Origin of the sequence: Fluviicola taffensis DSM 16823 (assembly GCF_000194605.1) — a bacterium.
Taxonomy (GTDB): Bacteria; Bacteroidota; Bacteroidia; order Flavobacteriales_D; family Crocinitomicaceae; genus Fluviicola; species Fluviicola taffensis.
The window spans coordinates 3517960-3575630 of the sequence record NC_015321.1 but is presented as its reverse complement, the minus strand read 5'-3'; the positions used below and the strand labels follow the sequence as shown (position 1 = coordinate 3575630).

The 57671-nt window shown below is 35.5% G+C and carries 61 protein-coding genes (2 of these 61 only partly in view); 22 read left to right on the top strand and 39 right to left on the bottom strand.

The genetic code is table 11. The features are described from left to right. From FLUTA_RS15590 to FLUTA_RS15550, 8 genes are all read left to right on the top strand, one after another. On the top strand, positions 1 to 582 hold the 3' portion of the coding sequence (locus FLUTA_RS15590) for a RelA/SpoT domain-containing protein (protein WP_013687861.1). 456 nt of this gene lie to the left of the window's left edge; the window shows 582 of its 1038 coding nt (coding positions 457-1038); the start codon falls outside the window, past its left edge; its stop codon occupies positions 580 to 582. A gap of 108 nt (positions 583 to 690) precedes the next feature. Continuing rightward, complete coding sequence (locus FLUTA_RS15585; RefSeq protein WP_043023877.1) at positions 691 to 1266, top strand: hypothetical protein; 576 nt, start codon at positions 691 to 693, stop codon at positions 1264 to 1266. A 327-nt stretch (positions 1267 to 1593) separates the two neighbouring features. Further along, positions 1594 to 2010 (top strand): protein-export chaperone SecB, encoded by a 417-nt coding sequence (locus FLUTA_RS20945; protein WP_013687858.1) that lies wholly within the window; start codon positions 1594 to 1596, stop codon positions 2008 to 2010. Positions 2011 to 2218: 208 nt separating this feature from the next. Beyond that, entirely contained in the window at positions 2219 to 3751 is a 1533-nt protein-coding gene (locus FLUTA_RS15570; RefSeq protein WP_013687857.1) for a carbon-nitrogen hydrolase family protein, read from the top strand. Between the two features lie 56 nt (positions 3752 to 3807). Continuing rightward, on the top strand, positions 3808 to 4143 hold the full coding sequence (locus FLUTA_RS15565; RefSeq protein WP_013687856.1) for a 7(1) septoil knot domain-containing protein: 336 nt from the start codon (positions 3808 to 3810) through the stop codon (positions 4141 to 4143). Between the two features lie 89 nt (positions 4144 to 4232). Continuing rightward, on the top strand, positions 4233 to 5090 hold the full coding sequence (locus FLUTA_RS15560) for a hypothetical protein (RefSeq protein WP_013687855.1): 858 nt from the start codon (positions 4233 to 4235) through the stop codon (positions 5088 to 5090). A gap of 3 nt (positions 5091 to 5093) precedes the next feature. Next, entirely contained in the window at positions 5094 to 5549 is a 456-nt protein-coding gene (locus FLUTA_RS15555; protein WP_013687854.1) for a DUF1569 domain-containing protein, read from the top strand. Positions 5550 to 5552: 3 nt separating this feature from the next. Continuing rightward, positions 5553 to 6194 (top strand): O-methyltransferase, encoded by a 642-nt coding sequence (locus tag FLUTA_RS15550; protein WP_013687853.1) that lies wholly within the window; start codon positions 5553 to 5555, stop codon positions 6192 to 6194. A gap of 25 nt (positions 6195 to 6219) precedes the next feature. Here FLUTA_RS15550 and FLUTA_RS15545 read toward each other — a convergent pair whose 3' ends face one another. After that, positions 6220 to 6720, bottom strand: coding sequence for a hypothetical protein (locus tag FLUTA_RS15545; protein WP_013687852.1), 501 nt, complete (start codon positions 6718 to 6720; stop codon positions 6220 to 6222). Between the two features lie 246 nt (positions 6721 to 6966). Between FLUTA_RS15545 and FLUTA_RS15540 the strand changes: the two genes are divergently transcribed. Together FLUTA_RS15540 and FLUTA_RS15535 are read left to right on the top strand one after the other, a co-directional pair. After that, a complete protein-coding gene (locus FLUTA_RS15540; RefSeq protein WP_013687851.1) occupies positions 6967 to 9012 on the top strand; it encodes an OmpA family protein in 2046 nt (681 codons plus the stop codon). A 118-nt stretch (positions 9013 to 9130) separates the two neighbouring features. Next, positions 9131 to 9445 (top strand): rhodanese-like domain-containing protein, encoded by a 315-nt coding sequence (locus FLUTA_RS15535; RefSeq protein ID WP_013687850.1) that lies wholly within the window; start codon positions 9131 to 9133, stop codon positions 9443 to 9445. Positions 9446 to 9510: 65 nt separating this feature from the next. Here the strand turns inward: FLUTA_RS15535 and FLUTA_RS15530 are convergent, their stop codons facing one another. From FLUTA_RS15530 to FLUTA_RS15490, 9 genes are all read right to left on the bottom strand, one after another. Beyond that, positions 9511 to 11595, bottom strand: a complete 2085-nt coding sequence (locus FLUTA_RS15530) for an OmpA family protein (protein WP_013687849.1) — start codon at positions 11593 to 11595, stop codon at positions 9511 to 9513. A gap of 14 nt (positions 11596 to 11609) precedes the next feature. Continuing rightward, positions 11610 to 12596, bottom strand: coding sequence for a PorP/SprF family type IX secretion system membrane protein (locus FLUTA_RS15525; RefSeq protein ID WP_013687848.1), 987 nt, complete (start codon positions 12594 to 12596; stop codon positions 11610 to 11612). A 3-nt stretch (positions 12597 to 12599) separates the two neighbouring features. After that, entirely contained in the window at positions 12600 to 16280 is a 3681-nt protein-coding gene (locus tag FLUTA_RS15520) for a PKD domain-containing protein (RefSeq protein ID WP_169312096.1), read from the bottom strand. Positions 16281 to 16299: 19 nt separating this feature from the next. Further along, complete coding sequence (locus tag FLUTA_RS15515) at positions 16300 to 17265, bottom strand: PorP/SprF family type IX secretion system membrane protein (protein ID WP_013687846.1); 966 nt, start codon at positions 17263 to 17265, stop codon at positions 16300 to 16302. Between the two features lies 1 nt (position 17266). Then, the gene (locus FLUTA_RS15510; RefSeq protein ID WP_043023874.1) at positions 17267 to 20689 is read right to left on the bottom strand and encodes a T9SS C-terminal target domain-containing protein; all 3423 of its coding nucleotides are present in this window, start codon (positions 20687 to 20689) and stop codon (positions 17267 to 17269) included. A 194-nt stretch (positions 20690 to 20883) separates the two neighbouring features. Further along, a complete protein-coding gene (locus FLUTA_RS15505; protein WP_013687844.1) occupies positions 20884 to 21360 on the bottom strand; it encodes an RNA methyltransferase in 477 nt (158 codons plus the stop codon). Further along, complete coding sequence (locus tag FLUTA_RS15500) at positions 21357 to 22337, bottom strand: succinylglutamate desuccinylase/aspartoacylase family protein (RefSeq protein WP_013687843.1); 981 nt, start codon at positions 22335 to 22337, stop codon at positions 21357 to 21359. Before FLUTA_RS15500 ends, FLUTA_RS15505 begins: the two co-directional genes overlap by 4 nt. A gap of 2 nt (positions 22338 to 22339) precedes the next feature. Then, positions 22340 to 23218, bottom strand: coding sequence for a 30S ribosomal protein S6--L-glutamate ligase (gene rimK / locus FLUTA_RS15495; protein WP_013687842.1), 879 nt, complete (start codon positions 23216 to 23218; stop codon positions 22340 to 22342). 43 nt (positions 23219 to 23261) lie between these two features. Next, complete coding sequence (locus FLUTA_RS15490; RefSeq protein ID WP_013687841.1) at positions 23262 to 23708, bottom strand: ATP-dependent zinc protease family protein; 447 nt, start codon at positions 23706 to 23708, stop codon at positions 23262 to 23264. A gap of 179 nt (positions 23709 to 23887) precedes the next feature. Here FLUTA_RS15490 and rplS point away from each other — a divergent pair, with 179 nt between their 5' ends. Next, positions 23888 to 24247 carry a 50S ribosomal protein L19 gene (rplS, locus tag FLUTA_RS15485; RefSeq protein WP_013687840.1) on the top strand — a complete coding sequence of 120 codons (360 nt, stop codon included), beginning with the start codon at positions 23888 to 23890 and terminating at the stop codon, positions 24245 to 24247. Between the two features lie 141 nt (positions 24248 to 24388). Here rplS and FLUTA_RS15480 read toward each other — a convergent pair whose 3' ends face one another. Together FLUTA_RS15480 and FLUTA_RS15475 are read right to left on the bottom strand one after the other, a co-directional pair. Further along, positions 24389 to 25885, bottom strand: coding sequence for a T9SS type A sorting domain-containing protein (locus FLUTA_RS15480; protein WP_013687839.1), 1497 nt, complete (start codon positions 25883 to 25885; stop codon positions 24389 to 24391). Positions 25886 to 25888: 3 nt separating this feature from the next. Further along, a complete protein-coding gene (locus tag FLUTA_RS15475; RefSeq protein ID WP_169312095.1) occupies positions 25889 to 27634 on the bottom strand; it encodes a S8 family peptidase in 1746 nt (581 codons plus the stop codon). Between the two features lie 249 nt (positions 27635 to 27883). Between FLUTA_RS15475 and FLUTA_RS15470 the strand changes: the two genes are divergently transcribed. The 9 genes from FLUTA_RS15470 to FLUTA_RS15435 all read left to right on the top strand — a co-directional run bounded on the left by FLUTA_RS15470 (position 27884) and on the right by FLUTA_RS15435 (position 34041). Continuing rightward, the gene (locus FLUTA_RS15470) at positions 27884 to 28213 is read left to right on the top strand and encodes a hypothetical protein (RefSeq protein WP_043023872.1); all 330 of its coding nucleotides are present in this window, start codon (positions 27884 to 27886) and stop codon (positions 28211 to 28213) included. A 166-nt stretch (positions 28214 to 28379) separates the two neighbouring features. After that, positions 28380 to 29282: a M28 family peptidase gene (locus FLUTA_RS15465; RefSeq protein ID WP_013687837.1), complete on the top strand. Its 903-nt coding sequence runs from the start codon at positions 28380 to 28382 to the stop codon at positions 29280 to 29282. Between the two features lie 11 nt (positions 29283 to 29293). Continuing rightward, positions 29294 to 29503: a Kazal-type serine protease inhibitor family protein gene (locus tag FLUTA_RS21215; protein WP_013687836.1), complete on the top strand. Its 210-nt coding sequence runs from the start codon at positions 29294 to 29296 to the stop codon at positions 29501 to 29503. A gap of 88 nt (positions 29504 to 29591) precedes the next feature. After that, a complete protein-coding gene (locus tag FLUTA_RS15460; protein WP_013687835.1) occupies positions 29592 to 29993 on the top strand; it encodes a ketosteroid isomerase-related protein in 402 nt (133 codons plus the stop codon). A gap of 3 nt (positions 29994 to 29996) precedes the next feature. Then, positions 29997 to 30587, top strand: a complete 591-nt coding sequence (locus tag FLUTA_RS15455) for a hypothetical protein (RefSeq protein WP_013687834.1) — start codon at positions 29997 to 29999, stop codon at positions 30585 to 30587. Between the two features lie 79 nt (positions 30588 to 30666). After that, complete coding sequence (locus FLUTA_RS15450; RefSeq protein WP_013687833.1) at positions 30667 to 31176, top strand: hypothetical protein; 510 nt, start codon at positions 30667 to 30669, stop codon at positions 31174 to 31176. 12 nt (positions 31177 to 31188) lie between these two features. Then, on the top strand, positions 31189 to 31674 hold the full coding sequence (locus FLUTA_RS15445) for a hypothetical protein (protein WP_013687832.1): 486 nt from the start codon (positions 31189 to 31191) through the stop codon (positions 31672 to 31674). Positions 31675 to 31695: 21 nt separating this feature from the next. Next, positions 31696 to 32631 (top strand): hypothetical protein, encoded by a 936-nt coding sequence (locus tag FLUTA_RS15440; RefSeq protein WP_148235449.1) that lies wholly within the window; start codon positions 31696 to 31698, stop codon positions 32629 to 32631. Between the two features lie 45 nt (positions 32632 to 32676). Further along, positions 32677 to 34041: an aldehyde dehydrogenase gene (locus FLUTA_RS15435; RefSeq protein ID WP_013687830.1), complete on the top strand. Its 1365-nt coding sequence runs from the start codon at positions 32677 to 32679 to the stop codon at positions 34039 to 34041. Here FLUTA_RS15435 and FLUTA_RS15430 read toward each other — a convergent pair. The 15 genes from FLUTA_RS15430 to FLUTA_RS15375 all read right to left on the bottom strand — a co-directional run bounded on the left by FLUTA_RS15430 (position 34038) and on the right by FLUTA_RS15375 (position 42914). Beyond that, positions 34038 to 34595, bottom strand: a complete 558-nt coding sequence (locus FLUTA_RS15430; protein ID WP_013687829.1) for a helix-turn-helix domain-containing protein — start codon at positions 34593 to 34595, stop codon at positions 34038 to 34040. The two genes, FLUTA_RS15435 and FLUTA_RS15430, sit on opposite strands and share 4 nt — an antisense overlap. 238 nt (positions 34596 to 34833) lie before the next feature. Beyond that, positions 34834 to 34986, bottom strand: a complete 153-nt coding sequence (locus FLUTA_RS21460; protein WP_013687828.1) for a lmo0937 family membrane protein — start codon at positions 34984 to 34986, stop codon at positions 34834 to 34836. A 172-nt stretch (positions 34987 to 35158) separates the two neighbouring features. Then, positions 35159 to 35608 carry a sll1863 family stress response protein gene (locus tag FLUTA_RS15425; RefSeq protein ID WP_013687827.1) on the bottom strand — a complete coding sequence of 150 codons (450 nt, stop codon included), beginning with the start codon at positions 35606 to 35608 and terminating at the stop codon, positions 35159 to 35161. Between the two features lie 585 nt (positions 35609 to 36193). After that, on the bottom strand, positions 36194 to 36754 hold the full coding sequence (locus FLUTA_RS15420) for a helix-turn-helix domain-containing protein (RefSeq protein WP_013687826.1): 561 nt from the start codon (positions 36752 to 36754) through the stop codon (positions 36194 to 36196). Positions 36755 to 36814: 60 nt separating this feature from the next. Continuing rightward, positions 36815 to 37174, bottom strand: a complete 360-nt coding sequence (locus FLUTA_RS15415; RefSeq protein ID WP_013687825.1) for a cupin domain-containing protein — start codon at positions 37172 to 37174, stop codon at positions 36815 to 36817. Between the two features lie 47 nt (positions 37175 to 37221). After that, positions 37222 to 37689 (bottom strand): helix-turn-helix domain-containing protein, encoded by a 468-nt coding sequence (locus FLUTA_RS15410; RefSeq protein ID WP_169312094.1) that lies wholly within the window; start codon positions 37687 to 37689, stop codon positions 37222 to 37224. Between the two features lie 292 nt (positions 37690 to 37981). Beyond that, a complete protein-coding gene (locus FLUTA_RS15405; RefSeq protein ID WP_013687823.1) occupies positions 37982 to 38209 on the bottom strand; it encodes a YtxH domain-containing protein in 228 nt (75 codons plus the stop codon). A gap of 70 nt (positions 38210 to 38279) precedes the next feature. Continuing rightward, complete coding sequence (locus FLUTA_RS21455) at positions 38280 to 38432, bottom strand: lmo0937 family membrane protein (RefSeq protein WP_013687822.1); 153 nt, start codon at positions 38430 to 38432, stop codon at positions 38280 to 38282. Between the two features lie 203 nt (positions 38433 to 38635). Next, complete coding sequence (locus FLUTA_RS21450) at positions 38636 to 38797, bottom strand: lmo0937 family membrane protein (protein WP_013687821.1); 162 nt, start codon at positions 38795 to 38797, stop codon at positions 38636 to 38638. 24 nt (positions 38798 to 38821) lie between these two features. Beyond that, positions 38822 to 39463 carry a porin family protein gene (locus tag FLUTA_RS15400; RefSeq protein ID WP_013687820.1) on the bottom strand — a complete coding sequence of 214 codons (642 nt, stop codon included), beginning with the start codon at positions 39461 to 39463 and terminating at the stop codon, positions 38822 to 38824. A 132-nt stretch (positions 39464 to 39595) separates the two neighbouring features. Next, positions 39596 to 39838: a hypothetical protein gene (locus tag FLUTA_RS15395; protein ID WP_043023868.1), complete on the bottom strand. Its 243-nt coding sequence runs from the start codon at positions 39836 to 39838 to the stop codon at positions 39596 to 39598. Between the two features lie 265 nt (positions 39839 to 40103). Next, entirely contained in the window at positions 40104 to 40547 is a 444-nt protein-coding gene (locus FLUTA_RS15390; RefSeq protein ID WP_013687818.1) for a peptidase M23, read from the bottom strand. A gap of 276 nt (positions 40548 to 40823) precedes the next feature. After that, complete coding sequence (locus tag FLUTA_RS15385; RefSeq protein WP_013687817.1) at positions 40824 to 41057, bottom strand: CsbD family protein; 234 nt, start codon at positions 41055 to 41057, stop codon at positions 40824 to 40826. A 187-nt stretch (positions 41058 to 41244) separates the two neighbouring features. Beyond that, the gene (locus tag FLUTA_RS20940) at positions 41245 to 42093 is read right to left on the bottom strand and encodes a thioredoxin family protein (protein WP_013687816.1); all 849 of its coding nucleotides are present in this window, start codon (positions 42091 to 42093) and stop codon (positions 41245 to 41247) included. 146 nt (positions 42094 to 42239) lie between these two features. Continuing rightward, a complete protein-coding gene (locus FLUTA_RS15375) occupies positions 42240 to 42914 on the bottom strand; it encodes a hemerythrin domain-containing protein (RefSeq protein ID WP_013687815.1) in 675 nt (224 codons plus the stop codon). Positions 42915 to 43132: 218 nt separating this feature from the next. Between FLUTA_RS15375 and FLUTA_RS15370 the strand changes: the two genes are divergently transcribed. Further along, a complete protein-coding gene (locus tag FLUTA_RS15370) occupies positions 43133 to 44788 on the top strand; it encodes a VWA domain-containing protein (protein ID WP_043023866.1) in 1656 nt (551 codons plus the stop codon). 57 nt (positions 44789 to 44845) lie between these two features. Here the strand turns inward: FLUTA_RS15370 and arsB are convergent, their stop codons facing one another. From arsB to FLUTA_RS15335, 7 genes are all read right to left on the bottom strand, one after another. Continuing rightward, positions 44846 to 45913 carry an ACR3 family arsenite efflux transporter gene (gene arsB / locus FLUTA_RS15365; RefSeq protein ID WP_013687813.1) on the bottom strand — a complete coding sequence of 356 codons (1068 nt, stop codon included), beginning with the start codon at positions 45911 to 45913 and terminating at the stop codon, positions 44846 to 44848. A gap of 6 nt (positions 45914 to 45919) precedes the next feature. Further along, on the bottom strand, positions 45920 to 46531 hold the full coding sequence (locus FLUTA_RS15360; protein ID WP_013687812.1) for a low molecular weight phosphatase family protein: 612 nt from the start codon (positions 46529 to 46531) through the stop codon (positions 45920 to 45922). Positions 46532 to 46541: 10 nt separating this feature from the next. Beyond that, complete coding sequence (locus tag FLUTA_RS15355) at positions 46542 to 47018, bottom strand: DUF6428 family protein (RefSeq protein WP_013687811.1); 477 nt, start codon at positions 47016 to 47018, stop codon at positions 46542 to 46544. Positions 47019 to 47033: 15 nt separating this feature from the next. Beyond that, on the bottom strand, positions 47034 to 47366 hold the full coding sequence (locus tag FLUTA_RS15350; RefSeq protein WP_013687810.1) for an ArsR/SmtB family transcription factor: 333 nt from the start codon (positions 47364 to 47366) through the stop codon (positions 47034 to 47036). 159 nt (positions 47367 to 47525) lie between these two features. After that, on the bottom strand, positions 47526 to 48227 hold the full coding sequence (locus FLUTA_RS15345) for a LolA family protein (RefSeq protein WP_013687809.1): 702 nt from the start codon (positions 48225 to 48227) through the stop codon (positions 47526 to 47528). Then, positions 48227 to 49069, bottom strand: a complete 843-nt coding sequence (locus FLUTA_RS15340; RefSeq protein WP_013687808.1) for an ABC transporter permease — start codon at positions 49067 to 49069, stop codon at positions 48227 to 48229. The genes FLUTA_RS15345 and FLUTA_RS15340 overlap by 1 nt, the downstream gene beginning before the upstream one ends. Further along, entirely contained in the window at positions 49069 to 49983 is a 915-nt protein-coding gene (locus tag FLUTA_RS15335) for an ABC transporter ATP-binding protein (protein WP_013687807.1), read from the bottom strand. Before FLUTA_RS15335 ends, FLUTA_RS15340 begins: the two co-directional genes overlap by 1 nt. Positions 49984 to 50218: 235 nt before the next feature. Between FLUTA_RS15335 and FLUTA_RS15330 the strand changes: the two genes are divergently transcribed. Next, positions 50219 to 52402: a T9SS type A sorting domain-containing protein gene (locus FLUTA_RS15330; protein ID WP_013687806.1), complete on the top strand. Its 2184-nt coding sequence runs from the start codon at positions 50219 to 50221 to the stop codon at positions 52400 to 52402. Positions 52403 to 52471: 69 nt separating this feature from the next. Here FLUTA_RS15330 and FLUTA_RS15325 read toward each other — a convergent pair whose 3' ends face one another. The 5 genes from FLUTA_RS15325 to FLUTA_RS15305 form a co-directional block, all read right to left on the bottom strand. Further along, positions 52472 to 52867: a T9SS type A sorting domain-containing protein gene (locus tag FLUTA_RS15325; protein WP_013687805.1), complete on the bottom strand. Its 396-nt coding sequence runs from the start codon at positions 52865 to 52867 to the stop codon at positions 52472 to 52474. Positions 52868 to 53147: 280 nt separating this feature from the next. Beyond that, entirely contained in the window at positions 53148 to 53768 is a 621-nt protein-coding gene (locus tag FLUTA_RS15320) for a response regulator (RefSeq protein ID WP_013687804.1), read from the bottom strand. Then, positions 53765 to 55753, bottom strand: a complete 1989-nt coding sequence (locus FLUTA_RS15315) for a tetratricopeptide repeat-containing sensor histidine kinase (protein ID WP_013687803.1) — start codon at positions 55751 to 55753, stop codon at positions 53765 to 53767. Before FLUTA_RS15315 ends, FLUTA_RS15320 begins: the two co-directional genes overlap by 4 nt. A gap of 619 nt (positions 55754 to 56372) precedes the next feature. Further along, positions 56373 to 56792 (bottom strand): hypothetical protein, encoded by a 420-nt coding sequence (locus tag FLUTA_RS15310; RefSeq protein ID WP_013687802.1) that lies wholly within the window; start codon positions 56790 to 56792, stop codon positions 56373 to 56375. Between the two features lie 478 nt (positions 56793 to 57270). Next, positions 57271 to 57671: the 3' portion of a LytR/AlgR family response regulator transcription factor gene (locus FLUTA_RS15305; protein WP_013687801.1), read on the bottom strand. 346 nt of this gene lie beyond the right edge of the window; the window shows 401 of its 747 coding nt (coding positions 347-747); the start codon falls outside the window, past its right edge; it ends in the stop codon at positions 57271 to 57273.

The following is a 57671-nucleotide window of genomic DNA, read 5'->3' as shown; positions in this document are numbered from 1 at the left end:
ATAAAGGAACACAAATATGGATATCGTTCGGTTCATTATATCTTAGAATCAAGTCCTACAAAACAGTCATTTGTAGCCGAATTACAAATTAGAACAATCTTTGAAGAGGCTTGGAGTGAAATAGACCACACTATTCGATATCCATATGATCTAGAAAATCCTATTTTAAAAGAATACTTATTAATGTTCAATAGATTAGCTGGCAATGCTGATGAAATGGGTACCTACATTAAATTCTTACAATCAGAACTCCAAAATAAGGAACGAAAATTTGAGGAAGAACTCAAGGAACGTGAACAAATAATAGATGACCTAAAATCAAAAATAGAAACTCTTGAAATTGACAAAAAATTAAAAAAAGAACTTGGATCTAGTATTGATCATTTAATTGCTTCCAATAAAAGTGTTTTGAATGATATAGCAATTATTAATAATGACACATTTATAACCAATTCATTTACTCATGTCTTTTCAAAAAAAGACAAAACATGTATAACATGTTTTAAGAAATTTTCAGGTAGTGATTTTGTATTTCAATGCGAAGAATGTCAAAAAAAATCTCGCCAGATTATTATTAAATAACTGTATATGCAGGGCTATCCCTCAATTTTAGCTCATATTATATACATTTTATTGTTAAGTTAATAATCTTTGTTAGATTCGCATCCATCTAATTATTCAAAACAAAAAATGTTAGTATTTGATTATCAACATACATGTAGATTCGCTCAAAAAGCATATGTTGAATTCAATGCACCATTTAAATCAAATAAACGCAAAAGAACAAATGGTAAAGGGTTTATTATTCCATTTTTAGGTGAAGGATATTATTTTTGGGAAGAGAATATCACTGCAGCACACGATTGGGGAAGTAGACATTGTAATGGGAAGTATAATATTATTCAGTTTAAAGATTTAGAAATACCTAAAAACATTCTGTTAGATTTTGGAAACAGACGAGATTTAGCGTTTTTCAATGAACTTAGAGAGATGTATATTGAAAAACGTCCAGAATCAAAAAAATGGTCAATTTCTGTATGGATTGAATTTTTTAAAGAAATGAAAAATAAGGATAATGTATATTTCCCTTTTAATTACTTGAGAGCTGATGAAAACTATCCAGATGATGAAAAGAATTCTAAAATAAAAGAAAAGATTATATTTGCATCTGGAGAAAAATATTTCACATATTTGTCACCACTTTGGATTTTATGCATTATTGAGAAAAGTAGCATGAAATTTGCAAAAAAGGAAATTATACATTAAATTAGAGTTATGTACACTTCTGAAATGATAGAATCTTTAAAAAAGAATGATGAATTCTTGAACAAGGTTGATTATAATGAACTTGATGCTCTCATGAGTGAGTTTGATCACTATGAAGTAGAATCATTTTCAATTTTAAGTCATTTGTTAGTTGATCATCAATGTTTAGATTTTGATTCGACGTGGTTTACCCATTTCGAGTTTTTCGATGAAATTGAAAGAAAGTCGGTTAGACCGACTATTGATACTAATAAAAGGACCCTCCAAGAGGGTCCTTTTTCTTTTCTATAAATCATTATCGTTACAATTAATTATTACATTTGACAAATGAAGTCAGAATTAAATTTTATAGATTTTATCGTGCCTAGATTCCTATTCGAGAAGGGGCACTATGAAAAATCTGACAATCCAGTAAAGATTAAGCCAAAGGCTGTGATTAGTAGATCTAAAAATCAATTTCATATTAATATGGATATTGAATTGATTGATAATGAGAACGACTTCAAATTGAAAATGTTTTGTATTGGCATATTTCATTTTGAAACAGAAAGTGAAGACCATCTTTTAAGTTTTCTTTCTCTAAATGGACCTGCAATTGTTTTTCCATATGTGAGATCATTTATTTCCTCCGTAACAGCTTTGTCAGGATTCGATACTATTACATTACCTACTATGAATCTTTCAGGTTTTAAAGATGAACTTATCAAAGGTCTAGTTGATATAGATAATCAGACGGAGTCCTGATATTATTGCACTTAAATATTTGTTACGAATTTGAAGTTGCGTAAATAGTATAAACTCACTTTTAGAATCAAAATTAGATGATCTCAATCAAACTAAAATTTATTAGTGAGTTTACAGTTCATTTTAAAGTCCCTTTAAAAATTGATATTTCACCCAACATCCATCCACTATCTTTGATTTTTGGTATCTTCATAAAAAACACAAATTAATGGACATTGTTGACAATATTGAACTCACCTATTTAAGTATATCAGACTACGAAGCATTGAAAGAGGCCATGGTGGAATCCTACACGGGTTTATCCAATCCTTTTTGGAACAGAAATCAGATCGAAACCCTTATAAATCAGTTTCCAGACGGACAAGTTGCCATTAAAGTAAACGGTCAAATTGCTGGAGTAGCACTTTGTATTATTGTGGATTCCTCCAAATATGAGCATTTGCACACTTACCGCCAAATCACTGGTGATTACACCTTCAAAACGCATAGACCAGATGGAAATGTGCTTTACGGAATTGATGTATTTATCAAAAAAGAATTCCGTGGTTTGCGCCTAGGCAGACGTTTATACGATTACCGCAAAGAATTGTGCGAAAAATTGAATCTCAAGGGCATTGCTTTTGGCGGGCGAATACCCAACTATCATCGTTACGCGGAGGAAATGTCCCCAAAAGAATACATTGAAAAAGTAAAACGCAAAGAGGTTCACGATCCAGTGCTCGATTTTCAAATGTCGAACGATTTTCACCCTTCTAAAATTTTAAAAAATTACCTGGAAGGTGATCCCGACTCCAAAGATTACGCCGTCCTATTGGAATGGGATAACTTATACTATGAGGTAAAAAACGAAGCTCCAAGTGCCATAAAAACTGTCGTTCGTTTAGGTTTAATTCAATGGCAAATGCGACCCTACTCCAACTTAGAAGAATTGATGCAACAAGCAGAATATTTCGTCGATGCAGTTTCGGGGTATCGTTCCGACTTTGCATTATTTCCGGAATTTTTCAATGCTCCATTGATGGCTGAAAATAACCATTTATCGGAACCCCAAGCTATTCGCGAATTAGCTCAATATACGCAAGAAATTGTACAACAATTTTCCAAGCTAGCAATCAGTTACAACATCAATATCATTACGGGAAGTATGCCCGAAATTCAAAACGACCGACTTTTCAATGTGGGATATTTATGTCACCGTGATGGAAGAATAGAACGTTTCGAGAAAATTCATGTCACCCCAGATGAAGCCAAAATCTGGGGAATGGAAGGCGGAAATAACCTCCAAGTCTTCGATACCGATTGTGGAAAGATTGGTATTTTAATCTGTTACGATGTCGAATTCCCAGAACTAAGTCGTTTATTAGCTACTGAAGGAATGGATATTTTGTTTGTTCCTTTCCTAACAGATACTCAAAACGGATACTCTCGTGTTCGTCATTGTGCACAGGCACGGGCAATTGAAAATGAGTGTTATGTTGCCATTGCTGGAAGTGTTGGAAACTTACCGAATGTACACAACATGGATATTCAATATGCACAATCCATGGTTTTTACACCCTGTGATTTTGCCTTTCCTTCAAACGGAATTAAGGCCGAAGCAACTCCAAATGCAGAAATGATTTTGATTGCAGATGTAGACATTACCTTGTTGCGTGAGCTCAATCAATACGGTTCGGTACGAAACCTGAAAGATCGTAGAACAGACATTTACGATTTGAAGAAACGCAAACGGAAGGAATAATTAGGAATCAAAAAAATGGTATTAGATTTGTGTAAATCCGAACTAAAATGAAAACAATGAAAAACCTATTTATAGTACTCGTTCTCTTTTTAACCTCAAATACCCTTTATTCGCAACAAGTTTACTCTGTAAACTATTCATCTCAAGCGGATGTAAGAGTCTTCGTAGTTCAATACGAATCTCAAGCAGATTTAAAAGTTTACAAAGTAAAATACTCTTCTCAAGCTGGAGAAAATGATGGAAAATGGTTTTTTGTAGATTATGAAAGTCAAGCAAAAAAGACCATTTTCTTCGTCGATTATGAAAGCCAAGCGGATTTGAAAATTTTCTTCGTGGAATACGAAAGTCAAGCAGGCTGGAGAAATAGTAGTAAGAAGCAGTTGATGTATTAATTTAGGACATTAGGATGTTAGGACAAGATTTAAAGTCCTAATATCTTAAAATCTTGAGGTCTTAAAATCCAATTTACTAAATTCGCACTATGTCTTGGTTAAAAAACCTCATTAAATATTATTTCAGCAAACGCATACACCGCGATAAATTGCATCCTTCAGTTGGAATTCAGCAGCGTGCGTTGATGCTGCATTATCAGGTTGCTCAGGCGAACAAGCAAGTTCCCGCTTTCAACACAACTGGATTTAAAGTTTTCTCACAATTTGAGGAAGATGGTTTGTTGCTTTTCCTCTTTTCATTGATGGGCGAAGGAAGAAAAACCTTCATTGAAATCGGTTCGAACGATGGAATAAACAGCAATTGCAGCAATTTAGCCATTCACTTCGGTTGGTCTGGATTGTTTTTTGAAGGAGATCTCAAATTGATTCGGCGCGGAGAGAAATTCTATTCAAAAACTCCAACGCCTTATCATCCAAAACCGAAATATGTTCAAGCAATTATTAAGAGCGAGAACATTAATCAATTAATTGAAAACGCAGGTTTATCGGGCGAAATTGAACTTCTTTCTATCGACATTGACGGAAACGATTATTGGGTTTGGGATGCTTTAACGGTCGTTCAGCCAAAAGTAGTCGTGATTGAAACACATACCGAATTTGGATTAGAAAACATTGTTGTTCCCTACGATTCGAACTACATGTATCCAGGAAAACATCCAATTTACCACGGAGCAAGTGTTATTGCTATGAATAATCTCGCTGAAAAGAAGGGATATCGTTTAATTGGTGCAAATGATTTGGGAATGAATCAAATATATATCAGAAAAGATTTACTTTTAGACGAAGTTCCAACAGTTTCGCCAGAATCAACTTTGTGGCATCCGAAAACAAAAGCGGATTACTCAAAGTTTAATGAAATTAAAGATTGGGAATACATTAAAGGTTAATTTATGATCAGAAAAACGCTCTTTTCGAAACAAGCTTTGCAAATAAGTATCGATCGAATCAATCAACTACAAGCAGATAAAACTCCACTTTGGGGAAAAATGAATGTCTCTCAAATGCTGGATCATTGTAGTGAAACCATGAAAGTAGCTCGTGGAGAAAAGGAATTGAAACGCATTTTTCTGAGTTATATCTTAGGAAGTATGATGAAAGAATCTTTCTACAACGACAAACCGATTCCTAAAAATGGTCCGACACATAAGGATTTTATCATAACGACTACTTCTGACTTTGAAAAAGCAAAAAAAGAGTTAATAGATCATTTAGTAGCGTTCCAAGAAGCTGGAATGGATAAATGTACAGATGCACCTCACTCATTTTTCGGGAAAATTACGAAAGAACAATGGGGATTGGGAATGTACAAACATTTAGATCATCACTTACAACAATTTGGCGTTTAGATTATGGAATTCATTGATCAAGCATTGGATGATTACTGTTGTGTACATACGTCAGCAGAATCTGAATTATTGGCAAAACTGAATAGAGATACACATGTGAATGTACTGCAACCTCGTATGTTGAGCGGTCATTTTCAAGGTCGTTTGTTGAGTTTATTGTCTAAAATGATTCGTCCGGAACGCATTTTGGAGATTGGAACTTACACCGGTTATTCCGCATTGTGCATGGCAGAAGGCTTGACAGAAAACGGAAAAATAATTACACTAGATATCAATGCGCAATTGGAAGACTTTGTTCGTTCTTACATCGAAGAAAGTGATTACGCATCTAAAATAGATTACCGCATTTGTAACGCCATGGAGGAAATTCCACACCTAGAAGAGCAATTTGATTTGGTATTTATTGATGCGGACAAAATGAACTACATCAATTACTACAATTTGGTTTTCAACAAAGTAAAATCAGGCGGATACATCTTGTCAGACAATGTATTGTGGTCGGGGAAAGTCATTCAAACAGAAGGAAAAATTGACAAAGACACTCAGTTATTGAAAGATTTTAACGATTTGATTCAAAATGATTCCCGTGTGGAGAACATCTTGCTTCCAATACGAGATGGGGTGATGATTGCTAGAAAAAAATGAATCCTTTTTTCCTAATTACTCCATTTTAAGTGGGACGAACAACTGGTTTTTCTTTCTCTAATTCTACATCAATTGCTTTGTTTTTAGAAACAAATTTTCCTTCTTTAAATTCATAAGTCAACAAGTCGTATCCATCATACCTCACTTCTTTTCCTTCATTTTTAAATGGAAGAGCAATTTTTAAGACTCCTGTAAATTCCTTTCCATTCAGAAAAAAAGTATGCGTTTCCAAATTATTTAAAAACTTACTGTATTCTAAGAAAACTTCATCTGTTTCAACTTTTTTTCTGTCTGCAACATAATAATGAACAATTTTAAAGGTGTTTTTGGCTTCAATCCGTTTTGGAATTGCTTTCGTTGTCAAAAACAATTTCTTTTTTTCAGTAACAATATTCTTTGAACAAATGGAAAAATACGACTTCCCTACTTTTTCCTCATTACAATTGGTTTGAGCATTTAGTTCGGAAGAAAACAAAATGCTTGTAAATAAAAACGATAAACTGTAAACTAGAATTTTTGTTGTCATTGGTTATATTTTATGCTCTTAAATTAATCAAATGCTTTTGAATCCATTCAAATATAAATCTTAAGATACATTTGTAAGAGAAAATTGTGCCAAAGTTCAATGATTCGTTTTTAGTGGTTAGTTTTGTAGGTTGAATCTCTGAATCTTTTGAACTTTCTTCATAAAAACAGTAACCTTTTCGGTCAAATTACGATATAGATAGTTGGGCATAATTATTGCCCATTGAACTGTGTATTTTAAAAGCTTATGTGGAAAAACTACTTGTTAATTACTGGAATATCTCTTATTTCCATCCAATCATTTTACGCACAAGAGGAAGATCCATCTTGTTTAGCACCATCTAAAAAAGCCCAAAAATATATCTTCGCAGGACAAAATGCTGGTGATCCAAAAACTGCCGCTGAGAATTTTGCCAAAGCTATTGAAGAGGCTCCTGATAATGCGGGTGCTTATTTCGAATTCGGAATGTATGCGTACGAATCTGGTAAAAAAGCCTATGAAACGGTTGCAAACCCCGCACAAGGTGACAGAAGTTGGGTAAAAGCAGAACAATTACTAGTAAAAGCAGCTGAATTGTGCCCAGATTACCATTCTGATATTTTCTATTATTTAGGAGTAATCAATTATACCCAAGATCAAAAAGAGGAAGCAAATAAGTGGTTTCAGAAATTTGTGGATTTCAAAAACACCGATAATTCACGTTATGGAACAAACTATGCCAAACAACTTACGGACGTAAAAAAATTATTGGTCAATCAGAAAGAAGATTCTGAAATGGCTAGCAAACAAGTTCCTTTCAACCCGAAGAAAGTTCAAAATGTTTCGACAGGAAATGATGAATACTTCCCAATGATTTCTCCCGACAACTTACTGATGTTCTATACACGCAAGCAGGATGTGAAAAATTTGGGTGACCTTGTTTCGAATGTGCAAGAGGTTTACACCTATTCCAATCACATGGACGAAGGTATTTCATTTGATGGAGGAAAAGCATTTCCAAAACCATTCAATAATGGATCTTTTCAAAGTTACGGTGGCGCAACGATGTCTGTCGATAACAAAGAAATGATTATTTGTGCCTGCAAAAGAGCTGAAGTAAATGGCCAGGCATACATGAATTGTGATTTATACTCAACAACTTATCAAAAAACAGGTCCCAATCCTTCTGATTATCAATGGTCTGAATTAGTCAATTTAGGTCCAAAAATTAATACACCAGACGGTTGGGAAGCTCAGCCTTCTATGTCAGCGGATGGAAATACCTTATTCTATACAGCCAATCGCAGAACAACAAAAGATAACGATGTTTTTGTCGTAAAGAGAAATCCAGATGGAACTTGGGGTTCGCCCAGACCATTTGATGAGATAAACACTGCTGGAAAAGACAAGAGCCCCTTTTTACATCAAGATAGTGAAACCTTGTATTTTGTTTCAACCGTATCAGATGATCGAAAAGGTGCTGGTGGTTTGGATATTTTCTACATGCGTGAGGAAAATGGAGTTTGGAGTAAACCGAAAAATATTGGTTACCCAATCAATACAGCAGAAGACGAAATTGGAATTTTTGTTTCTACAGATGGTAAATTGGCTTATTATTCATCCCAACAGCAAGGAAACTGGGATATTTACGGGTTTGATTTGTACGAAGAAGCTCGTCCAAAAGCGGTAACAATCATCAAAGGAGATCTAAAAGATCCAACGGGTAAACCTATTGAAAATGCTATCATTGAAGTTGCTTACGAGAGTTCAGATAAAGTAGAACAAGTTCGAGTAAACGGAAATGATGGAAAATATGCAGTGGTTGTGAAGACCGAAAAACCTCAAGACATCATGGTTTCTGTGAAAAAAGATGGAGCAGCTTTCGATTCTAAATTAATTACGAAAGAGGAAATTGTCAAAAAAGAGAATCGTGTGAATAATAATTTAGAGGTGAAAGAACTCAAAGTTGGAGAAGCTTATACAATCAATGACATTTTGTATGACTACAACTCTGATTTTCTTTCTACTAAATCAAAATTCATTCTTCGTGAGTTCGCTCGTTTCTTAAAATCCAATCCTACAGTGAAAATAATGGTTCAAGGACATACGGATAGCGATGGTGACGATGCGAAAAATTTAGATCTTTCTGATCGTCGTGCGAAAGGTGTAAAAGCTTATTTGCAATCTCAAGGCATTGAATCGGATCGATTAGAAGCGAAAGGTTATGGTGAAACGAAACCGAAAGTTGAAAATGATACACCAGAAAATAAAGCGAAGAATCGTAGAACTGATTTCTTGATTCAGGGAATGTGATTTTCTAAAATTAGAAATGACGTAATTATTAATTATCAAGGGAATCATCTTCTTTCTTAGGATTTCCTTGATAATTTTGTCATTGATAAGTGATAATTCCCCACTTCAATTGTCTTTTATGAAACACTCAATATTCTTGATACTCTTTTCTACTCTATTCGCTTGTAATCAGAAAACTACCAATGGAAAAACACTTGTGGTTGATGTACGCACTGAAAGTATTTGGAGACAAGGACATGCTTGCATAGGTGTAAATATTCCCCTACCCGAACTGGAAAAACACAAATCTGAATTATTAAAATACGATACCGTTATTTTCATATGTGAAACCGGAAAAAGCGCACAACAAGCAACTTCTTATATGAATGCTGAAAAGGAACACACTACGATCTTTAAAAACGGAATCTCCTGGGTAAATTACCAATGCCCGTGAGAATTCAAACTAATCGAAAATGGATAATTGAAAAGATCTTAGCTGATCTCCTTATCAATTTTCAATTATTGGTTAATTACCTTAAACGAAGTTCTTCTGTTCTTTTGATGTAAAACCTCGCGTTCAGCTTTCACTTTAAAAGTATCGATATACGCTTCGGTCAACAATACGGGTTTTCCTTCCGCATCCAAAACAGGTTTTTTATCGGGACCATACAATTGATTTGGTTGGGTTTCTCCATAACCTTTTGCTATCAAGCGTTCAGGTGTAATTCCTTTTGAAACCAAGTAATCAACACACGATTTCGCCCTTCTTTGTGATAAATCCAAATTGTAAATATCTTTACCACGGGCATCTGTATGAGAATTAATCTCTACAACAATGTTGTTATTCAATTCCAAGAATTCCAATAATTTATCCAATACTGCTTCTGAAGCTGGTCTTAATTTATCTGAGTTAAAATCGTATTCAATTCCTTCAATTTCAATTTCATCTTGTGGAATCGGTCTCAAGTAAAAATCTCTAGTAATACTTGTCGTCTGTGTAATTGAATTCGTATTGACACTCGTTGCATCTGCGAAATAATTAATTTTTTGACCTTTGATAAAAAGTTCTACTCCATAAGTCAATTCTTTCTCATAAAATCCATTAGAATCAGTTACAATGGTATACGATGGAAAAGCACCGCGAATATCTTTGAAGCTTAGCTTCACATTTGGAAGAATCTCTTCTGTTTCCTTGTTGTATGAATAACCGCTTAAGTAAATATGAATTGGCTCATTCACCACTTCATAGATGTCGTAACAACTTCCTCCTTTACAAGGTTCTCTATCACTGGAGAAAAATCCTTTTGACAAGCGCGAATCCCACATCATATAGGCATCATCTCTATTCGAATTGATGGGCATTCCTAAATTCATCGGAACACTAAAAGCACTAGTTTCTCTGTCGTACAAAGCTTTAAAGATATCCAATCCTCCCATACTCCCATGTCCATTAGATGAAAAGAAAAGTGTGGAAGAAACTTCGTGAAAGAAAGGTGTTACTTCATCTTGGTCTGAATTAATCAAGGCACCTAAATTTTCAGCTTGACCGATTGTATTTCCAGCAGAATCAATGGCAATTTTCCAAATATCCATTCCTCCCAAGCCTCCTGGGCGATTCGAAGAAAAATACAACGTTCTTCCATCCATAGAAACGTAAGGTTGAATACTTCGATATCCAGGATAATTAACCACAGAATCTAATTTATAAGCTTCGAAGAATTTCATATTTACCATGCGGGCCAAATAAATATTTTGTTCTTTTCGCTTCTCCTCACTCCATCGTGTATAAAAAATCACGTTATTATTATTGAAAGATGCAGCTCCATCATTTTGAGCACTATTCAATGGGCGACCAAAGTTTGTTGGTGCCGACCATGTGCTATCTTCATTCAAAGAAACCCAATACAAATCACATAAATACTCAGATTGCTGCTTTTCGTTTAGAATTACACCGCCTTCTCTTGCTGATGTAAACAATAACTTTTGATCTTTATCAAAATACATCGTAGCAAAACTTGCAGTTCCCTTATTAAAAACGCTTGTATCTGCTAAGCGAACACTGATTTCTCTAGTTTTTCCAATTTCTTCTTTCGCTAAATAACACCCAGTCATAGCTACTTGAGCGGCGTGTAATAATTCATCATCAGCTCCAGAAGAACGAATATAATCCTCAAATTGAGTGATAGCCTCATCATACTTATTATTATTCATATAGCTCTGAGCTAAATAATAGCTATCATCAGGATATGCTTTCTCCGCAACTGTGTTTTTTAAATGTTTTTCGGCATTCGGATAATCATGCAGTCGATAATAACACCAAGCTACATGATGGTGTAAATATTGCTCCATAGTAACCCGAAGAGTACTATCTACAACAACTTTCGTTTTTGAAAGCTTTTGATTGGTCGTTTGAGTTTCATATGGATAAATCATCGTTGCCAAAGCAACAGAATCCGATAATGCCAACTTATATTGTTCAACAGCATTTGCATAATCCAATTTATTGAAATACTCATTGCCTTTGTATATATATATTCTTTTTGATTGTGCAAGTGACATCGAAGATATCACTAAAAACAACAAACAAGCGATTTTAGATTTCATGTTTGGAATGTGAGTTATAATCGTGGACAGACTTTGTAATCAATTGGTTTTTTCTTCTTGTGAACATACGTAAATGAAAGTTCAAATCCACCTTTACTTTTTGAAGTTGCTGTCAAAGAAGAAATATTGAAGTCATAAGCTAATTTAACAATGAATTGATCTTTTCGAACTCCAAGTGTTGCAATCATAGCATCTTTAGCTCTAACAATAACACCCGCTAAAACATATGCGCCACTACCTTTTAAGAAATATCCAGCTTCAATAGCATACGTTTGTTCATGAAACTTCTTTTGATTCATAATTAACACCTTTGGAATCACATAAAACAATTCTGTAATGTTAATTCGAGTTCCAATGTGTGTATACATTCGCAATGGAAGCTTCGATTCTCTTCCAAAGAAAGACTCATTGGGTTGCGTTAAATTGAAAACGGAAACTCCAATAAACGGATTTAATCGCGATTGAGCTTTTGAATAATAGTATAAAGCGCTCGCATTCAACATGGGAATGAACTTCGACTGTGCTCCAAAATTTTCATTCGATACAATTGTTTGATCAAATTGACCTCCATTATTCAACGTATATTGATTATTGAATGACAACAACTGATACTCCAATGATTTTTGAGTCACTCCGCCCTGAAGTCCAAAGTTTAAAATATGCGTTTTATTCTTGTTCAAAGGAATATAATAAGCGGCTGACAATAAACCTTGTAATACATTGAAATTTCCTGCACCAGCTCTGAAATTATTAATCTGAACTCCAAATCCCCATTTTTTTATAGGCATATCAAAGCTAATCAATGCCGATGTATACGGTTTGAAATTAACCGATTTCCACTGAGTACGGTATTGACCATGAACGCGGAAATCACCATCTACAACTCCTGTCAATGCAGGGTTTAAAAACAAAGGAGCTGCATCATACATAGATAAATGCGCATCCTGACTATAAGACAAACCACTCAAGAAAATGGCAAACAAACAAATTCTAATTTTCATGGCTTATCGAATTAAAGTTACGTCACCTGATTCTTTGACAATAAAATCACTTCCCATATCAACAACAAATGTCCAAGTATAAACACCAAGCGGGGCAGGTTCCCCTTTATAGGTACCGTCCCATCCTATTGAAGAATCATTGGACTCGAAAATCAATTGTCCCCAATTATTATACACTTTAAAATCAACGTTTCTAAATGGTCCACCCCGAATAATAAACACATCATTTTCCCCGTCTCCATTTGGAGTAAATCCAGAAGGAACGACTGGCAAAAGAGCAACAGAAATATCCTTAGATATCGTATCCATACAACCAATATCATCTGTAATTGTTAATGTTACAGTGTATACTCCACCGGCATTGTAACTGTGATTCGTGATTTGGATATTATCCCCTTGTCCATCACCAAAATTCCATTGCCAAGAAATAATATTACCTGCAGTTACGTCTGTATAAGTAATATTTTGATTCACCAATGCTGGATTAGGAGTTGCAGTAAACGATGCATTTGGAATAGCATGAACTACAATTTGTTGTATGACTGAATTCGTACATCCAAAGTTAGAAACAGCCGTCAATGTTACATTGTAAGTCCCACTTGTTGGAAAAACGAAAGATGGATTTGATTGCGAACTTGTACCAATTCCATTAAAATCATACAAATAAGAAACAATTGATCCTGAAGGAATGAAAGAAGTATTTGTAAAATTAGTTGGATAAGCTTCACAAGCAATGGAAGCATTGAATGAAGGCAAAGGCAATGGATAAACAGTAACCGGTTTTACAACAGTATCTGTACAACCATTAGACGAAGTAACTATCATCATCACATTGAAATTACCAGGTGTTGTATAAGCATGTTGTGGATTTTGGGCTATTGAATTTGTATTATCACCAAAAGCCCAACTCCAAGTAGATAAACTACCCGTATTTGCCACTGAAGCATCGACAAAATTCATGTTACTAGCTTGACAAACATTTGCATATGTAAAATCCGCAGTTGGTATTCTGTTAAACGTAATCACAATAGTATCTCTATCTGGAGGACATCCAAAATTAGAAGTTGAAGTTAAAATCAAACTAATTGGTCCACCAGACACATCACCTATAGAAGGATCATATACCCCGTTTAAAAAATTGGGACCAGGAAGAAAAGTTCCTGTTCCTAAAGTTGACCACGTTCCTGTTGTATCAGCTCCTGTAATTTGTCCATTTAATTGAACCAAAGCATTTTGACAGTAAGCCTGGTCAGTTCCTGCATTTACTTGAGGAGGAGAAACAAAAATCACTCGTATCGAGTCATTGGCTATTGGACAAATTCCTGTTGTAGATAAAACGACATCAATAAATCCATTGGTTACATCAACAGGTGAGATTGAGTAAATGGTAGATAAATTAGATGGATTCGCTATTGTTCCAAATCCGGAGGTTGTCCATTGTGTTGAGAACCCACTAGTAACTGTTCCTGTTAAATTCAAAGTTCCATTATTGGAACAAATAGAATCCGTTGTTGTATTAGTTACAACAGGGAAGTTTATAATTTGAATTTCTAAACTATCAAATACAGCAGCACAATTTCCATTGTTATCAGAAACTAAATAGAGCATCACCAATCCATTCGAGATATCACTAGTAGCTAATACGTAACTTCCATTCAGGGTTGTTTGAGAAGGAGAAAAGCCTCCAGTTCCACTCGATGTCCAAGTTCCACTTCCTGTTGAAATAACTGCGTTCAATGCAACATCCGTAGTATTTGAACAAACCAGTTGATCTGGTCCCGCATCAATTGTTGGCGCATCTGTAAAGAAAATAACAACCGTATCTTGTTTATTTGGACAAGAGAAAAAACTTCCTGCAGTGGTATAGAAAAGAACCACACTATCAGCTGCTAAATCAGCTGGTGATGGTGTGTATGTTGTAGTAGGTGATCCGATATTCCCAAATGCTCCGCCATCCCCGCCACTCCAAGTAGCTGCTGCGGAATAAGAAAATGCTCCTGTAATTGGAACTGCTCCAACATTGTTTTTACAATAGGAATCATCTGTTCCTGCATTTGCTTCTGGTGATTGAATGAAGTTTACAATCATGGTATCTCTTACCGGGTCACAATTCCCTGTAGAAGCTAATACAAAAGTCAAAGTTCCTTGCGTGTAATCTGAGGTAGAAGGAACATATGAAGTTGTTAAATCCGTAGCATTTACAAAGGAACCTGCTCCATTGATTACCGTCCATTCACCTGTTGTAGATCCACCCTCAACTGAACCATTTAATAATACAGAAGGATCTCCATTACAAAGCGTTGTATCATTTCCTGCTTTCGTATAAACCTTTCTGTTGAAGGCTGACATATAATGGTAATAACATCCAGTTCCTGCTCCCCCATTAATTACTCCCATTCCGAAGAAATCACTCGAATTGGTTAACAAATTAGAAGTTCCAACAGGAATACTTCCAACTGGAAAATCAATTTGAGCGCCACTCCAAAAACCTGCTGTTCCAGGAACAGGTAGAAAAGCCGATCCAGGAACAAGTGTATTACTTCCATTTAACAAGAAGTTATTGATCGCTGATGTTGGACAAAGGATATTTAGAATAAATGTTTGTGCATTCGTACGTGTAAAACTCACTTGACTTGAACCAGCACAGTTGATTGGTGGAAGTAATGCTTCACCTACTTCACAACCAAAACCACTAGCTTGAAGTACATATACGTTCTTATCTGCATCAACATAAGCAAGTCCCTCTGTGGCAGTTAATACATATTTCCAAGTATCTCCTTGATTTAATAGCTGTGAAAAGGTTCCCAAAGTAGTCGTAACAGTTACGGAAGTAAAGTTTTGCGTTGCAACTATAAAGATTCCTTCCTGAGAGTTTGCAAACATGTTTCCTCTGTTTACAATGTAGTTTGTACCAACTACATCAACAGGAACAATTTGATCTCCCATTAAATCCCGGCAACCACCTCCAGAATTCGTAACAGAATCATCAGAAACAGTTACTGCAATTGGTTTGTCTGCAACAACAATAGTTCCTCCTAAATTATTTCCTGGAGTATTTGTAGCTTGTGAGGTGTTTTCAACCGTATAAACTTGACCTCTATTGAGTACAATTGAATAGGTAACCCCAGCAGGATGGCCAACTACAGTAGCTTTAGGTGTAATCCAAACAGTTGTATTATCTTCCGTTGCAACAATACAAATCATTGACTTCGGTTGAATTGGCGCATAACTTCCATTCGCCCAAGTAGTCTGAAAAGGACAAACAAATTCTGTTCCTACTGCATTTTGACCTTTCAGGGAATAGGTTTCTGGATTATTACCGGTTGTTACAACTTCATAGACAATAGTCACCAATGTATCCGCTTCAATCTTGATTCCATAATTGAGTACATTATCCGCAGGTTTTGACTCCAAAGTGTTGACTATCGAAGTTAAAAAGTGTGAGTTTAATGAGTTAGCGGGTACAACAAAAGTTGAATCATAAGTACCTGCAGGTTGGTAAACCCTTACTGTTGTTGGCGCATTGAATGTTGAAATTCTCAACACTATTGGCGTATTCCCAGAGTGACTTGGTGTAACCCATGGGGCTGCGAACCAAAAAACCGAATCGATTTGACCTTTACTTTCGAATGATCCGATCGTAAAAATCAAAACTAGCAGTCCTATTATTTGACGTAATTTCATAAGCTCTAAATTCATCCTACTATTTATTCTTGTCGATTTCCTTTTGGATATCCTCAAGAATACTATTATTCAATTTATCATCTTCTTCTTCCAATGATGGTCTGTTCTTCGTTATTATGAAAGAAATTCCAATTTCATGAGAACCTGCACTGTATTTTCTCAATTTCGTATAACTGTAGTCATAACCATAAGTAATACTCAACCGGTTCTTGATTCTAATTCCAAGAAAAATTCCTGCGGCATCATTTGTTCTAAAATTCAATCCTCCAAAAAATTTGTCTTTATAGGATAATTGAGCGAGAATTGAAAATTGAGCAGGAACAGGCTTCGTATAACGGAATAAAATACCTGGTCTAAATTCCCAATGTTTTTTAAATACAAACTTGTAAGAAGACATTAAGGTATAATGAAACTGTAAATTTTGATTGTATGTTGGCATATTAAATCCTTTGCCTATCAAATGATCAATTGTTCCACTAACCTCTAATTTATCGCTGTAAAGTCTAAAACCTGCATTTACATCGAATGCATTTCCCGAATAACTATTTCCAGTTAATATTGGATCACCTGCATCAGCGATAACTGCATCATATAAACGAACTCTGTACTGAACGAAACCAGGGCGAACACCTAATCCGATTTTCCATTTTTTGTTCATTTTAATTTGATAGGCATAATTCAAATAAATTCCTGTTTTACCTAACAAACCTATCTGTTCGGTTAACACTTGAACGGCATACCCATGTTTCGCTTTGTTTTTATACGAGCCTTGAAAATTCAAATAGAAATTTTTGGGGGCATTCTTAAATCCAACCCATTGATTTCTATTGAAAAAACTCACTTCATGATAATTTGTACTTCCAGCATAAGCAGGAGAGTAATGCAAGGGATTTGCAAATACATTTGTAAAAAGACTTTGCTGTTGTCCGTATGAAACAAGGCCAAAAGCAGCAAATAAGCAAGTTATAAGTAGTTTCTTACACATATTAATCTCGTTTTCTTAAGACCATTAATACTCCTTTGTAGATGTCTGGACTTGCATCTGCATTCAATTGAATCACATACATGTAATTTCCATCAGGAACAGGTTCGCCCTTATAAGTTCCATCCCAAGGATTTTCATATCCATCTGAAGTAAAAACTGTCTGTCCCCATTCATTGTAAATTTCGATGTGTGCGTTAGAATAGCCATATTTCAAGAATTCCAGCTTCCATACATCATTCGAACTATCTCCATTTGGTGAAATAATAGTAGGAATCAAAGTGCTTATTTCATTCGTTACGGTATTTATTGCAATAAATTGAATCGCACTATCCATACACCCTAAAGCGTTTGTTATTTGCAGAACAACATAGTAATTACCATTTGCATAATAAATATGACTTGGATTCACCGAACTTGAAGTAGATCCATCACCAAAATTCCAAGAATAATTTAACGCATAATCTGATGTGTCAATAAAATTATAAGGCGCTCCAATGTTGGCTCCTCCAGTTGAATTAAAATAGAAACCAGCATCTGGAAGAGGATCAATTACTACAGGAATAATAATTGTATCTGAACAACCACTAGCTGTAGAAATGATATGAGTTACGGTATATGTTCCACCACTTGTAAACTGTTGGCTCACATTTGCTAATGCCGCAGAACCTTGTCCTCCGAAATCATAAAACCAAAAATTAATAACATCTGAACTTGTTGATTCATCCACAAAACTAACTGTGACTTGATTATTTGGACAAGAACTAGTCGTTGAAAAATTGGCTACTGGCTTATCAAAAACAGCCACATTAATGAGTGTCGTATCCTTACATCCGTTTGAATTCGTCACAATGAGTTCAACTGGGTAAGAACCAGCTGTAGCAAATAAATGAGTCGGATTTTGATTCGTAGAAGTTTGGCCTGTTCCAAATAACCATGACCAAGATGTAATCACTCCAGAGCCTGGTAATGAAAAATCTGTAAATACATTTTGAATTCCTTCACAAACACTTGTTCCACTAAAATTCGCAAATGGGGGAGAAACAAAATTTATTTGAATCGCATCATTAACAACCGTACAAGTACCATTATTCGTTGAGGTCAATGTCAAAACAACACTTCCGTTTGACACCTCCGTTGGTGTTGGTTGATAGGTTGCATTTAAAGCAGTAGCTGAAGGACTAAATGTTCCACCACCACCACTCCATGTTCCACCAAAAATTCCTCCTGGAACAACCGCATTTAATTGAACCAATGTACTATTGGCACATTTCAATTGATTTGGCCCTGCATCTACCTTTGGAGCATCTTGAATTGAAACATAAATAGTATCTTGTTCTGGAAGACAATTTCCATTGGATGTCGATTCTAAATACAGCCATACAAACCCAGCAGCAGTATCAGCTACACTTGGTACGTAAGAACAATTCAAGGAACTATTATTTGGAGTAAATACACCTGTACCACTTGATAACCATTTACCGGTAGTTGTAGGTCCAGAAACAGTTCCAGATAAAACAACTGTTGAATTATTCGCACAAACAACCAACGTATCTGGTCCAGCCTGCACAACAGCAGCAGGAGTAAACACCAAACTCATCGTATCTGTTACCGTGGCGCATGAAATTGAATTTGTAGAAGTTAACACAAATTGCAGAGTCCCTAGTGAAAGATCTGCTGCCGAAGGAATATATTCTGCGTTCAGTGTATTTGCATTTGGCTGAAAAGTTCCTGTTCCAACGGTTGACCATACTCCCGAAATAGCTCCTCCACTAATGATTCCATTCAACTGAACAAGTGCATTGTTCACGCATATAGATTGATCTGCATTTGCATTCACTATTGGAGCTGGAGTAACTTCCAAAAACATGGTATCTCTCGCTATGGGACAAAAACCAGTTGTCGATAAAATAATACGAATTGGACTTATTAAAGTGTCTAATGGACTTGGAACGTAAATGTTGGGAACAGAATTGAGACCGTTTTGAAAAGAACCATATCCATTACTTGACCATGATCCCGAAATCGCACCTCCACCTACACTCCCGTATAAAGTATAACTTACATTTGCGCAAACCGTATCATTAGCTCCAGCTTGAGAATATGCAGTAGCAAAGAAATCTGTATTGTAAGCATAAGTAGCTCCCGAATTAGCTCCACCACCAGTAATTGTGGCCATGGTGAAGATATCAGACAAATTCACAATCATGTTATGACTATTGATAGGAATTGTGGCTGTATTGAAGAAAATTCGAGCTGCCTTATATTGTCCCATTGTTCCAGGTACATCTGTAAACATTCCTGGAGTAATCAAACCTGACGAACCATTCAAGAAAAAGTTACCTTCAAAGCCTGTTCGAGTAACTAAAACAACACCTAAGCTATCTGCACTCGATCTTGAAAAGGCCATATTGTTATTTCCTTTACAATTGATACTCGGAACAACTGCAGCACTCAATTCACAACCAAAACCAGAAACATGGTAGACATAAATTGGCTTACTTGATTTGATATAAAGCAATTCATCAACCATTGGTATCTCCAGTGTTTCACTTGAATTGATTAAAGTAGATGTAGTTGCTGCTCCAGTAACCTCAACAGTAGAACCATTTTGAGTTGCCAATACATAAATCCGATCGTTTGTTGATGTTCCTTTATAAATGGCATAATCCGTACCGATTGATGGAGTTGCAATCAATTGATCTCCTATCATATCCGAGCAAGTAGATTCAACCAACTGACCGTCAAAAAGTGTCAATGCAATGGGTTTATTGGATGAAACGATAGATCCTGCTAAAGAAGTAAGCGCAGAAACATCCATATCACGAGCACTATAGGTTTGACCAGCATTCAAAACAACTGAAAAAGTGGAATTGGCTGTATGCCCTGTAATTGCTGTTCTTGGCGTTATTAAAACTGTGGTATTGTTTTGAATTGCAACAATTTCAATCCCAGAATAAGTAGCAGGAGCTGTTACTGAGTTATTCCAATGCTTTTGAAAAGGCGTATAGAAATTTGTTCCTAAGGCCTTAGATCCTTTTAAACTAAATTGTTCCTTGTTATTTGGAGCATTGATTTCATAAACAGCATTGATTAAACCTGTCGAAGTGATCTTCAATCCATTATTTGACACCACATTTCCTGCTGGACTTTCAATCTGAGCAAAAAACATACTCAAATTAATGCTATCACTTGAGTAAGTGGACATTGTCAACACCAATGGAACGAATGCACCGTTTGCTGGTTGTGAGACCGTAATTATTGCTGGTTGTGCGTAAGTTTGAAAACGCAACATAATTGGAGATTGCCCTACACCCGCTGAAACATCAGGAGCAGCAAACCAAAAAACAGTATCTCTTTGAGCATAAGAACTAACAGCAGTAGTAAGACATAAAGCAAGTAGAGAAAGTTGTAGAAATCTGAACATAATATAAGCACCTCTGTTTAGAAGGCACAAAGATAACTTTTCCCTAACACTTTTTTACTAAAATTAAAAAAATGAAACAAACCATTCACACAGCGAAAGCAGTTTTCCAAAAATAAAAATCAGTTAGTTACGAATTTCAACCCAATCCAAAAGCTCAAAATCAACTAAAACTAAATACATAGTTAAAAAAGTGATTAACGGTGATTCGGAGGCAATTCCAACTTTAATTTGGCCGCCCTATCGTGCAGTACAATACTACCAGTTACAGCAACATTAAGCGAAGAGTTTCCAGGTAATTTGATTACTTTTCGACACTTTTCTAAAACAGAATCAGGAAGTCCTTGATCTTCAGACCCCAACAAGTAAATCGCTCTTTTTGGATGTTCAAAATCATGCAGAAATTCCGCACCTTCTGTCAATTCAATCGCTGTTAAACAACAATCATACGGAATGTTATTGCATAAATCTTCCAAAGTATCGTAATGAAAGTAAGGAATCCGAGCCCAGGTTCTTGTAACATCAGATGTTTGTTTCTTATAGCGTTTTCCAACTGTAAAAATATAAGCGGCACCCAATATATAAGCTGACCTCCAAAGCGTTCCTATATTGTGATCGGTTTTACCGTTATAGATACCGATTGCGCAGTACCCTTGAATATTGGAAGTTTTCATACAGAATCTTTTGCTATTTCCCCTTGATTTTGAGCACTTCCTATATGAAAAATCGCATCTCCTTTATTGACTAATGGAGCCTCATTGGTACAAATAATATATCCTTTTGAATTCGATTTAATTTTCTTCTCGATAGAACCATAAGGATCACTAACCAAACCAAGCACTTCTCCATGCTCAACGTGTTGCCCGTTTTTAACCAACGAATGAAAAACACCAGATACTGGCGCTCTTAACCATTTGGATGATTTGATAATAATTGTTTCATTTTCAATAGATTCCAACTTAAAGCTTTTCATGTGAAAATGATTCAAAATACGCTGTATTCCCAGCAAGCCTTCTTCAACGATTGTTTCATCGATGGAATTCGTTTTTCCTCCTTCAAAGAGCAGAATTTTCTTCCCCATTTTGTTCAACGCTTCACGCACCGATTTTGGAATATATCTGGAATGAACAATAAATGGCGGATTGAATACCTGAGCCAACTCCATACTTATTGGATCTGAAATCAAACAACGAACCTGAGCGATATTGGATCGCTGAGCAGAACCCGTGTGAAAATCGATGACAATATCCACATTTGGAGCAATTTGACTCATGAATTGATAAGCAAACTGACTCGCCAATGAGCCATTTTTTGAACCAGGAAAACTGCGGTTCAAATCTCGTCCATCGGGTAATTCACGTTTTAAATTCAGATATCCAAAAATATTAAAAACAGGCAAACAGATGATTGTTCCAGCATTTGGCTTATTCCATTTTTTCCGAATAACTCGTCGAATAATTTCCATTCCATTGATTTCATCTCCATGTAGACCAGCCATCAAAAGCACAATTGGCCCATCTTTTAATGATCTCTCCACGAAAACAGGAACCTGAACAGGCGTATGTGTATGCAACTTGGCAACATCCATACTTAATTCAACACTTTGTCCAGGTAGAATTTCTTTTCCAAGTATGTAGAATTTTTTAGCCATTTCTATCTTGTTACACTCTTCTCAATAAAAGCAATTATTTTTCCAGCAATATCAACACCTGTAGCCCGTTCAATACCTTCCAATCCTGGAGAGGAATTCACTTCTAAAACAAGCGGTCCGCGAGATGATTGAAGTAAATCAACTCCAGCAACTCCCAATCCTACTGCTTCAGCAGCTTTGATTGCTGTTCGCTTTTCTTCTTCTGTCAATTGTAAAATAGTTGCTGTTCCACCTCGGTGTAAATTAGAACGAAATTCACCTTCTTTTCCTTGGCGTTTCATAGCACCGACCACTTCTCCATCCACAACAAATGCACGAATATCAGCACCACCAGCTTCTTTAATAAACTCCTGAACGATTACACGTGCTTTTAATCCGTTGAAAGCTTCCAAAACAGATTGAGCAGCATTTTGGTTTTCAGCCAAAACAACTCCCAACCCCTGAGTTCCTTCTAATAATTTCAAAACCACAGGCGCTCCACCAGCTGATGAAACAACATGTTCTACGTTTCGAGAATAATTGGTAAAAACAGTCTTCGGAAGTCCGATCCCCTCCTTCGAAAGAACCTGCAAACAACGCAGTTTATCACGTGAGTGAACGATTCCTCTGGAGCTATTTACCGAAAAAACGTTCATCATTTCAAACTGTCGAACCACGGCTGTACCGTAAAAAGTAACAGAAGCTCCTACTCGTGGAATAACGGCATCAAAACCTTCCAAATAATCAGCCCCATAAAACAAAGAAGGTCCTTTTTGCTCAATCTCGATATTACAAAGTAAGTGATTTATCACATGAGCTTCGTGGCCATGTTTTTCTGCTGCTTCAACCAAACGACGCGTGGAGTATAATTGAGGATTGCGTGATAAAATTGCAATTTTCATTCTGTATAAGTGAAAGGCTCATCCCTTTCCTTCGATCAATAAGTTATTTATTTTCGTATTTGTAGGAACAATTAGTCTTAGCAGTGTCAATTAAGAAGCGCTTATTCAATAAACGTCGTCCTAATAAGATGGGATTCCTTAAACCAGTTCGTTCCGTGAGCGAAAATACGGTTTCAAATGACTCTCCAAACAAACTAGCGGTACCTTTAACAAAAAATCGTTCTTGAGCAATTCCATTGGAGCTTTTGACAGTTTTCGTCTTAAATTCATCAAACACCACCTCTTTGCCTGTATAACCTTTGATTTCCTTGTCCAAAAACACTACACGGAGTTGAGCTTTATTGCCAAATTCGATAATTTCTATCGACTGACAATGCATGGAACTCGAATATGCTCCTGAATCGATTTTAACTGGAACATGTTCCAATTCAAAACTTGGAAAGGAAATGATATCCTTACGACCAATTATTTTCTTTTGTTTTACTTCCATCTTTCTCGCTATCTTTGCACCTAAGTCATTCTTATTCGAGCTTCGAAATTAGAAAAAAAGCAATTCCGAACAGAAAAATGACTTTAAATAAAAAAAAGTTAACGGGATACTATATAAATTGAAAAATTATTCCTAATATTGCACCCCCAATTATGGGATAGTGAAAGAAAATTAGAGTCATGGATTTTATCAGAGAGCTTCAAAAAGAACTAGTAGAATTGAAAGAATTCCCAGCATTTGGCGCTGGAGATACAGTTACAGTATCATACAAAATTAAAGAAGGAAACAAAGAGCGCGTTCAGCTTTTTCAAGGTGTTGTTTTACAACGTCGTGGACAAGGTACAACTGAAACCTTTACGGTTCGTAAAATGTCAGGAAACGTAGGAGTTGAGCGTATCTTCCCTATTTCTTCTCCTTTCATTGATACAATTACAGTAAACAAACGTGGAGCTGTACGTCGTGCACGTATCTTCTACTTCCGTGGTCTTACTGGTAAAGCAGCACGTATCAAGGAAAAAAGAAGCTACTCTCACTCATAAGCCGAAGATTTATCTCAATATATCGATCCCGACCTCGTTCTTCGAGAGTCGGGATTTTTTTGTGTGGTATGAAATTTTCTTTTAAAGTTAAGGGGAATTAGAAGACGAGAGTTTAGAACAATTAAAGATTTCCAAAAAGAACTACTCTTTCAGCAATTTTCCCGTAAAGACATTTCCTTGACTTGTTTTTACTGTATAGATGTATATTCCATGACTTAGATCTTCCACATTTTCAGTAATGATCCCCCCCGAATACTGGCGTTTTCTCACCACCTGACCAATTGCATTGATTAATTCAAACTCTAACTGATTATCTGAACCTAGTTGCGGAAACTGGATCAGTAAATCATTGATCATTGGATTTCCCATCACCACTACTTCTTCTTCACTGGGGGAAATACATGCGTGATTATCCCATTCTACATTGCCCATGCAATCTGTTTTGGCAAGTACAAAATTAAATCCATTCAGTTCAAAGCGATATTTACTGCCCCCAAGTAAAACACCTCCATCACTTGTCATTAAAAAAGTACCATCATTAGACAATTCATTTCCTTCATACCACCAATTCTTGTTACTCAGCAGATTGAGATCTGAATCGAATTTTGCAGTAAAAAGATCATAGGATTCAGTAGTAGAACCCGTTTTTGAACCCGCTAAAAACACTTCAGAATCTGCATTGGACTCCACAAAATAAACAACATATTGATGAGCATCATTCAAACTCACTTTTGAATTCACTAAATTTCCATAATCATCAAATACGGCCAAAATAATTTGACTTGATTGACCCCCTGGATTATTTTCTGTGGAAAAAACCACAACTGTTCCATTGTCTTTATTTTGGGTAATGCCTTTTGTTTCATTGATGAGCCCTGCCATGTTGTGTTCCGGAAAAGACATGTTGGTGATTGTTTTCCGCCACAACTCATTCCCTTCAAAATCAATCTTGATGAGTGTATAGTGATTGTTTTGCAAACTGGGCGAAGGAGATTTTAGTAATAAAACATAGCCATCATGTTGATTAGCTATACCATGAATTATATCAGCCAATTGTAACGATTCTTCGGTTGTGAACAATTTTCGGTACTGCACGTCTCCTTCGTCAGTTAAAAATGTAACTTCTGCATCGGTAGTACCATTCGTTCCTGTAGAGCTACCAAAAACAATGAGGCCTGAATCGGTAGACTGAATTTTACGGACAGAATTATCAAATAGATATTTGGAGGTATCACCAAATGGTTTAATCCAAAGTATATCACCAGATAAGGTGAATTTTGCAAGAAATTTTTGTCTTTGCTTTACTGGTGCTATATCCTCCTTTATACCAACTATATACATGGAATTATCCTTGATAATACTCGATACATACTGTCCAATATAGTAGGTGCTATCTAAGGTTAGAGACATTAAATCTCCTTGATTGTCCAATTTTGCTATAAAGGTGTATGAATCCAAATAAGACACATCGTATTTTACCCCAGCTATGAGAAAACCATCTGCCACTTCACTTGCAGTATAGCATTTGATACTTTTTTGAGCATTAAATTCATCTCTCCAGTATTCTTTGAAAAATGCCTGTTGCGCCATTGAAATCAATGGCGCAACACACAAAACAAACATCATCCAAAAACGCATTCTCTATTTAATTAACTTAAAATTTCCTAGAAGCACCTCATTTTCATACAGATTCAAGAGATACAACCCACTTGAAAATTTTTCCATCGAAAATTCAACACCATATTTACTCTCTACAACACTTTCTTCCCAGACAGTTTGTCCCAAGGCATTTACAATGGTTACCCGTTGATTCTCCTTAAACTCTGGTAAAACCAATACGTAGTTATAATTTGTGAAACTTTGTACTGTTAATTTTTGAAGGCTGTTCTCATTAATTCCCAGCACCTGATTGAGAGAATTAATACAACTAACACGTCCATAAAACATTTCATTATTATATCCAGGAGTTCCAGGATACATGGAATAATTATACGTCGATGGTCTCACTTTATCAGCCCCATTTCGAATCAAGTTTTTCACTTCAGCGTACGTTAAATTTGGATTCTTTTGAAGAAGAATACTTGCTATCCCAGAAACAATGGGTGTTGAAAAGGAGGTTCCAGCAAGCGGAACAATATAATCTCCTGCATCAAATCCATTAGCCCCTTTTAAATCTAAGGTCATAATAATTTCTCCTGGAGCAACCACATCGTAATTAAAACTAGGAGGTCCATAGGTTGAACCCTTATTTGGATTAGTTGTCCAAGTATTTACTAGATCGTAATTCGAACGATAATCTTCGGGGTTAGTCATCCCCACACCAATAACACCCGGATGATTTGCAGGAAAATTACTCGCTTGCAAATTGTCATTACCAGTTGCAGCGACAAAAATAACACCTCTGTATTGACCATTAACAAATCGAGTAGTGGTCAATGAATTTGTAATATGATTATTTATATTTGCATCAAATGGAATTCGAAAACTCATGTTTACCACATCCATTCCCATTTCGTTCGCGGCTTGAAGCGCTTCCAAAACCTGCGTTGCGGAAAGATTAACAAGGTATGGATGCAACGTGGCATCATAAGCCACACCAGCAGCCCAACGTTCACCCAAGGAGGTGTTGTTTGGTGTAGCTCCAATGACTCCAGAAACTGCCATCCCATGTCCTGAATAATCACTGTAAAAATCAGTACCAGAAGGAGGATATGTATTTAGAGGTAAAGTGGCATTAAACCCTGCCCCAAAAGGTTTTATATCTGGATGGCTTGATTCAAACCCTCCTTCATCGATCACCCCAATTTTAACTCCATCACCAGTAAACCCAGCTCCCCAGCATTCACAAATATCGGCATCGGCATCATTGACACCAGATTGTCCGTTCCAAATAACTTGTCCTTCGTTGCGGATATGCCATGTACCACTAATTCCTCCTGTAGAAGTATTCATTTCTGATACAACCCCACAGTCTAAGAAGTCACCTCCAATAATATTGGGAGTTACGTATTTCACCAATGCTGATTCATAGGTTGCAATGACATTTGCCATGATAATCGTATTCAAAATAGTATCTGGTTTTGCATCTAACTTAAAAATATACCCCCAACTTACGGAATTATTTAGCAAAGTAGATGGTTTATGCACTAGTTTCAATTGATACTCATTGGCAAAACTTGCTATAGTTGCTGAATCTATAAGAGGATCATGAAAAGTAATCAATAATTGATCATCTGTGCGGTAATACCTTTGTTGCACATTTGCATTGTAAGGGTATTTTGTCAAAACAGGCGCAAACATTCGTAATTGACCAGATGCAATAATTGAATCTTTTAAGGCTAATAAATCAGTGTATGTGGCATTGCTATTCAATAGTAACTCGTTCATTTTAGCGGCTTCATTGTAATAATAGTTCATATCGTCAACAACAAATGTATCAAGATAACCAGAGTATTCTGAACCGTTTTGGCATTGAAAAAGAATAACATCTTTTTGAATGTACCATCAACTTAATGTTCCGTCTCCATTGGGATAAGACACACTGTCTAGGTTTTGAGATAAGCCTAAAAAACTGAACCCAAATAGAGCACAGAGAGATAAATAAATGTTTTTCATAGTGTAATAATTCAGTGAATAATGGCTAAACTATTCTTTTTGGCTGAATTATGCAAAAATATCATCCTGAAATCTCGAAGTATGTTAAAAATTGGAAAAGAAGACACTTCTTACTCCATTGATTTCAATTTGATGGCTCAACACCTTTTAGAATTGAATACTCAAGCAAAAAAGAATGGACTAAAAATTGAAAAAGTCATTTTAAAAATTGCGTTGAAGGATGATTTGTTTGCAAGCGAATACCGCAAAAAACTAAAGGCTAGTGGTATTTATTTTGCTGCTAACTTGAGTGAACTAATTGACAGCTTACACGATGATCATTATCATGTGGATTTTGGAATTCTAAAATGAAAACAGTAATTCAGACGTAATTCCGCAATATTACGCCCGAGAATGAAAATTAGTCATGAAAAATTACCATTCAATCAACAAAACCCGAACTTCAGGTTATTTCTGGATTAGGAAGATTTAAACTTTTTATATTTCCAATTGTACTATCCATCTCATCCGAGAAACTATGAAATTCTTTACTTTACTTAGCATATTTCTATTGAGTAGTATTAGCTATAGTCAGGCCGATACAATCCGTATCAAAGAACTTCTAACCGTTCTTACAAAAACTCCAAAACCACGGAATTATCAAAATATCGATCAGTTGAATTTGTGTGCGGATTTCATTTTCAATGATTTCCAAGAATATGCAGATACCGTTTTCTATCAAAGCTACCAAGTTCGCGGTTTGACTTATAAAAACGTCATTGCGCGCTTCAATCAAAAAGAGGCTAAAAAGCTCGTCATCGGAGCTCATTACGATGTTTGTGGCAATCAGGAAGGTGCGGACGACAATGCTTCTGGAATTGTTGGATTATTAGAATTGGCACGACTTCTAAAAGGAAAATCGGTAAATAAATGTATTGAACTTGTTGCTTACACCTTAGAAGAACCTCCTTATTTTAGAACGGAATATATGGGAAGTTTTGTTCATGCCAAATCACTCAAAGACTCGAATACCGAACTAGTTGGAATGGTTTGTTTGGAAATGATTGGTTATTTCAACGAAGCCAAACGCACACAGGATTATCCAATTGGATTTTTGAAGCTTTTTTACGGTTCACGTGGAAACTACATCACCGTTGTCAATAAATTTGGTAAAGGAAAGGGATCCCGAAAATTCACTAAAAAGATGGATTATTTCACACAACTTCCAGTCAAAAAATTCAACGGACCAAAATCACTAACTGGAATCGATTTCTCAGACCATCTGAACTATTGGAAAATGGGATTTAGCGCTTGTATGGTAACAGATACTGCATTTTACAGAAACAAGAATTACCATCAAAAAACAGATGAGATGGGAACTCTAAACATTTCCAAGATGGCACAAGTTATTGACGGAATATTTTTAAGTATCTTAGCTTAAATTCATCGATTATGAAACTATTGATATTCGCTTCAATTTTAGCCGTTAGCTCATCAAATGGATGTAACAAAGAAGATTGCACAGAAAAAGTAAAAGATGATTGTATCTGCACCATGGAATATGATCCAGTTTGCGGCTGCAATCAAAAAACGTATTCCAATGCATGCACCGCACAGTGTCATGGAATTACAAAATTTGTAAAGGGAGAATGCCCTCAGTAAATGATTAATTAAGAATGGTTTAATTATCAAGAATTGATTCGTGAATAAGGCTTGATAATTGATAATTCCTTCATTTTAAATTAAAAAAATGACTTCTCTAGAAACAGTGAAAAATTACTACGACGCATTTAACGCTCGTAATTGGTCCGAAATGTTAGCGCTTGTCGACGAAAATATTACGCATGAGCCCAATCAAGGGAAAACACGTATTGGTAAAGCGTTGTTTACCGATTTCATGCAACACATGGATGCAAGTTATGCAGAAACGCTGAAAGACATCGTTCTTTTCTCATCAACTACTGAAGGTCGAATAGCTGCAGAATTTGTCGTTCACGGAACGTACAAACAAGCAGAGCCAGGATTACCTCCAGCTAACGGTCAAAACTACGTTCTTCCTGCAGCTGCGTTTTTAGATGTCAAAAACGGAAAAATAACAAGAGTAACCACTTACTACAACTTGGAGTTGTGGATTGAATTGGTTTCAAAATAAGCCGTGGATCAGTTAACCTATCAATTAGCAACTGGTAAAGACATTCTCCCATTGATTCCCTCCTTGGGTCAATTGCGGATTTCCGTTTTCTATGATTTTCCTTATTTGTACGAAGGTTCTTTGGAATACGAACAAGCCTATTTACAAATCTACAGTAAGAATTCGCGAAGTATTGCTTTTGGAGTTTTTGACGGTGAAAAACCAGTTGGAGCTACAACCGGAATACCATTAACAGCAGAATCAACAGAAATTCAACAGCCATTTATTGACCGAGGATTAAACCTAGATGAAATATTCTATTTCGGAGAAAGTATTCTCTTAGCGGAATACAGAAGTCGTGGTTTGGGTCATTTATTCTTCGATGTCCGCGAAAAACACGCATTGGAAAACGGATTTAAAACAACTGCTTTTTGCTCCGTTATTCGTTCGGAAAATCATCCCTTAAGACCCGTGGATTATCGACCAAACGATGCTTTTTGGATCAAACGCGGATACACAAAACAAGATTTTAGCTGCAAAATGTCTTGGTTAGACAGAAACGAAAGAGAAGAAACAGAAAAAGAACTCCTATTTTGGACAAAAGAATGGAAGTAACAATTGCTTTAGCACAATATCCAATCACACAGCATCAATCGCTCGAAGATTGGAAAAAACATACCGAAAACCCAAATTTATGACATTTACCACAGGATCTCAGAATGATTATCATTGGATTGAAGTTTTATCTGGAGACAAAACAATCAACCATTTTATTCAGGATTTTTCCCAGTTTATAGTGGACAAGCATTTAGCAATTATTTGCTTTGATAGTGGACCATTTGTACGAACAGATGAAGAAATACAAAGGGGTTGGTATTTCAAAAATGATGTCGCTTACTTTGATAAAGTAAATCATCAAGAATTAGAAGTCCCAATTTATGACAATTACGATCAATGGTTACTTTTTGACAAACCGACTGAAGTCAATGATATGGATACCTTTGTAAATCATCAGGGATTTTCCTTAAATCCAGAGAATTTGCTAGCTAATCCAGCAATAAAATTAAACTCAATCGATTTTTGGAATAGTATTGAATCATTCAAACCTTCCAAATTCTTACTTGATGGTGATTTTTTTATCTATGGAACAATAGTCGTAGACGAAATAAAAGAGATTAAAGAAAAATGGTTTACTATTCATTAACAATTCTAAATTATGAAAACTCAACTTACTAAAAGTCTCATTTTACTCGCTTTGAGCATCATCATCTCTGCGTGTAACCCATCGAACAAAAATCAAATCTCAGAAAATGAGACCAAAACCAAAAAGGAATTGGAAAAATTAGTGACCGGAATGTGGAAAATTGATTCTGTTGCAGAAGATAATCTCGTTACTCAACGCGTACCAAAAGACACCATCATTCAAGCATTTCATTTCAAAAAATCGAATGTTTGCGCTACCATGGAAATCGATTCAAATTCAACAAAAAGTCGCGAGATTGGTTTCTGGAAGGTAAAAAAAGACAGTCTTTTCATCTTAGGAATGACAGGTAAAGTAGCAATGCCTTATGGGTTTATCTTAAAAGGCTCTGTTCTCACTTTAAATGGAAATTTTAAGATTAGTTCCAATAACACAAAGAAACCTACGTTCTTCCTTTCAAAGTATCGTGAAAAGCAAAGTAATCACATATTTAAACCTTAAATTCATTCCTTGAACAATAACGTGATACACAAATTACTTCTCATACTTCTTTTGGGTATTCCCTTCAACGAAGTCTATTCTCAGCAATCTATTATCGAAGCAGAGAATCTGAATACTTTGGGGCTTTTGGGGAAAGTAAAAACCGTGCAGGAAATTTCTTACAATGCCAAAAAAGGAACAACAGGAATTACAAAATCAACTAAAGGCTGGCAATACGAATTCGAAAATGATTCTGAATCTTTCTTTGATACCTTAGGAAATCTAATTTTGGAGAATAAAGTTGAAGCATCTAAAAAAGAAGCTGTTTATTCGATCAAATACGACAGTTTAAACAGGATTATTTGTGTAAATCGGTTTCTTTTCACGCATCATTTTAACTACGATTCACTCAATAGAATTGCTTCCTCTCAAAAAGAAAATCGCCCTGTTGGAAACAATTCGAAATCCGATTCAAAAACAGAAGCGACTACGAACTACATTTACTACTATGATTCACTGAATTTATTGATTAAAACAGAATCCTTTGGAGATCTATCAGGAGTCAGTATCGAAACATTTCAATACGACACTTTAAAAAACCTGATTTTAAGTGAATTTACAAAGGGAGATTATACCGAAACTCATCAATACAAATACAACGAAAATCAACAATTGATCAAGGAAGAATGGAAAGACAACAAAGAAGGCATTGCCGAAGTCACCACTTTTAACTACAAAAACAAAGCGAAAATCCTAGAGCGCTGGATTGATTACGAAGATGGAAAACCAGATGGATCTATTGACGACACATTTGAAAATGGAAACATTGTTAAAACCGTTGAAGTAGATTCTGATGGAGTAATCGCTGTTTTAGAGCTGTGCACCTATGAATTTGATAAAACTGGAAATTGGATTCGAAAAACGATTAACAGTAATGAGAAATACTACATTGTAGAACGATTTATTGAGTATTATTGAGAGATATTTAATTTGATTGTCTGCTTTTTCTACTATCTTACTCTCATGAAAGAAATTCTGGAAAAACAACGACACTTTTTCAATTCCAATCAAACGAAAAGCATCTCTTTTCGGATTGAGCAGCTACAGAAGCTCAAAACACTTCTTATTTCCAATCAAAATCTTTTAGACAAGGCTATTTACGCTGATTTTAAGAAATCTCCTTTTGAGACTTTCACGAATGAATTTGGATTGGTTTATCTAGATATTGATGAAGCTTGCAAAAAACTGAAATCTTGGTCCAAACGCAAGCGTGTGGGGACGAATTGGGTGAATTTCCCTGCTAAAAGCTACATTATCCCTGAACCATTGGGAGTTTCTTTGATTATTGGCGCATGGAATTATCCCTACCAATTGTCATTTGCTCCTGCTATTGCTGCCATTGCCGCTGGAAACACCGTCATTCTCAAACCCAGTGAATTGCCTTCAAACACGAGTAAATTGATGGCAGAATTGATCAATACTCACTTTGATGCAGCTTTTTTTCACGTTGTAGAAGGCGGAATAGATGAAACTACCGCTTTACTAGAACAACGTTTTGATAAAATTTTCTTTACAGGAAGTCCAACCGTTGGAAGAGTTGTTTACCAAGCTGCTGCGAAACATCTGACTCCTGTAACCTTAGAATTAGGGGGTAAAAGTCCAGCCATTTTTACTGAAGGTGCAAACCTGAAAATGGGAATAAAACGATTGATTTGGGCAAAGTTTCTCAATGCTGGTCAAACGTGTATTGCTCCCGATTATATTTTACTTCCAAAATCACTCAAAGACGAATTTTTGCGTTTGGCTAAAGCTGAAATTGAACAAGCAAAGTATTCGGTCGAAAATGGAAACTATGTGCAAATCATCAATTCCCGAAATGTGGAACGTTTATCGCGTTTAATCGATCCCGAAAAAATTTATTCAGGAGGAAAAGTCGATGAAACAACCCGCTTTATCGAGCCCACTTTGATGCACAACGTTTCATTTGATGATGCAATTATGCAAGAAGAAATTTTCGGCCCTATTCTACCCGTTTTGACTTATGATTCCTTAAACGAAGCTATTTTGGAAGTAAAGAAGCGTGAAAAACCACTTTCATGCTATATTTTCACCAATGATTCACAACTCAAAAACAAGCTTTTAAACGAACTCTCCTTTGGTGGCGGTGCTGTCAATGAAGCCATCATGCACATTGCGAATAGTCGCTTGCCATTTGGTGGCGTTGGAAATAGTGGAACAGGTTCTTATCATGGAGAAGCGGGATTTAAGACTTTTTCGCACTACAAAAGCATTTTAGAAAAGGGAAATTGGTTTGAAACAAAATTAAAGTATTCTCCTTATTCTGAAGGGAAATTGAACTGGATAAAGCGACTCATGGGAATTCGCTAAATACTTTCCAAAGCGCTTCTTTTGTATTCCAACTGCTTGTAACTAGACGGTGTAAAGCCTGTTATTTTTTTGAATTGATTGGAAAAGTGAGCCACGCTACTATAGTTTAGTTTATAAGAGATTTCTGTCAAATTCAATTCATCATAAAGCATCAGTTCCTTTGCACGCTCAATTTTGTTTCGAATAATATAATCTTGTAATGTAATACCCTGTTCTTTGGAAAACGTATTGGACAAATAGGTGTAATTAGATTGAAGCTTATCACTGATGTATTCGGAATAATTCATTCCAGGAATTTCCTCGAGGTAATGAACCATTTCAATCACCACATTTTTGATGCGTTCGATTAGAATACTTGTTTTATCCTCCAGAAGCTCTAGACCCGAATTCAATAAATTAACTCGCAATGTTTCTCTAGTTTCATCAGAAAGACTCTCTCTGATTTCAACCACTCCTAAATCGATTTTAGTTGTTCGTAAACCTAACTTTACAAGTTCTTCTTTTACAAATATCTTGCAACGTTGACTGACCATGTATTTGATAAATAGTTTCATAACTTCTAATTTTTAATGCGACATCTTGTTACCTATTCGGCTATCGTTAAATCTTAAAAGTTTAAGTTTTCAGTGCGGATTCTTCAATAAATTACAAATAAATCGCGCTCATTAAACAAATGAAGGTGTTATTTAACATAGATTGACATTTTCAGAATATCCTTCAAATAACAAAAAAATCCCATTCAATAAGACCGCTTATTGAATGGGATTCATCAATTAATAACTTTGATTCTAGCTAGCTTCTCCTACCTGGAATTAACTGAATAACAATTGCTATCAATGCGATTACTAGAATCAAATGGAAAAGACCTCCTGTATGGTATCCAAAATATCCAATTGCCCATCCTATAATAACTATAATTGCTATCGTGCTTAATATCGCTCTCATGATTGTTTGTTTTAGTGTAACTTATAATCTGATGCTCTTTGCAAACAGATATCGAATTGGATGAAAGAGGAGAAACCAATTCAATCCTCCTCTCCTATCCATCCTAGGGATATCCCTGTTAATTTATTCCCCAACAACTTGGAAAAAACATCCCATTATTCAGTTCTTTGGATTACTTTACATTGTCTTTTCCGATATCTCGGAACGCATCACCAAGCTCATCCATATCATTTTTGAATTCTCTTTTAAATGCTTCCCAATTTTCTTTAGAATCACTATTGAATTCTTTCATACGAGCTTCCAATTCATCATTGCGTTGCTCCAATTGAGCAATTTTCTCATTTCTAACTCGGATTACATTGGCTTGTGCTGATTGAATCTTCTCATCTTTCAATCTAGCAATTTCCATTCTGTTTTTTTCAAGATTTCTTTGCATAGATTCTCGATAAGCTTCTACTTCAACTGCTAATTCAGCTGTTTTTCGGTCCAAGTCCTGCTTTGCTTCATGCACATCTTCAACGGCCTTGTCAATCTTATCTGTGTCTGATTCAGATTCCGTACAACTCGCTACAATAACAACTAATAGCGAAAAAAGGATTCGGTAAATTATTTTCTTTTTCATGATTTCTATTTTTTAAGGTGTGAATTCATTTCCACTCTAACAAAGATGTGCTTCAAGAATTAAAAATGTTTTACAAAAATTCGAGGAATTATTACATAAATTACAGGTTTCAACTAAAAAAAAGAAGTCAAATACCTATAAAAAAGCATTTTAAATCTTTTTATAAATCTGTGAAAAGTGTAATAAACCCGATTAATTGTATAACAATCAGCGGTTAAAAGATCTGTAATTTTCAACTATTGTAAATCGTTAAAAAAACAAGAAAATGGAAGTCAATAACGACGAAATGAAAATCAGTATTGGATTAACCGCAAAAAATAGCGAAGCTGTTGCAACGGAATTATCCAAAATCCTTGCACTGGTGGATGTTACGATGGCCTAGAGCGTGAGAATGTGAATCTCAATCAAGGTGCTGAATCGACTATGAGTTATTTAATGCTCGGCTAACAATCGAAAATCAGATTAAAAAATCAGCCTTAGAGGAAGAAATTTTCTACTTGCTTTCACAGGAAGAAATTGAATCACATCTAAATTCTTAAGTTAATGTGAGTTCGAAACAAGAATTCTTATTCCAAACTCATCTAATTAGATATTCTCTAAATTACTGTTTCTTTTCTGTTTCATTTGTTTGTAAAATGAAGGAGAAAGTCCTGTGATTTTCTTGAATTGATTGGATAAATGTGCAACACTGCTGTAATTGAGTTTGTAGGATATTTCAGTCAGATTTAATTCATCATAGAGCAAAAGTTCCTTGACCCGTTCGATCTTATTGATAATGATGAATTGTTGGATTGTAATCCCTTTCACTTCTGAAAATACGTTGGAAAGATACGTGTAATCGTACTTTAGCTTCTCACTGATATATTCCGAGTAATTCACTTTCGGAGTTTTATCGGAGTAATGGATCATTTCAACAATAACCCCTTTTATCTGCTCGATTAAAATACTCCTTTTATCTTCCAGAAGCTCCAATCCAGACCTCAACAAACTCACTCTCAAGGCCTCACGATCTTCTATTGAAATTTCTTCCACGATTTCAACCATTCCCAGATCCACAGCGATAGTATGCAGTCCCAACATAGCCAATTCATCCTTCACCACCATTTTACAGCGAAGACTTACCATGTATTTGATGTACAATTTCAAATCATAAGGGATTTAATAACAATCAATAATTAGTAATCAAGAAATATGCAAAAGTCAGTCTCAGTTTTCATTTTCATAACCGCTTTTTATAGTGGTACTGATCATTTTGAACTGTTCGTTGGCATTGAATTTGTGTCTTGTGTGAGCTGGAATAATAATTCCCTCCCCTAGTTTCAATGTGAATGGACTGTCATCAATAATAAGTTCAGCAGAACCATCAATTATTTGCACATAGGTATCGAATGGTGAATGCTTTTCTTCCAACTCTTCACCTGCATCAAATGAAGAAACAGTCACATTCCCTGTAGTCTTTTTAAGAATGGTTTTACTCAAAACAGCATTGGGTACATAGTGAATAATTTCGACGATAATATGAGATTTTGCTTTTTCTAATTCTTTACCGTCTGTAGTGCTTTTCATAATGATTTATCTTTAAAGTAACTGATGAAAATACACCAGCACGTTTTTCATTCAGATTTATTTTCTGTCCGAACTTCCAACCGTTTTTCCTTTAGTTTTTTGAAATAAAAGGGAGTCAAGCCTGTAATCTTTTTAAATGTTCTTGTTAACTGTGCCCCATTCCGATAATGAAGCAATACAGCAATCTCCTTTACTTTCAAATCTTCATACAAAAGCATTTCCTTGATACGCTCCACTTGCTGTATCGTAATGTATTGAGGTAAATTAATCCCGTGAACTTCAGAAAACAAATTAGTGATCTCCGAATAATCGAATTTCAATTTATCAATCAAATAGACTGGATAATCCCCTCTTGGCATTTCCGTATGCTTATAGATCAACTCCACAATCATTGCTGAAATCCGATCCAACAACTGACTATTGGCAGGGTCCAAAACTTCAAATCCAAATTTCAAAATGCGTTCCTTAAATTGCGATTTCTGTTCTGTGGATAATTCTTCTTGAAATTCAACCATGCCCTGATTAATTTTAGGCATCACTACCCCCAACTTTTTCAGTTCTGTACCCACCAATTTTTTGCAGCGGATACTGACCATATACTTTATATAAATTTTCAAATTGGTTCTTATTGAATACGTGTGAAGTTACGACAATTTACCGCCGTTCCTAGCTATTTTACTGATTGTTTTGAATTGATTTTCAATAAATTAAATCCAATCACATTGAAAAGTAAACCAAAAGCAAAACCATTCAACAATACGTATTGTTGAATGGTCTATGTCTTAACGTTTTAACTCCTGGAAAAGGTTATTCCTTGTTCCCTTTTTCCTTAAATTCTGCTGCTTTTGTCTTTAGCGTGCTTGCCAAATCCTTCGCATCATCCAAAATCTTAGCTCTGGTTTTACTTCCCTTTTTGGGCGCAGTCAAAATTCCAACAGCCACTCCAACAGCCGCTCCCGCAACCAAAGCTCCCACTACTTTTCCAGTAGCGCTTGAACCCGTCTTTTTCTGGTTATTTTTGTCTTTTTCAACCATTTTATCTATTTTTTTTATGACTAAAATTAAAAAGATGAAGTCCTAATTTGAAAGGAGGAGTTACCTTGTATTACTTTCGATTAACTGGAAGAAGACGTAAAACAAGTGCAATTAATGCAAGCCCTAAAAGCAAATGAAGCAATCCACCAACTTGGAATGCAAAGAATCCGATCAACCATCCCACTACCAATACAACTATCAGTATGTTTAATATACCACTCATGCTACTCTGATTTAATATTCTAAATTTAAAGTTGTAATTATTTTACATCGCAAGTATTACAGATTGACCGTAATAAGTTACATAAATCACAGATTTCAGAATGATTCTTCCTGAATAACTAAACACGAATTGAATGTATTACTGAAAATTTTAAGTGGCTACTAAACAACTTCCAACCTCATCAAAAGCTTCTGAAAGCGCAATCATTTGCCAGTAATTTTGGTTGGAAGAAATTGTAAAAAAAGTGACACCAATGCAACCACTAACGTGAGGTGAAAGAAGAAACCTTCCACATGATATCGGAAATACCCAATTGCCCAACCAATAACTATAAGAATGGCCAATGTGCTTAGTATACCTTTCACCTTTACTCAGGGTTAAAAGGGCTATTAAAGCTTAAATCCAATTGTAAGTTGCACAAATTGATTTCTATAGCGAGGAGTTGTCGAAGTTCCATCACCTCTGTTATTTTGAAGATCCCAACAGGCTCTTCCAGAAACAACTACATGAGAAATGTTAATATCAAATCCCACATTAATACCCAATGTGTTTTTACGAATATTATCGTTTTCAAACTCTTCTTGCTGTGCAGAGCTATTACTTCCAAACGTGTATACGTTTCTTTCACTTACCTGAAAAGCAAACTGAGGGCCAACAAGCATCGTTAGGAAGCTCAATGGTTTTACTTGAAATAGCAACGGCACATCCAAGTAACTGGTTGTTTTTGTATAAGAATAAGAGGTTCCAAGTAATGTTCCTGATGCTCTAAATCCTTTTTGAGAAAAGAGAATCTCAGGTTGCACTCCAATAAATTTCCCAATTGGAATCCCCACAAAAACACCTCCTGCGAATCCTAATTTTGCATCCGCATCAAAATCTTCACCTTCTGAATCCCACACGTTTGATAAATTTGCACCTGCTTTCACACCAATTGTAAACTTCTCGCGACGATCCCATTTTGAATCTTCTTGTGCAGAAACATTAGCTGAAATTCCACCGAATATTGCTGCAAAAAATAGTATTTTATTCATTTAAATGAATTTATTTGTGAAAGAATTTTCACTCAACAAAGTTGCACTCATTTCCTCTTGAAAGCATTACACAATAGATTCGATTTGTTACATGAATCACTGTTTTAAGCCTTCTTTTACTCGTGATTCGATTTATTCAGAATGAGTGCTCGATTCCAATTCATACTTCTCCAATAGCTCCAACAAAGAATTGTGATACTGCATCAAATCTTTCAATCGAATTTCAGAATCATTGGCACTTGTAGGAAATTGTGGCATTTCATTTAAGTACTTAATCAATTCTGGATGTTTGTTTTTAATTTCTGAAATTCGATCCATGATTTTCATCGTTTCTTGCTGATGAACTTCTGCTCTTTTACGCTTGCTTCTAGACATTATTTTGAGTCGATTCAAAAATAACTGAAACCAATTTAATTCACTTTTACTGATTGAATTTCCCATCTTTTTTTTTTTAGTTATCCTTTATCTGATCACTTGTTGGTTCTAAATCTCAATTTTTCTGTTAGCATTAAAATTTTTATTACTAAAAAAGGAGTAACTCTTACATTACTCCTTCCTCCACTCTCCAATTCTCAGAACAATTATTCTACTATTGATTTGAGCAATAGAAAATCTTCATTCTGAAAACTGTTTTTCACATTTATTTTACATTATCTTTTCCAAGATCTTTGAACGATTTTCCTAATTCATTCATGTCATTGTTGAATTCTCTTTTAAACTCTTTCCAGTTTTCTTTGCTATCACCTTTATAATCGGTCATACGCAATTCTAATTCTCTGTTTCGTTTTTCGATTGCAGCAATTTTCTCATTTCTAGCAAGTGCTTCCTCTTTCTTCGCTAATGCTTTTTCGTTCTTCAATTCAGCAACTAACTGCTTGTTCTCATCTATACTCTGTTGCACTTCTGCACGATAATTCATCACTTCTTCTGCATATTCGCTATTTGCTTTATCCAAATCATCTTTTGCATCTTGAACATCTTCTGCTGCATTTTCAACTTTTCCTGAGTCTGGACGAGACGTACAACTAGTTATTAGAAAACTAAAAACTGTAAAAGTAATAATGGATAAAATTGATTTTTTCATGACTTACTGAGTATTAATAGTGAATTCATTTTCACGCTACAAAGATGAACTTCTTGTTATTTCAATGTATTACACAAGTTGCTTTAATTGTTACATATATCACACTAGTTGTAATTCAAGTTAAAAGAGTTCAAAAGCTAAAAACGTTCAATAGATTTGAAGATGATACAAAGCAAAAAAGCGCAACCTTATGCCTTGGTTACGCTTTTTCTGTACACTAAAACAGAACTCTATTAGCAAATACTACTAAACTTCTGATCTAATCAAAAATGAAGATTAAACTTCACATTTGTTAATGATGTTAATTACCTCATCGCGTTTTTTGTTCAATCTCGTTTCAACACGAGTAAGTAATTCATTTTCTTTACCTGGTTCAAATTTCAAATCTGAATCTGTTAATTGAGTGAATTTTTCTTTCAATTGAGTAGATTGTTTTGCCCAATCACCTGAAATTTTAAATGACCCTGTTTTGTTCTCTGAACTTGGATTTGTGTTTTTTTCTGTTGACATGATGTTTGTTTTAAGATGAATACTCTTTCTTGTCAACAAAGGTGACCAACAACAACCCATCATTCATTACAGATTAATACGCGATTGTTACACAAATCTCACTTACAGTTCATCTAGATCAAAAAAATAGAGCCAACTCGTTAATAATGAGTTGGCTCTATTGAGAACTTAAGTATAACTAATTATTTTACTTTCCAAATTGCTCTTTTACATACACCAAATAGTCTGCTTGTGAAGGTAAATCTGGAATGTTACATTTTTGCAGGTACGGAAAAATTTCGACAACCATATTTTCCATCATTTCGAAGCTATTAGCCGTTTTAGCAGCTTGATAAGTCGTCATGAAATAATCATTGATTTTCCCTAAATAAGCTTCTTGATTTTTCACATTCTGCTCATCATTCAAGAATTGTTTGCTCAAAGGGGATTTATAATCGTGCACTGCAGCCAAAAACACTTTCAATTCAACCGAATCTTTTAAATTCAAATTTGGATACTTTTTGTAGTATTCCTCAGCATATTTTGGCAAAGAATCGTGTTCATTGACGCTTAATACTTGAACATACGTTTTTAAATCAGTCTGTTTCTTTTTGGATTTGTTGTAAACTTTTGTTGCTGCAAACACCGGATTTCCTTCTGGATTAACAATCTCTTGCCCTTTAGAAAGCAATTGTTTCGCCTGCAAAGCTCCAACAACTTTCCCTGCTAATTCTCCATTCGCATTGAAATACAATAAAGTAGGATACGCTGAGATGCCATACTTCTGCATCACGCTTGGCCCATCATTCTTTTCACCGTCTAATTTCAAAGAAATGAAACTTTTATTGTAAAAAGCAGTTACCTCTGGATCCACAAATGCTGTTGCAGCCATTTGTTTACAGGGTCCACACCAAGTTGCATAAACATCTACAAAAAGTGGTTTTTTGGCAGTTTTCGCTTTGGCCAATGCTTCTTCTAGTGTTCCGTGTTCGAAGGTTATTTGACCAAATGAGGTTGAGCTTAACAAAGCTACAAATGCAAGGAATGTTAGTTTCATTCTAATTATTTTTTGTTGAAGTTACGAAAAGACAAATATTAAGCCAAACAAATTGAATGTGTAAAATTGAAAAGTCAAAAAAGACTTAAGATGAAAGATTAGAGACTTCAGACTAATCTGGTCTTTTGTCTTACGTCTCTCCTCTTTTAGCCAAGCAAATGAATTTCCATCTCCACTAATCTCGGTAGAAGCACATCATCTTCCAAAACAGCATGAATGGCCAAATCTTTTTCAAAATGCTCCAACTGTATCATGAAAATGCGGAATGCCAACGGAGTTTTTAATCCGTCAATATTCTCTGTGATTTTACTCCGAACATCGTTCAAGTCTTCTTCCAAGTTCGAATGATTGTCAAAAAACTGCTTCAAGGTAAAGTTCCCAAATCGTTCGCGATCAATTGCTGTTCCTGATTTTTGAAACTCAAGCAAGGATTGAATATAAGGAAATAAAAAGACTTCTTCGTACTGAATGTGTGCCACCAACTTCTTCTGATAAGAAATGAAAAAGCCACAAAGCATCAGTAAAACATTGTCGGAATTGGTTTGTTTGCTGTATAAGTTGTAAATCGATTGCTCAATTTCAGGAAGCTTGATATTCAAATAGATTCCATGAGATTTCTTGAGCGCATTCAACAAATCTTGGATTGCTACTTGCTGAATCAGTTCTTTTGGGAATTCCGTTACTCCTTCTTTTACCAAACTAATGAGTTCATTCAATGCAATTGACGAAGAATCCAAATGGGGCAAATTTTTCAGACGTTCTTCTAACAAACGATCTGTCAAGCGGATAGTTCCCAATTGAGCTTTTTGTTTTTCCTTCATCTTGATTTGTGAAATATGATTATCAACTAAAACAAATGTACGAACAGGAAATTGCTCAATCAATACCGTAAATGTGGTAAAACAATTGTCGGATTGTTAAATTTTCAGAAGCAATAAGTCGTATCTTAGCATACTATTTTTCACCAATGAAAGTTCTATTTTTTATTAGCATACTACTTCATACTCACCTATTGTTTTCACAAGACAGAAATCAAAAAATGAGGGAACTGAACTACGTTATAGAACTCATGAACGCATTCAGTTTTTGCAATCAAACCTGGTATTTTGATGCAACTAAACTCCAAGGAGCAGTTTATACTAGTTCAAAAAAGTTGAATGAAAATTATTTTTATTGCGATAAAACCATGCACAAAGGCTGGATTTCTTATACTGGATTAGAAGAAAAGTTTCGTTTCCCAGAAATCACTCCGAATGCAGAAAAAATGATTCCTGCTTATCAAGCAGATTACATTCCCTGGCTGGAAGCGAAGGAAACTGTTTTCAAGTCAATGGCGAAAAACAAAAAACTATTTGAACCCATCGCTCCCATTTTAATAAGCTATGTAGCAGCTACTGACAGTTTATTTAAAACGCATGAAGCTCTGAACAACTATATTACTGAAAAAATATTCCGTTCGGACAATGAATTCAGGCATGCACGAGATATTCTCATAGCACACGACAATTGGTTCGAACAATGTTACCTCCTGTTTAAGCAGCTCGACAAAGCTTTGGTGGATTATACCAATGAGTATTATTCTCCTTTGAAAACACATGGTGAATTACAACAAGGACTGCAAGAACTGAATTTAACAATGAAGCTCTTAACTGAGTGGGAAAATGAATTGTACCTAGAAAATTCTTCAAATAATGCCAAACACGATACAGTATTGCGATCATTGAATGAAAGTGGATTGAAAAAAGATTCACTTTATCTCTACAAAACAAAAGGATATGGATATTTATCAAGTGGATTTTGGTTGCATACCAGGTACCGTACTTTTTACACTTCCATGCGCAGTACTATTTATTGGTACGCTTCTTCCAAAGGAACTCCCGAACCTTATATCAAACCGTCTCAGAAGTATTACAACGACTTTGTTCGAAGTTACAATTCAGTGACAGATGATTACAACGACTACATTGCTATTTCAGATGCTTTGACATATTGGGAAACGGCTTCTTGTTGCCTGTCTCGATCTGAAATAGACACGAATCAGAACGTATTGCTGATGGCACCTCGATTACCCTACAAATTTGAGTATGAAGAGAAAAAACAAGAAGAAAAAGACTCTATTCCATCTGAGGTGCATCCAGATGCACTTTTGATTAGCAAAGCCCAACCTCATCACTTAGTGTATTTACTAGATGCTTCATCTTCCATGAATGAATCCGGAAAATTGACTCATTTGAAAGAAAACGCTTCATATTTGGTGCAAATACAGCGAGCAATAGACCAAATTTCTATTGTCACCTTCTCTGGGAAATCACAAGTGTTAATGCAAGCAATTCCATGTGATCAAAAAAAACATATTCTTGAAAAGATTGATCATATTCATGCTTTTGGTCAAACAAATATTCAAAGCGGATTTGAAACGGTAAAAACGCTTTTATCTTCCTCTAAACTTCAAAAAGGTGTAAATTCTGTCTTGCTTCTAACTGATGGTGAATTTCAGCTCAAAGAAGAAACACTGGCAATCATCAACCAATTAAAAGCAAATGAAATTGGAATTTGTTTCGTTTACTTGGGAGAACCTTTAAAAAAAAAGACCACAAAAGCACTTGAAAAAAAATATTCAGATCTTGGAGTCATTTTCTACGATACGAATCGGATTGATTTGAAAGAGGCGCTTTTGAAGATCGCAACGGAGTAATCTCTACTTCAGAGGGCAGATATTTACACAAATATTATAGCTAATTGCTTGCATCAATTATGCTTTGCTGTATAATTTCTTTTTCAACCAAAATGCAATCCGCACCATGATGATCAAGGCAGGAACTTCTACTAGAGGACCAATGACGCCAGCAAAGGCTTCACCAGAATTAATCCCAAAAACACCGATTGCGACTGCAATTGCCAATTCGAAATTGTTACCTGAAGCAGTAAATGATAACGCCGCATTGTCAGAATAATTCGCTCCAGCCCATTTTCCCACCAAAAACATTAAAAAGAACATAATCGCAAAGAAAATGATCAATGGAATGGCCACACGAACGACATCCATAGGTATACGAACAATCATTTCTCCTTTCAAACTGAACATCACCACAATGGTAAATAATAAAGCGATTAAGGTGATGGGTGAAATGAACGGCAAGTACTTGTTTTTGAACCATTCTTCGCCTTTCAAACGAATCAAGGCAAAGCGACTAATAACAGCTATTGCAAACGGAATTCCGAGGTAAACACCTACCGTTTTAGCAATTTCAACGATGGTAATATCGATTTTCAAGGCATTTACTCCAAACAATGGCAAGACAATTTCCAAGTAAAAATAAGCGTATAAGCTAAAGAAAAACACCTGTAACAAACTGTTGATTCCGACCAATCCAGCAACTAATTCCCTATTACCTTCAGCCAATTCGTTCCACACAATTACCATTGCGATACATGGTGCCAAGCCAATAATGATGAGGCCTGTCATGTATTCAGGATAATCTTTCAAGAACAAAACCGCCAAACTAAACATTAAAAACGGCCCTACAATCCAAGTGATAAAAAATGACACCATTAGTAATTTGGGTTTGCCCATTACTTTTGGAATTTTAGAGAATTGTACTTTCGTCAATGGTGGAATCATCATCAAAATCAAACCTATTGCCAAAGGAACATTCGTTGTACCACTTGAAAACGAGTTGATAAACTTTCCAGTAGAAGGAATAAAATACCCTATTGAAATTCCAATTCCCATAGCTAGAAAAATCCAAAGAGTTAAAAATCGATCGAGAAAACTCAATTTTTGTCGCTCAGCTGCAGGAGCACAATTATTTGCTGACATACTCATTTAATTGGCTAATGAAAAAGCATAAAGCGTTTCTAAAGCTATTTGCTTACAACGCTCATCGTATTTTTGATCTTGAAAAGGAGTATTATCAAACTCTTTGGGATCGTCATAAGTTGTTCCTATTCTAAGTTCAACTCCTGGAATAAACGGGCAATTTTCCTCTGCATCGCTGCAGGTCATGATTGCTGCAAATTCAGAACTTGGATTTTTAGGATTATCATAAACTTTTGAAAAGCAAATGCTAGGCTCACCATCATCGTGAAAAACATGATAAACTGGATTTTCTGAATCACTCATTTGCTTCATTTCAAAACCTACTCGTAGCAAAGCATCAATTGCATTTCGATTGAACGAAGTCACTTCTGTTCCTCCTGAAAATGTATTTACATCTTCGATCCTATAATAATCGGATGCTGCTTTTGCCCATACTTGTCCAAAATGGCTTCTGCGTGAGTTATGAGTGCAGATGTAAACTAAATCAGTTGATTTTCCTAGCTCCTTTTTTGAGCGGATATAGTTGGCTATTTTTGTCAAAATTTCCTTTCTTTCAACTGAGATCGAATCAAATTGATTCTTCAAATCATCTAGATAGTTCCTTACTTTAGAATACATTGACATTTTTTTACGAACAACAACCACTTTCAGGCGAACAACTAGCGCCATTTTCACCACCTAATTGAACCAAATTCACTTTTTGTTTCGTTTGTGGAATTCCACAAGCATCGGATGCCAAGCAAGCTGTTGTTTTCGGGATTAAGATAAAATGCGAACCGTTAAAACCTAAATCATATTTTCCAATGGTATCACTTTGGTACTCTACTTCAATTTCATCATCTTCAATCCCTAGTTTCTCTTCTGAAAGTTGAATAATATTCAACAGTTTTGTTGGTTTCAAGCGGTGATCAAAATCGTCTGCATTCCACAATTGGAAATTGACTACCTGTTCTTTTCGAATAGTCCCACCACAATCAATGAAGTGTTTTTGAATGCTGCCCACTTCCGTAACATGAAAATGTTCGGGTACGAATTTCCCGTCTGGAGTCTGAAATGATACGTTATCAAGCGTTGGTAAAATGGCTTTTATTTCTGAAAGTTTCATGGTTTGAAATTTAATTTAACAACAGGGTTTTTCTTTATTTTCTAATTGAAGAGTTGCATTCGCTAAGTAGCTTTGTAATTCAGCAATTGCTTCTTTATCTACACAATAGCAAATGGAAGTTCCTTCGATGCTCCCTTTGATTAATCCAGCAGTTTTGAGCTCTTTTAAATGCTGTGAAACTGTTGGCTGAGCCAAAGACACTACATTCACAATATCTCCACAAATGCAAGTATCCACTTCTATGAGGTATTCCATTATGGCAATACGTGCTGGATGCCCCATGGCTTTCATCATACTGGCTAATCTGTTTTGTTCATCCGTAAAGTGGTCTGTTTTAGTCGCACCCATATATCGTAAAATAACTATATTGCAATATTACGATTAATAATCGTGTAAAAATTCATTTTCATAAAAAAAAGTTCAACCTTTCGATTGAACTTTTTTTGCTGTAACTCAAATTATTGCACGCCGCTACCGATTTTATAACAATGAATCACTGCGACGTTCTTATTTAGACTTTTTTTCTTTGAAAAAACTGTCATTTAAACCTGCATTGACCACATAATCTGTCAAAGTAATCGTAATTATCCCCTTGGATTTTGGTTTTGACTTGGTCTTTTTCTTATCAGTGGAAGTTTTGTTGATATCCGCAGCAACACTTTTGGGCATTTTAAACTTCTTTACATCAATTTCAAATTTCAACTCACTTGGCAAACCAAAACTCAACTGAGCCCCGTATTTGTAATCCGTTTTGACTGTTCCATTACTCTGAGTGGTCACTTGAGAACGCATAATGACCGAATTCTTTTGATCCACCCAAATCTTTGCCAAAATGATTTCTCCCGAACTCGAATTGGGAATAATATTAATCAATCTAGTATCAACGCCTCGAATCTCTAACGAATCTCCAAAAACAGCAGTATACTTTGACTTATCAGACAAAAACGTATTGAGTTCAGTAAATCCTTGCTTCGGCAAAATGGTAATTCCTTTCGATTCAATTTTGAATTTATCCTTTTGCTTGAAATAAATCTTTGCTTTAGAAGGCATGATTTGAATCATTGGAATATTTGCATCAATATGCGCGTTCACAGTATAATCTTTAACTGTTGCTAACTTCGCATTGATTTTTTCAATAATATCTTCCGGCGTTTGTCCAAATGACAGAAATGTCAGAGACAACAGACCGAACAGAATTGCTTTTTTCATCAGGATGTAATGTCTTTTTTGTTAAACTTGAAAATCGTAATGCCTACCAATAACACAATGTGAATGAGTAAAATAACGACAGAATTCAGAATCTGATCGAAAGGAACAGGCTCTTCGAAGAAACTTCGCCAAGAAGCCATGTGGGTAGTAAACAAATACGGTTTGATGGAATCAAACACACTTACGTCCAAACTTCCGATGATTGTAAAAACAATGATAATGGCCATTGTTGCAACGATTGGTCCGATAGAATTTTCAGCAAAAGCCGATAAACAAATGGAAAGTGTTGCAACGGTGAGCAAGGACAAATAAGCCACGCCAAAAGCAAGTCCAAATCTCCATAAAATATCTGCTTCAGGCAAAATAACCAACCCATCGCTATTTAGAACCATCAAATCTCCAGCTCCAAAAACAAGGTGCGAAACCAATAGTGATAAAATTCCTAACCAAAGAGTAATGACAAGGGTATAAATTGCGCCAGCTATAAATTTTGAAAGCACAATTTGTGTTCTGGAAATAGGTTTACTGGCCAACATGCGAATGGTTCCCATAGCTGCCTCACCTGAAATCAAATCCCCAGTTACCAAAGCAATTAAAAGCGGAATATGTACCACCAACATTTGCAAAATAATAAATGCAATTAAGTTTCCATTGACCAATTTTCCATTGAATGAAAGCGTTTGCTCGAAACTAGCTGTTACGAAAGAAACCATAGACTCACCATCTGCTTTCATAGCAAAAATGATGATTCCTATTAAAATTGTCAAAGCTCCCAATCCCAAATAGCTTCTGGGTTTCGAAAGAATCTTGATCAATTCGTTATATGTGTTCTTGAAAAGCATCAGGACTGAATGGTTTTAATGAAATAATCTTCTAGTTTGCGCTTCGGTTCGATGGAATGAAGTGCAAACCCTGCCAATACCAATTCTTTGGTAATTTCCGGAACAAGCTTTTTCGAAATGAATACTTCCAATTCGTTCGCTGAAGTTCGACTGATTTCTTGCGGATTAAATTTCATGCGAATCAATTCAATGGCCGAATCTACTTGATCTACTTCTATTCGAACAAGGGTTTCTTCACTATTCAACAATTCTTCTACAGAACCTTCCACAATCGATTTCCCTTGGTTGATAATCACCATTCGATTGGCTATTAATTCAATTTCAGATAATTGATGAGATGACAGTAAAATCGTTTTATTTTGTTCGTTCTTCAAGCGAAGAATTAAATTTCGGATTTCAATAATTCCTTGTGGATCCAAACCAGTTGTTGGTTCGTCCAAGATGATTAATTCGGGTTTGTGTAACAAGGTTTGTGCGATTCCCAAGCGTTGTTTCATTCCATGAGAAAATCCTTTCACTTTATGTTTTGCCCGATCGCCTAAACCAACGAAATCTAGCATTTCTGCAATCTCTTTTTTCGACACATTTGCACCAGAAATTCGTGCAAAAATTTCCAAATTCTTTTGTGCAGATAAATATTTGTAGAAATCTGGTTTTTCGATAATGCTACCGATGTTTGCCAAAATCTCAGAGCGGTTTTTACTCAGTGATTTATCAAATAATTCAATGCTTCCACTATCTGGACTAATTAGCGAGAGTAAACATCGAATCGTGGTGCTCTTCCCTGCTCCATTTGGCCCTAAAAACCCAAAAACATCTCCTTTATTCACCGTAAACGAAACATTTTTCACTGCTTCGAAGGAACCAAATTTCTTAGATAAATTCTGAACCTTGATAATGGTTTGTTGTTCCATAAACCTTAAACAGATTAGTCGCCTTTTTGTTCGAATTTTTCTTCTAAAAAAGACACTCTAAATTTACGCATTAAACCGAATCACCGATGGAAGATTTTCAAAAATTCGGTAGATGGTACCAATTGATTCTATTTCGCTTTTAGCCTCTCTTTTTCCACTGCAAGGGTTACCCCCTGATTTCCCCGTTTATAGATTTTGCACCCCTCAATAACCTAGCTTTGCTCAAAATCTATATATGAAAAAAAATTACTTCATCTTGAGCTTGCTCACATCAATGCTTGTAGCATTGAACGGTTATTCGCAAACCTATTCTAGTTACGGAAGCACACCTACCAACGATAACTACAATCCTGTAAATAACTCCAACGATACCATGTATTATACTTTCAATTCGTTAATGAATGGAGCTTATGAAGATGCAACCTTGATAATGGATGGATCCGCTTATTTTCAACCAGGTGGCTCCTACAATATTTATGGTCCTGGATTGGTATTGGTAGGTAATTTCACTTCTCCATCCACATACGACTGTACTAATTTCACAACGAGTATTACAGTACCCTTCGCAACTATTAATACGTATGGCGGAAGTGTAGTTTACAAGTTTGTAAAACAAGGAAATGTGTATCCTTATTGTAATTACAACCGAATCCGTGCTAAACTTCAGTACAACTATTGTACAACTGGAGTTCCAGCTCAAGAGGCAAGTTTCTCATTTACTGACAACTATTTTTGTGAGTCGGAAGGTCCATTCAATCTAGTAGGATCTCCTGCTGGAGGAAATTTCTCTGGTAATGGGATTACAAACAATGTACTTAATTTATCAAACTTAACTACTGGTGAATATAATGTTACATACACATTTACAGAAGCTAACGGATGTTACACCCAAGATAGTAGCAAATTCATAGTAATTGAAAGTCCAGCAGATCAATCTATACTGACTTGTGAGAATACATCTCCAGTGCTAAATACGGGTAATATTTCTACCGTTTATGCTACAAATTTAAATTTATCGAATGCGATTGGAATTGGAACGGATGTTACTTTAAATCCAATTACTACTAGTCCAACAGAAGTTTTTTCTGCAAAAGTATCAGGTCCTTTTTATTATCAAATAAATTCCCTGGACACAAGCAATCATCAGATTGTTGATCATGAAGTTCTTAGTGATGATGATCGCGGAGGAATTGCAGTTACAGCAAACTATGTTTACGTTGTTGGGGATGAGGCTACTGCTCGATATGATTTGGATTTGCAAAATGGGGTCGAATTGCCAAGACGTGATGGAATCTTTACAGACTTAGCACAATTGAAATTGTATACGCTTTACAACACTGTAGCTCCGCATACACCAAATGACGATCTAGATGATGAAGGGTTTACAGTAAATGCTTTACGTTCATTGAACGAAGATTTATCATACGGTTCTGAAATTATCCTCTTGACTCAACCTGTAACAATTGCTACAGATGGTGATCAAGGCGTGATTCTTACCGGACACAATGAATTGATTCTTGGAACTGCTTATGGAAATTATGATTTTTACCACATTTCTATTTTAAACGGCTTGGTAACACCAATGGGACAGCATGAACTAAATGTATATGGATCAGAAAACTGGGCAGATTGGGGTATGTCAGGATTTGATGGTACTGATCGTCATGCTTATTTTAGAGATGATAATGATTCTATCGTAGATTTTAATTTCACTGCTGACTCCGCTACGAGTATCATGCCAATTACAGATTTTTCAGATATGGCTAGCTTTATCGCTCACCCATTGAACAATCGTTTTTATGGACATTATGAAGGTGGTACATCTACTTTTGGAGGTGACGAGGAGACTTTATTCTACTTCCAAATTTCGGATACTGCTTCACGATTAGCTGCAACATCTTTAAATTATGCCTGCCCGAATAAAATCACTTTTACATTCAACACAGTTGATTTAGGAGTAGATACAACCGTATGTTCAGAAGATGGATTGTACATTATTCCTGGAGGTTTTGGTTACAATTCGTATACTTGGAATGGTGTAAACAACAATTTCAATTCTTATGCAGTACAAAATTCAGGTGAAGTTGTATTATCGGTTGTTGACAATGCAAACTGTACGATTACAGATACTGTAAACGTTACGATTGAAGCATGTACAGCTGGAATCAATGAATTAGCTGAAGCATCTATGCAGATTTACCCTGTTCCAAATAACGGAACTTTCCAAATAACTTTTGATGCATTGACTGTTGAATCACAAATTACGATTGTAGATGCGCAAGGAAAACAAGTTGCAAACCAATTAGTTTCTCAAGGAGAAACAATGATTGGAATGAATCTTACTGTTGAACCTGGAATTTACTTTGTTCGTTTGAGTTCTGAAAATGGAACTTCTCAACGTGCAATAAGCGTTCAATAAAAAATAGAATTTATTGAAAAAGCCGATTTGAATGTTCAAATCGGCTTTTTTGTTTTTATGAATAATCACTTATTTCGTTAGGTCTATCTTTTCGCGCTTTGAACCACACAAAAAATAGTATGTACCTGTAGGCCAAGATTCTATTTCAACAAGCTGAGTACCACGGATTGTTCCTGAATACATTTCTTGTCCATCTTCATTAATTAATTGAAATTCCATCACTTTTGAAGCTCCTAAGACCTCTAGTGTTAAGTAATTTGAAGACATGTTGTTGTAAACATGCATTGTTACGGGGGCAGATGAACCGGATTCGCTTGTGGTAGGAAGTTCGTTACTAATAAACGGAGCAATCACACGAGTTTCTTGCACCAATAACCGAATTGGGTTTGGAGTCTGTTTTTGAGCAAAAACAAAAGCATTGCTAATTAATGCTGCGAATAAACTGATTGAAAAAAAACGTCCCATACTCTTTAATTATTATGAACTGTTTCAGTCTTGGTGATTGCGTATAGACAACAACTATACCAAGCAAAAAAAGTTACATTTAAAGGATTAATGACACGGACTAAATCGATTTAAAAAGCTCAAATTATTTATTCAAAAAACACCTAAAACAGCTGTTTTTACTAACTTTTAGCGCTTAAAAACATTTAATAATTCGACAGATAAATGATTAGAATTTTGTTTGGAGTCGACAGGGAAAATTGTTCAAATTGAAACCTGTTTTTTTCATTTTGAAAAGGAATTATTCCAATCCATTTTTCATGGCCCATTTAAGGAGCACATTCTTTTCTTTTGGCAAACCCAGCTTTTCAATAATATTCGAACGGTGTCCCTCAATCGTTTTCTCAGACAAAAACAACATTTCAGCAATTTGTTTACTCGTTTTTTGTTGCCCAATTAATTCGATAATCTTGCGCTCTGAAAATGTCAATTTATCCAATTCACTCGTCCCTGTTTCACGCACACTCACCAAATCATTCAGCAAAGAATCACTCACATATTGATTTCCTTTTGCTACTTCCGCTAGACAATTTTTCAATTCGACCTGCGCGTGTTCTTTGAGAATGTAGCCATAAACGCCGTATTCTTTGGCTTTATTGTACAAAGTCATTTCATTGTGCATTGTCAACAGAATCACTTTTGTCTTCAGTTTCAGGTCGTGGATTTTTTTTGCAACGTCTAATCCATCCAAAGCTGGCATATTGATATCCAAAATAGCAATATCTGGCAAGCGCAATTGAATAACATTCAAAGCAGAAACACCATTGGCACAAGTTCCAATAACGCTATAACCGTAAGATTCCACGAAACTTTGTGTTCCTTGAAGGGTAAATGGGTGATCGTCAGCAATAACAATATTCATGGGGTTTTCTTTAGGTCAATAGTAATAATGGTTCCGTTTTTATCGGATTGAATTTTGGCTACACCACCAATAGCTTTGCTTCGCTCAATAATATTATGCAAACCAAATGCATCTTTTCGAGACAAAGTTTCCAATACATTAAATCCTAAGCCATTGTCTTTGATTTGAATCTGCAAATGATTTGTTTCTTCTCGAATAATAATCTTTGCTGCAACAGCTTCTGCATACTTGATAATATTTGAAAGAGCTTCTTGAATGATACGATATACTTGTAATTCATTGGAAACAGACAAAGATCCGTGATACACAATGTCTGAAGTTACCATTAAACGATTTACAGATTGTGCCCGATCAACCAATTGTTCAACACTTGCACTCAATCCCACCTTCTCAAACATCACAGGGTGCAAATTTCTACTGATACTGCGAATATCATTGATAATTGTGTCAATTTTTTCGCCCGCAGGACTCGCATTTCCTCCAATAGAATTTTTCAAATTCAACAAATCATGACTTACGCTATCGTGTAAATCACTTGCGATACGTTTGCGTTCCTCCTCTGTCTTTAATAAAAGTTGCTTGGTATATCTTAATGCTCTTCTATTTTCCGATCTGTTTTTCTTTTGCTTTTGACGAAAGGAGACTACCACTATAATCAAAAAGAATCCCATTAAAGCAGAAACAAGTAGAGCAATCGTTATTCTACCACTTGCAATCACTTCCTTTTGATTGTTAATTTGTCTTTCTTTGCGTTTAGTTTCATACAACTTATTCAACTCCAAGGTTTTTGTGATCATCTTTTGATTGTTGATCATATTCTCAGCATCCTTTAGTTTCTCTGAAATGAGATAAGCTTTCTCATAATTTTTGGTCAATACCGCATTATCTTTCAGTACATGTCCAAAAGCTATCTGATTTTGATAATCATCCTGTTCTTCAACAGCTTTCAATGCTTTTTCTATCAATTTGATATCCTTTATTCCTTCTCCAGCTTTTATCTGATAGTTTGCTAAAGCAATAATGTAATCAGCATCTGAAGCAACAGAATTCAGTTTATCCACATTCTTCTTCATATCGAAGAGAACTGCCTTTGCTTCTGAGTTTCGCCCCTCATGCAATAACATATCTACATAAAATGAAGAAAGTGCTACTTCCAATGATTCGTCCGCAATTTTACTTTTCTTAAATAAATGATAGGTCGAATCAATCAACTCATACAGTCTTGGATCTTCCATTTCCTGATATAAAATGATTTTATTGTGCAAGGAGATAAATACATTCCCCATATCATTTACGCGCTTGTAATCAGCCATTGCTTTATCAAAACACACTTCTGCCTCTGGGTAATTTTTAGAATACAAATTCACCAATGCCATGTTGTCATAAATACCACCACGTCCTGTATAATTAGTGGTTTGATTGAATAATGCGAGCGCTTTCGAATTGTATCGAAGTGCTTTTCCTTGTTGCCCCATAGCGAAATAGCAAAAAGCCATATCCCCATATCCATGTGCAACTTCCACACAGGTATTGTAATTAAATGGTTTGTTTACTGTTATTTTTCGAAAATAAGGAATTGCTTGGCGGTATTTCGATTGATTGATGTAATAGTTACCAATATATGATTCCACAAATAATGTACTGTCCCAAGAAAGTTTCGGTTCAATCATCTTTTGAAAGGAACGAACTGTATCGAGTGTGCTCTTCTGAAAAAAGGAAAAATACATTTCTTGTTCGGTCAGCTCAGACAGTGCAATCGCTGCTTTATCAAAACGGGTATTTTTTAATTGCTTTTCGTAGTAATTTCTAAAAACTGAATAATAATCAGCATCGTGAAAATAAGCCCTTTTAGAAAGCCAAGTACATGTCTTATCTACATCCACACTTGTTTCCTTATGATAAATCACACGAGTATCTGTTTCAGAGCAAGAATTCAATAAAAGCACTAGCGTAATTCCCAGAAAGTTTGCGAATCGATTATTCATTCAATAAGACATTTCCTGTTAAAAATACCTGTTTGAAACGAATCGGTGAGTATTTTCTCTAAAAACGAGGGTTTCCCCTTGTATTCTAAAACATCCAAAAGACAGATATTTGTCTGATTAATTTACGATTTTGAACATTGAATGAATCAGGCTAAAATCTGAATTTCATTCCTAAAAACTAAACTGAAACAACTCGATAACCCGAATGCTACTACACTTATTGCGTAAGGGGAATCCTCTATTGGCTTTGCTAGTAGAGGATTTTTATTCCTTTTATTTAGGCATCAGTTGAAAGTAATTCACGAAAATGGTCTTGAAACCATCCGATTAGTAAAGAACTAAAAAAACAGCCCAATAAGTGCTCTTCAACTTATTGGGTAAGAGAAAATCCTCTGCTGACTGGAGTCGGCAGAGGATTCTTTATTTTATACATCCTTTGTAATAATATGAATTTTGCTTTCAAGGATGTATTTTTTACGCAAGAGGAAGCAAACTATATTCATATTCTCTTAAAACTTCTTAAGTAGTTAAAAAGCAGAGGCCGCTACTACCTCTGCTTTATGTGAAAGTGACGATTAGGCATCTTTTTGATCTTTTAGGTAATCAGCAATATTTATTCTTACATGTTAGCTTTCTCAGTATTAATATCCTTTTGAAGATTTGTAATTGCACCTTTCAACTGATGAATATAGCTTCTGGTTGGAAATTGATCTAAAATAGATTCTGGAAAATCTGAAGGAATATCCATTCCATTCGCATAATGCAAATACAACACATAATAATCCTTTAAGTATTCATTTTGAATAGCTAGATAGGTATTTATTGTATTCATTTTATTAGCAATCGCAGTCATCAGCAATTGTTTATAAGATCGATCAGGAAATTCATTTAACTGTTCCTGAGGAAAATCAAAAGGTAAACTATCTCCTTGTGTAAAACACCAATACAATTCGAAATAACGTCCCAAAAGTCTAATTTCAGTAAGAACCATTTTAGATTCTGGAATGGGTGAAATTCTTAAAGCTGTATCTGTTTCCATTTTATTCATTTTAGTCGGCAATTAATATAGAACTGCGTCGATGACTAGAACAAGTATAGAACTCTTATCTTTTTGATTTCCTCTGAATGTCACGAAAGGAGGAATCGGTGTCATGAAAAAGTGAAAATGCAACATGAAACTAGAGTAATCCAATTAACTCACATTGATAGTTACAACTGATACACTGATTTTAATAGATTCTTAGCAGAGGAAATTATCTATTTAAGTCAGGTAAATTATTATAAATCTAGCCTTATTTTAACCGCAAAGAAGAGCCAGCTTTGGCTGGTGAAGACGGAGTGTAGTCTGAAAGACGTGACACGAAGGTAGAAGAACACAAAGGTTTGAATGTCACTATTATTGAAAATCCATTACCTAAAATTCGCATAGTGGATGGTTTAAAAGTACATAAATCACCTTACCAGAAACCTTTTAAACTTCCAATGAGAACTTGGGGTAATATGGCCATAAAGGATGTTTACTTAATAATCTTGAATTGATTGAGAACATCTTTGTAGTGATCACTGATAGGAATGATCGATTTATTGCTCATGACTAATAATCCATCGGAAGGTTGAATTTCTTCAATTTCATGCGCATTCACAATGTGATTTCGGTGAACGCGATGGAACATTGTTGAATCAAGGAGGGTGGTTATTTTGGCCAATGAAATTTGAATCACAAACTTCTCTTCCCCAACAAAAATAGAACAATAGCGTTCTTCCACCTCGATGTTTACGATATCAGAAACGGCCACTTTCTTCAAGGAATCTTTCTTCTTAATGAACAAAAAATCGGAACTTATTACGGTGTCTTCCTCATCACTTTGAAAAATATCTGGTTGATTGTAGAATTTTTCGATGGCCATTTCTAGCGCAT

Coding starts and splice junctions, on each gene's coding strand:
- FLUTA_RS15585 (WP_043023877.1), top strand. CDS start 691: ATGTTAGTATTTGATTATCAACATACATGTAGATTCGCTCAAAAAGCA.
- FLUTA_RS20945 (WP_013687858.1), top strand. CDS start 1,594: ATGAAGTCAGAATTAAATTTTATAGATTTTATCGTGCCTAGATTCCTA.
- FLUTA_RS15570 (WP_013687857.1), top strand. CDS start 2,219: ATGGACATTGTTGACAATATTGAACTCACCTATTTAAGTATATCAGAC.
- FLUTA_RS15565 (WP_013687856.1), top strand. CDS start 3,808: ATGAAAAACCTATTTATAGTACTCGTTCTCTTTTTAACCTCAAATACC.
- FLUTA_RS15560 (WP_013687855.1), top strand. CDS start 4,233: ATGTCTTGGTTAAAAAACCTCATTAAATATTATTTCAGCAAACGCATA.
- FLUTA_RS15555 (WP_013687854.1), top strand. CDS start 5,094: ATGATCAGAAAAACGCTCTTTTCGAAACAAGCTTTGCAAATAAGTATC.
- FLUTA_RS15550 (WP_013687853.1), top strand. CDS start 5,553: ATGGAATTCATTGATCAAGCATTGGATGATTACTGTTGTGTACATACG.
- FLUTA_RS15545 (WP_013687852.1), bottom strand. CDS start 6,720: ATGACAACAAAAATTCTAGTTTACAGTTTATCGTTTTTATTTACAAGC.
- FLUTA_RS15540 (WP_013687851.1), top strand. CDS start 6,967: ATGTGGAAAAACTACTTGTTAATTACTGGAATATCTCTTATTTCCATC.
- FLUTA_RS15535 (WP_013687850.1), top strand. CDS start 9,131: ATGAAACACTCAATATTCTTGATACTCTTTTCTACTCTATTCGCTTGT.
- FLUTA_RS15530 (WP_013687849.1), bottom strand. CDS start 11,595: ATGAAATCTAAAATCGCTTGTTTGTTGTTTTTAGTGATATCTTCGATG.
- FLUTA_RS15525 (WP_013687848.1), bottom strand. CDS start 12,596: ATGAAAATTAGAATTTGTTTGTTTGCCATTTTCTTGAGTGGTTTGTCT.
- FLUTA_RS15520 (WP_169312096.1), bottom strand. CDS start 16,280: ATGAAATTACGTCAAATAATAGGACTGCTAGTTTTGATTTTTACGATC.
- FLUTA_RS15515 (WP_013687846.1), bottom strand. CDS start 17,265: ATGTGTAAGAAACTACTTATAACTTGCTTATTTGCTGCTTTTGGCCTT.
- FLUTA_RS15510 (WP_043023874.1), bottom strand. CDS start 20,689: ATGTTCAGATTTCTACAACTTTCTCTACTTGCTTTATGTCTTACTACT.
- FLUTA_RS15505 (WP_013687844.1), bottom strand. CDS start 21,360: ATGAAAACTTCCAATATTCAAGGGTACTGCGCAATCGGTATCTATAAC.
- FLUTA_RS15500 (WP_013687843.1), bottom strand. CDS start 22,337: ATGGCTAAAAAATTCTACATACTTGGAAAAGAAATTCTACCTGGACAA.
- rimK (WP_013687842.1), bottom strand. CDS start 23,218: ATGAAAATTGCAATTTTATCACGCAATCCTCAATTATACTCCACGCGT.
- FLUTA_RS15490 (WP_013687841.1), bottom strand. CDS start 23,708: ATGGAAGTAAAACAAAAGAAAATAATTGGTCGTAAGGATATCATTTCC.
- rplS (WP_013687840.1), top strand. CDS start 23,888: ATGGATTTTATCAGAGAGCTTCAAAAAGAACTAGTAGAATTGAAAGAA.
- FLUTA_RS15480 (WP_013687839.1), bottom strand. CDS start 25,885: ATGCGTTTTTGGATGATGTTTGTTTTGTGTGTTGCGCCATTGATTTCA.
- FLUTA_RS15475 (WP_169312095.1), bottom strand. CDS start 27,634: ATGAACGAGTTACTATTGAATAGCAATGCCACATACACTGATTTATTA.
- FLUTA_RS15470 (WP_043023872.1), top strand. CDS start 27,884: ATGGCTAAACTATTCTTTTTGGCTGAATTATGCAAAAATATCATCCTG.
- FLUTA_RS15465 (WP_013687837.1), top strand. CDS start 28,380: ATGAAATTCTTTACTTTACTTAGCATATTTCTATTGAGTAGTATTAGC.
- FLUTA_RS21215 (WP_013687836.1), top strand. CDS start 29,294: ATGAAACTATTGATATTCGCTTCAATTTTAGCCGTTAGCTCATCAAAT.
- FLUTA_RS15460 (WP_013687835.1), top strand. CDS start 29,592: ATGACTTCTCTAGAAACAGTGAAAAATTACTACGACGCATTTAACGCT.
- FLUTA_RS15450 (WP_013687833.1), top strand. CDS start 30,667: ATGACATTTACCACAGGATCTCAGAATGATTATCATTGGATTGAAGTT.
- FLUTA_RS15445 (WP_013687832.1), top strand. CDS start 31,189: ATGAAAACTCAACTTACTAAAAGTCTCATTTTACTCGCTTTGAGCATC.
- FLUTA_RS15435 (WP_013687830.1), top strand. CDS start 32,677: ATGAAAGAAATTCTGGAAAAACAACGACACTTTTTCAATTCCAATCAA.
- FLUTA_RS15430 (WP_013687829.1), bottom strand. CDS start 34,595: ATGAAACTATTTATCAAATACATGGTCAGTCAACGTTGCAAGATATTT.
- FLUTA_RS21460 (WP_013687828.1), bottom strand. CDS start 34,986: ATGAGAGCGATATTAAGCACGATAGCAATTATAGTTATTATAGGATGG.
- FLUTA_RS15425 (WP_013687827.1), bottom strand. CDS start 35,608: ATGAAAAAGAAAATAATTTACCGAATCCTTTTTTCGCTATTAGTTGTT.
- FLUTA_RS15415 (WP_013687825.1), bottom strand. CDS start 37,174: ATGAAAAGCACTACAGACGGTAAAGAATTAGAAAAAGCAAAATCTCAT.
- FLUTA_RS15410 (WP_169312094.1), bottom strand. CDS start 37,689: ATGGTTGAATTTCAAGAAGAATTATCCACAGAACAGAAATCGCAATTT.
- FLUTA_RS15405 (WP_013687823.1), bottom strand. CDS start 38,209: ATGGTTGAAAAAGACAAAAATAACCAGAAAAAGACGGGTTCAAGCGCT.
- FLUTA_RS21455 (WP_013687822.1), bottom strand. CDS start 38,432: ATGAGTGGTATATTAAACATACTGATAGTTGTATTGGTAGTGGGATGG.
- FLUTA_RS15400 (WP_013687820.1), bottom strand. CDS start 39,463: ATGAATAAAATACTATTTTTTGCAGCAATATTCGGTGGAATTTCAGCT.
- FLUTA_RS15395 (WP_043023868.1), bottom strand. CDS start 39,838: ATGTCTAGAAGCAAGCGTAAAAGAGCAGAAGTTCATCAGCAAGAAACG.
- FLUTA_RS15390 (WP_013687818.1), bottom strand. CDS start 40,547: ATGAAAAAATCAATTTTATCCATTATTACTTTTACAGTTTTTAGTTTT.
- FLUTA_RS15385 (WP_013687817.1), bottom strand. CDS start 41,057: ATGTCAACAGAAAAAAACACAAATCCAAGTTCAGAGAACAAAACAGGG.
- FLUTA_RS20940 (WP_013687816.1), bottom strand. CDS start 42,093: ATGAAACTAACATTCCTTGCATTTGTAGCTTTGTTAAGCTCAACCTCA.
- FLUTA_RS15375 (WP_013687815.1), bottom strand. CDS start 42,914: ATGAAGGAAAAACAAAAAGCTCAATTGGGAACTATCCGCTTGACAGAT.
- FLUTA_RS15370 (WP_043023866.1), top strand. CDS start 43,133: ATGAGGGAACTGAACTACGTTATAGAACTCATGAACGCATTCAGTTTT.
- arsB (WP_013687813.1), bottom strand. CDS start 45,913: ATGTCAGCAAATAATTGTGCTCCTGCAGCTGAGCGACAAAAATTGAGT.
- FLUTA_RS15360 (WP_013687812.1), bottom strand. CDS start 46,531: ATGTATTCTAAAGTAAGGAACTATCTAGATGATTTGAAGAATCAATTT.
- FLUTA_RS15355 (WP_013687811.1), bottom strand. CDS start 47,018: ATGAAACTTTCAGAAATAAAAGCCATTTTACCAACGCTTGATAACGTA.
- FLUTA_RS15350 (WP_013687810.1), bottom strand. CDS start 47,366: ATGGGTGCGACTAAAACAGACCACTTTACGGATGAACAAAACAGATTA.
- FLUTA_RS15345 (WP_013687809.1), bottom strand. CDS start 48,227: ATGAAAAAAGCAATTCTGTTCGGTCTGTTGTCTCTGACATTTCTGTCA.
- FLUTA_RS15340 (WP_013687808.1), bottom strand. CDS start 49,069: ATGCTTTTCAAGAACACATATAACGAATTGATCAAGATTCTTTCGAAA.
- FLUTA_RS15335 (WP_013687807.1), bottom strand. CDS start 49,983: ATGGAACAACAAACCATTATCAAGGTTCAGAATTTATCTAAGAAATTT.
- FLUTA_RS15330 (WP_013687806.1), top strand. CDS start 50,219: ATGAAAAAAAATTACTTCATCTTGAGCTTGCTCACATCAATGCTTGTA.
- FLUTA_RS15325 (WP_013687805.1), bottom strand. CDS start 52,867: ATGGGACGTTTTTTTTCAATCAGTTTATTCGCAGCATTAATTAGCAAT.
- FLUTA_RS15320 (WP_013687804.1), bottom strand. CDS start 53,768: ATGAATATTGTTATTGCTGACGATCACCCATTTACCCTTCAAGGAACA.
- FLUTA_RS15315 (WP_013687803.1), bottom strand. CDS start 55,753: ATGAATAATCGATTCGCAAACTTTCTGGGAATTACGCTAGTGCTTTTA.
- FLUTA_RS15310 (WP_013687802.1), bottom strand. CDS start 56,792: ATGGAAACAGATACAGCTTTAAGAATTTCACCCATTCCAGAATCTAAA.